At 40.5% G+C, this 57,671-nt stretch carries 56 protein-coding genes and 1 pseudogene (1 of these 57 running past the window's edge); 11 read left to right on the top strand and 46 right to left on the bottom strand.

Features of this window, described 5'->3' with window-relative positions:
* The 4 genes from FZC78_RS24585 to FZC78_RS11460 form a co-directional block, all read right to left on the bottom strand.
* Nucleotides 1-145, bottom strand: partial view of a hypothetical protein gene (locus FZC78_RS24585; RefSeq protein WP_286365493.1) — the 5' portion only. The gene continues 29 nt to the left of window position 1, outside the view; the window shows 145 of its 174 coding nt (coding positions 1-145); the start codon lies at nt 143-145; its stop codon lies off the left edge, out of view.
* A gap of 38 nt (nt 146-183) precedes the next feature.
* Nucleotides 184-867 (bottom strand): hypothetical protein, encoded by a 684-nt coding sequence (locus FZC78_RS11470; protein ID WP_148939841.1) that lies wholly within the window; start codon nt 865-867, stop codon nt 184-186.
* A gap of 166 nt (nt 868-1,033) precedes the next feature.
* Nucleotides 1,034-1,450: a universal stress protein gene (locus FZC78_RS11465; protein ID WP_148939840.1), complete on the bottom strand. Its 417-nt coding sequence runs from the start codon at nt 1,448-1,450 to the stop codon at nt 1,034-1,036.
* A gap of 22 nt (nt 1,451-1,472) precedes the next feature.
* A complete protein-coding gene (locus FZC78_RS11460) occupies nt 1,473-2,879 on the bottom strand; it encodes a SulP family inorganic anion transporter (protein ID WP_148939995.1) in 1,407 nt (468 codons plus the stop codon).
* Between the two features lie 360 nt (nt 2,880-3,239).
* Here FZC78_RS11460 and FZC78_RS11455 point away from each other — a divergent pair, with 360 nt between their 5' ends.
* Entirely contained in the window at nt 3,240-3,422 is a 183-nt protein-coding gene (locus FZC78_RS11455; protein WP_148939839.1) for a helix-turn-helix domain-containing protein, read from the top strand.
* Between the two features lie 424 nt (nt 3,423-3,846).
* Here the strand turns inward: FZC78_RS11455 and FZC78_RS11450 are convergent, their stop codons facing one another.
* The 3 genes from FZC78_RS11450 to FZC78_RS11440 all read right to left on the bottom strand — a co-directional run bounded on the left by FZC78_RS11450 (nt 3,847) and on the right by FZC78_RS11440 (nt 6,508).
* Nucleotides 3,847-4,266, bottom strand: coding sequence for a universal stress protein (locus tag FZC78_RS11450; protein WP_148939838.1), 420 nt, complete (start codon nt 4,264-4,266; stop codon nt 3,847-3,849).
* 12 nt (nt 4,267-4,278) lie between these two features.
* Nucleotides 4,279-5,727, bottom strand: a complete 1,449-nt coding sequence (locus tag FZC78_RS11445) for a SulP family inorganic anion transporter (protein WP_148939837.1) — start codon at nt 5,725-5,727, stop codon at nt 4,279-4,281.
* A gap of 361 nt (nt 5,728-6,088) precedes the next feature.
* Nucleotides 6,089-6,508, bottom strand: a complete 420-nt coding sequence (locus tag FZC78_RS11440) for a DUF2500 domain-containing protein (RefSeq protein WP_148939836.1) — start codon at nt 6,506-6,508, stop codon at nt 6,089-6,091.
* A 306-nt stretch (nt 6,509-6,814) separates the two neighbouring features.
* On the opposite strand from FZC78_RS11440, the gene FZC78_RS11435 reads away from it, so the two are divergent.
* Both FZC78_RS11435 and FZC78_RS11430 read left to right on the top strand, forming a co-directional pair.
* Nucleotides 6,815-7,369, top strand: coding sequence for a CBO0543 family protein (locus FZC78_RS11435; protein WP_148939835.1), 555 nt, complete (start codon nt 6,815-6,817; stop codon nt 7,367-7,369).
* 549 nt (nt 7,370-7,918) lie between these two features.
* Complete coding sequence (locus tag FZC78_RS11430; protein WP_148939834.1) at nt 7,919-8,548, top strand: class I SAM-dependent methyltransferase; 630 nt, start codon at nt 7,919-7,921, stop codon at nt 8,546-8,548.
* Nucleotides 8,549-8,693: 145 nt separating this feature from the next.
* Here FZC78_RS11430 and FZC78_RS11425 read toward each other — a convergent pair whose 3' ends face one another.
* The 4 genes from FZC78_RS11425 to FZC78_RS11410 form a co-directional block, all read right to left on the bottom strand.
* A complete protein-coding gene (locus FZC78_RS11425) occupies nt 8,694-9,164 on the bottom strand; it encodes a small multi-drug export protein (RefSeq protein ID WP_252183596.1) in 471 nt (156 codons plus the stop codon).
* Between the two features lie 84 nt (nt 9,165-9,248).
* The gene (locus tag FZC78_RS11420; RefSeq protein WP_148939832.1) at nt 9,249-9,854 is read right to left on the bottom strand and encodes an ABC-2 transporter permease; all 606 of its coding nucleotides are present in this window, start codon (nt 9,852-9,854) and stop codon (nt 9,249-9,251) included.
* Nucleotides 9,847-10,713: an ABC transporter ATP-binding protein gene (locus FZC78_RS11415; RefSeq protein WP_148939831.1), complete on the bottom strand. Its 867-nt coding sequence runs from the start codon at nt 10,711-10,713 to the stop codon at nt 9,847-9,849. Before FZC78_RS11415 ends, FZC78_RS11420 begins: the two co-directional genes overlap by 8 nt.
* A 4-nt stretch (nt 10,714-10,717) precedes the next feature.
* Nucleotides 10,718-11,089 (bottom strand): GntR family transcriptional regulator, encoded by a 372-nt coding sequence (locus FZC78_RS11410; protein WP_148939830.1) that lies wholly within the window; start codon nt 11,087-11,089, stop codon nt 10,718-10,720.
* A gap of 739 nt (nt 11,090-11,828) precedes the next feature.
* Here FZC78_RS11410 and FZC78_RS11405 point away from each other — a divergent pair.
* Nucleotides 11,829-12,635, top strand: coding sequence for a serine/threonine protein kinase (locus FZC78_RS11405; RefSeq protein WP_148939829.1), 807 nt, complete (start codon nt 11,829-11,831; stop codon nt 12,633-12,635).
* Between the two features lie 440 nt (nt 12,636-13,075).
* On the opposite strand, the gene FZC78_RS11400 is transcribed toward FZC78_RS11405, so the two are convergent.
* The gene (locus tag FZC78_RS11400) at nt 13,076-13,429 is read right to left on the bottom strand and encodes a hypothetical protein (RefSeq protein WP_148939828.1); all 354 of its coding nucleotides are present in this window, start codon (nt 13,427-13,429) and stop codon (nt 13,076-13,078) included.
* 196 nt (nt 13,430-13,625) lie between these two features.
* Between FZC78_RS11400 and FZC78_RS11395 the strand changes: the two genes are divergently transcribed.
* Both FZC78_RS11395 and FZC78_RS11390 read left to right on the top strand, forming a co-directional pair.
* Nucleotides 13,626-13,832, top strand: coding sequence for a hypothetical protein (locus tag FZC78_RS11395; RefSeq protein ID WP_148939827.1), 207 nt, complete (start codon nt 13,626-13,628; stop codon nt 13,830-13,832).
* A gap of 465 nt (nt 13,833-14,297) precedes the next feature.
* Nucleotides 14,298-14,525, top strand: coding sequence for a hypothetical protein (locus FZC78_RS11390; RefSeq protein ID WP_148939826.1), 228 nt, complete (start codon nt 14,298-14,300; stop codon nt 14,523-14,525).
* Nucleotides 14,526-14,658: 133 nt separating this feature from the next.
* On the opposite strand, the gene FZC78_RS11385 is transcribed toward FZC78_RS11390, so the two are convergent.
* From FZC78_RS11385 to FZC78_RS11355, 8 genes and pseudogenes are all read right to left on the bottom strand, one after another.
* Entirely contained in the window at nt 14,659-15,258 is a 600-nt protein-coding gene (locus tag FZC78_RS11385) for a DUF6944 family repetitive protein (RefSeq protein WP_148939825.1), read from the bottom strand.
* A gap of 150 nt (nt 15,259-15,408) precedes the next feature.
* Nucleotides 15,409-15,891, bottom strand: a complete 483-nt coding sequence (locus FZC78_RS24760) for a DMT family transporter (protein WP_353733571.1) — start codon at nt 15,889-15,891, stop codon at nt 15,409-15,411.
* Nucleotides 15,834-16,253, bottom strand: a complete 420-nt coding sequence (locus FZC78_RS24755; protein WP_353733575.1) for a DMT family transporter — start codon at nt 16,251-16,253, stop codon at nt 15,834-15,836. The genes FZC78_RS24760 and FZC78_RS24755 overlap by 58 nt, the downstream gene beginning before the upstream one ends.
* A gap of 305 nt (nt 16,254-16,558) precedes the next feature.
* Entirely contained in the window at nt 16,559-18,172 is a 1,614-nt protein-coding gene (gene aspD / locus FZC78_RS11375; RefSeq protein WP_148939824.1) for an aspartate 4-decarboxylase, read from the bottom strand.
* Nucleotides 18,173-18,577: 405 nt separating this feature from the next.
* Nucleotides 18,578-19,456, bottom strand: a pseudogene (locus FZC78_RS11370) (SDR family oxidoreductase).
* Between the two features lie 604 nt (nt 19,457-20,060).
* Nucleotides 20,061-20,630: a class I SAM-dependent methyltransferase gene (locus FZC78_RS11365; protein WP_148939822.1), complete on the bottom strand. Its 570-nt coding sequence runs from the start codon at nt 20,628-20,630 to the stop codon at nt 20,061-20,063.
* A 15-nt stretch (nt 20,631-20,645) separates the two neighbouring features.
* Nucleotides 20,646-21,569 (bottom strand): NAD(P)/FAD-dependent oxidoreductase, encoded by a 924-nt coding sequence (locus FZC78_RS11360; RefSeq protein ID WP_148939821.1) that lies wholly within the window; start codon nt 21,567-21,569, stop codon nt 20,646-20,648.
* Between the two features lie 25 nt (nt 21,570-21,594).
* Entirely contained in the window at nt 21,595-22,008 is a 414-nt protein-coding gene (locus tag FZC78_RS11355; protein ID WP_148939820.1) for an RrF2 family transcriptional regulator, read from the bottom strand.
* Between the two features lie 402 nt (nt 22,009-22,410).
* Between FZC78_RS11355 and FZC78_RS11350 the strand changes: the two genes are divergently transcribed.
* A complete protein-coding gene (locus tag FZC78_RS11350; protein ID WP_148939819.1) occupies nt 22,411-23,163 on the top strand; it encodes a LysM peptidoglycan-binding domain-containing protein in 753 nt (250 codons plus the stop codon).
* 422 nt (nt 23,164-23,585) lie between these two features.
* Here the strand turns inward: FZC78_RS11350 and FZC78_RS11345 are convergent, their stop codons facing one another.
* Entirely contained in the window at nt 23,586-25,532 is a 1,947-nt protein-coding gene (locus FZC78_RS11345) for an LTA synthase family protein (protein ID WP_148939818.1), read from the bottom strand.
* 124 nt (nt 25,533-25,656) lie between these two features.
* Here FZC78_RS11345 and FZC78_RS11340 point away from each other — a divergent pair, with 124 nt between their 5' ends.
* Nucleotides 25,657-26,220, top strand: coding sequence for a recombinase family protein (locus FZC78_RS11340; protein WP_148939817.1), 564 nt, complete (start codon nt 25,657-25,659; stop codon nt 26,218-26,220).
* Nucleotides 26,221-26,789: 569 nt separating this feature from the next.
* Here the strand turns inward: FZC78_RS11340 and FZC78_RS11330 are convergent.
* The 9 genes from FZC78_RS11330 to FZC78_RS11290 all read right to left on the bottom strand — a co-directional run bounded on the left by FZC78_RS11330 (nt 26,790) and on the right by FZC78_RS11290 (nt 34,909).
* The gene (locus FZC78_RS11330) at nt 26,790-27,335 is read right to left on the bottom strand and encodes a hypothetical protein (RefSeq protein WP_252183595.1); all 546 of its coding nucleotides are present in this window, start codon (nt 27,333-27,335) and stop codon (nt 26,790-26,792) included.
* Between the two features lie 33 nt (nt 27,336-27,368).
* On the bottom strand, nt 27,369-27,755 hold the full coding sequence (locus FZC78_RS11325) for a VOC family protein (RefSeq protein ID WP_148939815.1): 387 nt from the start codon (nt 27,753-27,755) through the stop codon (nt 27,369-27,371).
* Nucleotides 27,756-27,798: 43 nt separating this feature from the next.
* The gene (locus tag FZC78_RS11320) at nt 27,799-28,077 is read right to left on the bottom strand and encodes an ArsR/SmtB family transcription factor (RefSeq protein WP_148939814.1); all 279 of its coding nucleotides are present in this window, start codon (nt 28,075-28,077) and stop codon (nt 27,799-27,801) included.
* Nucleotides 28,078-28,954: 877 nt separating this feature from the next.
* Entirely contained in the window at nt 28,955-29,200 is a 246-nt protein-coding gene (locus tag FZC78_RS11315) for a DUF6944 family repetitive protein (protein ID WP_435874104.1), read from the bottom strand.
* A 211-nt stretch (nt 29,201-29,411) separates the two neighbouring features.
* Nucleotides 29,412-31,076, bottom strand: coding sequence for a glycoside hydrolase family 3 N-terminal domain-containing protein (locus FZC78_RS11310; protein WP_148939812.1), 1,665 nt, complete (start codon nt 31,074-31,076; stop codon nt 29,412-29,414).
* Between the two features lie 36 nt (nt 31,077-31,112).
* Nucleotides 31,113-32,186: a Ger(x)C family spore germination protein gene (locus tag FZC78_RS11305; protein WP_148939811.1), complete on the bottom strand. Its 1,074-nt coding sequence runs from the start codon at nt 32,184-32,186 to the stop codon at nt 31,113-31,115.
* Entirely contained in the window at nt 32,183-33,256 is a 1,074-nt protein-coding gene (locus FZC78_RS11300) for a GerAB/ArcD/ProY family transporter (RefSeq protein WP_252183594.1), read from the bottom strand. Before FZC78_RS11300 ends, FZC78_RS11305 begins: the two co-directional genes overlap by 4 nt.
* Nucleotides 33,249-34,574: a spore germination protein gene (locus FZC78_RS11295; protein ID WP_148939993.1), complete on the bottom strand. Its 1,326-nt coding sequence runs from the start codon at nt 34,572-34,574 to the stop codon at nt 33,249-33,251. Before FZC78_RS11295 ends, FZC78_RS11300 begins: the two co-directional genes overlap by 8 nt.
* Before the next feature lie 149 nt (nt 34,575-34,723).
* Nucleotides 34,724-34,909: an ATP-binding cassette domain-containing protein gene (locus FZC78_RS11290; protein WP_187444909.1), complete on the bottom strand. Its 186-nt coding sequence runs from the start codon at nt 34,907-34,909 to the stop codon at nt 34,724-34,726.
* Between the two features lie 344 nt (nt 34,910-35,253).
* On the opposite strand from FZC78_RS11290, the gene FZC78_RS11285 reads away from it, so the two are divergent.
* The gene (locus FZC78_RS11285; protein WP_148939809.1) at nt 35,254-35,658 is read left to right on the top strand and encodes a LysM peptidoglycan-binding domain-containing protein; all 405 of its coding nucleotides are present in this window, start codon (nt 35,254-35,256) and stop codon (nt 35,656-35,658) included.
* Between the two features lie 357 nt (nt 35,659-36,015).
* Here FZC78_RS11285 and FZC78_RS11280 read toward each other — a convergent pair whose 3' ends face one another.
* Together FZC78_RS11280 and FZC78_RS11275 are read right to left on the bottom strand one after the other, a co-directional pair.
* Nucleotides 36,016-36,723 carry a M48 family metallopeptidase gene (locus tag FZC78_RS11280; protein ID WP_148939808.1) on the bottom strand — a complete coding sequence of 236 codons (708 nt, stop codon included), beginning with the start codon at nt 36,721-36,723 and terminating at the stop codon, nt 36,016-36,018.
* 3 nt (nt 36,724-36,726) lie between these two features.
* Nucleotides 36,727-37,221: a DUF1456 family protein gene (locus tag FZC78_RS11275; protein WP_187444908.1), complete on the bottom strand. Its 495-nt coding sequence runs from the start codon at nt 37,219-37,221 to the stop codon at nt 36,727-36,729.
* A gap of 500 nt (nt 37,222-37,721) precedes the next feature.
* Between FZC78_RS11275 and FZC78_RS11270 the strand changes: the two genes are divergently transcribed.
* Complete coding sequence (locus tag FZC78_RS11270) at nt 37,722-38,843, top strand: hypothetical protein (RefSeq protein WP_148939807.1); 1,122 nt, start codon at nt 37,722-37,724, stop codon at nt 38,841-38,843.
* Nucleotides 38,844-39,049: 206 nt separating this feature from the next.
* On the opposite strand, the gene FZC78_RS11265 is transcribed toward FZC78_RS11270, so the two are convergent.
* The gene (locus tag FZC78_RS11265; protein WP_148939806.1) at nt 39,050-39,595 is read right to left on the bottom strand and encodes a GNAT family N-acetyltransferase; all 546 of its coding nucleotides are present in this window, start codon (nt 39,593-39,595) and stop codon (nt 39,050-39,052) included.
* Nucleotides 39,596-39,769: 174 nt separating this feature from the next.
* On the opposite strand from FZC78_RS11265, the gene FZC78_RS11260 reads away from it, so the two are divergent.
* Entirely contained in the window at nt 39,770-41,551 is a 1,782-nt protein-coding gene (locus FZC78_RS11260; protein WP_252183593.1) for an extracellular catalytic domain type 1 short-chain-length polyhydroxyalkanoate depolymerase, read from the top strand.
* Nucleotides 41,552-41,923: 372 nt separating this feature from the next.
* Here FZC78_RS11260 and FZC78_RS11255 read toward each other — a convergent pair whose 3' ends face one another.
* The 13 genes from FZC78_RS11255 to FZC78_RS11195 form a co-directional block, all read right to left on the bottom strand.
* The gene (locus FZC78_RS11255; RefSeq protein ID WP_215727409.1) at nt 41,924-44,302 is read right to left on the bottom strand and encodes a hypothetical protein; all 2,379 of its coding nucleotides are present in this window, start codon (nt 44,300-44,302) and stop codon (nt 41,924-41,926) included.
* A gap of 570 nt (nt 44,303-44,872) precedes the next feature.
* Nucleotides 44,873-46,042, bottom strand: a complete 1,170-nt coding sequence (trpB, locus tag FZC78_RS11250) for a tryptophan synthase subunit beta (RefSeq protein WP_148939805.1) — start codon at nt 46,040-46,042, stop codon at nt 44,873-44,875.
* Between the two features lie 667 nt (nt 46,043-46,709).
* The gene (locus FZC78_RS11245; protein WP_148939804.1) at nt 46,710-48,005 is read right to left on the bottom strand and encodes a TRAP transporter large permease; all 1,296 of its coding nucleotides are present in this window, start codon (nt 48,003-48,005) and stop codon (nt 46,710-46,712) included.
* Nucleotides 48,002-48,547: a TRAP transporter small permease gene (locus FZC78_RS11240; RefSeq protein ID WP_148939803.1), complete on the bottom strand. Its 546-nt coding sequence runs from the start codon at nt 48,545-48,547 to the stop codon at nt 48,002-48,004. The genes FZC78_RS11245 and FZC78_RS11240 overlap by 4 nt, the downstream gene beginning before the upstream one ends.
* 3 nt (nt 48,548-48,550) lie before the next feature.
* Nucleotides 48,551-49,576, bottom strand: coding sequence for a TRAP transporter substrate-binding protein (locus FZC78_RS11235; RefSeq protein WP_148939802.1), 1,026 nt, complete (start codon nt 49,574-49,576; stop codon nt 48,551-48,553).
* A gap of 334 nt (nt 49,577-49,910) precedes the next feature.
* Entirely contained in the window at nt 49,911-50,006 is a 96-nt protein-coding gene (locus FZC78_RS11230) for a hypothetical protein (RefSeq protein ID WP_435874103.1), read from the bottom strand.
* A 53-nt stretch (nt 50,007-50,059) separates the two neighbouring features.
* Entirely contained in the window at nt 50,060-50,521 is a 462-nt protein-coding gene (locus tag FZC78_RS11225) for a hypothetical protein (protein WP_148939801.1), read from the bottom strand.
* A gap of 4 nt (nt 50,522-50,525) precedes the next feature.
* The gene (locus FZC78_RS11220) at nt 50,526-51,314 is read right to left on the bottom strand and encodes a hypothetical protein (RefSeq protein WP_148939800.1); all 789 of its coding nucleotides are present in this window, start codon (nt 51,312-51,314) and stop codon (nt 50,526-50,528) included.
* Between the two features lie 590 nt (nt 51,315-51,904).
* Nucleotides 51,905-52,222: a hypothetical protein gene (locus tag FZC78_RS11215; RefSeq protein WP_215727408.1), complete on the bottom strand. Its 318-nt coding sequence runs from the start codon at nt 52,220-52,222 to the stop codon at nt 51,905-51,907.
* Between the two features lie 98 nt (nt 52,223-52,320).
* The gene (locus FZC78_RS11210; protein ID WP_148939799.1) at nt 52,321-53,151 is read right to left on the bottom strand and encodes a GNAT family N-acetyltransferase; all 831 of its coding nucleotides are present in this window, start codon (nt 53,149-53,151) and stop codon (nt 52,321-52,323) included.
* Nucleotides 53,152-53,750: 599 nt separating this feature from the next.
* Nucleotides 53,751-56,051 carry an MMPL family transporter gene (locus tag FZC78_RS11205; RefSeq protein WP_148939798.1) on the bottom strand — a complete coding sequence of 767 codons (2,301 nt, stop codon included), beginning with the start codon at nt 56,049-56,051 and terminating at the stop codon, nt 53,751-53,753.
* A gap of 30 nt (nt 56,052-56,081) precedes the next feature.
* Nucleotides 56,082-56,687, bottom strand: coding sequence for a TetR/AcrR family transcriptional regulator (locus FZC78_RS11200; protein WP_148939797.1), 606 nt, complete (start codon nt 56,685-56,687; stop codon nt 56,082-56,084).
* A 519-nt stretch (nt 56,688-57,206) separates the two neighbouring features.
* A partial coding sequence (locus tag FZC78_RS11195) for an IS30 family transposase (protein ID WP_148939796.1) occupies nt 57,207-57,671 on the bottom strand: 465 nt, incomplete at its 5' end.

Genomic DNA, 57,671 nt, shown 5'->3' with positions numbered 1-57,671 from the left:
GCTTGCCGACCAATTGAAATTCCGCAGATTCGTACAATCTGTTTGGTGCCGGGTATTTTTCCGGCATCGCTGTGTAGACAGTCGCTTTGCTGGCTCCCAATTCTTTTGCCTCGTTTAATAGGTGAACTAATAGGGCTTTGCTGATCCCTTTTTTCCTGTATTGGTGAAAACACGATACAGCTTCTATGGTACCAGTTTATTTTTTTCCTCATACCTTCCACTGCAAAGTGCTGCAACTTCATTTTCAGGGTCCAAAACGACTAGATCCAGCTGCGGCCGGTAGGTGGACGTCTCATACATATTCTTAAATATCTCTTCATTGAACTCGATGCCATAACAAAGTTTGTAAGCTTTGAAGACCTGTTGAGCATCCACCAGCTCAGGAACGGATGTAATAGTAAATCCCTGAGGAAATGTGATCTGAAGGGACTTGGAATCAGTAAGATCAAACTCTCTTCTAACCCAGTACTCCTCTGATTTCAGATATCCCTTGTTCAAAAGCACACCTTCAAAATCAACATCATTTTCATAAACTTCCCAACTTCGAAAACTGTCCCCATCAGCATACCGTTCTCCCGCTTCGACCACTTCATGAAAAATATACCTGTATTCAGGCGCCAGGCAAAAAGCATCTTCCTCCAGTAAGCCGACTACACTTTCACCATGAAACCACAACAGTACATTCTTCAGGGATTCATCGATGCTTTTCACCGGTTCAGCCAATCCTCTTGAAAGAGCAGTTTGAAATTCAAACAGCGATAAATTATCATCAAACCTTGTTCCGTATGACTCATAGCTTCCTTCCAAAAAAGTTCTTATTCTTTTGTAGTCATTGATATCTTTGTAGGTTCTAAATATTAAAGACATATATTTTACACTCAACTTTCTTCATAAAAGAGTTTCATATCCCAATTATTTCAAATTATGTAAGAATGAGCAATAGAATAAAAATAAGTAGTCTCAAAATTAATTATAACCTCACTAAAAAACCTGTATCTCAATTTCAAATGAGATACAGGTTTGCAAAATGAAATTATTTTACTATTAATACTGGACATTTTACATGCTTAGCGACTTTATGGCTGACGCTTCCAAGGATCATGGTTTGTAAGTTATTCAAACCACGGCTGCCAATAATGACACAGTCCTGCTGCTGGTCATTGGCAAAATCAATGATCGTAGGACCAGGTTCGCCGTGAGGAAAATGAAGTTCATATTTGACACCTTCGTTTTCCAACATTTCTGTAACCGGCTGAATTTTTTCTTTACGCTTTCTTTCAATCTCAAACTTGCTGGCGTTGTGTAACACGTCGTACTTGGAAGTATCGCCGTCAATGACATATACGACATTGATGCTGCTATTGAATTTCTTGGCAATTTCGATTGCGTGTTCAGCGGACCTGATGGAGTGTTTAGATCCATCGATTGCAAGTAGAATTTTGTTAAACATGTTATTCCTCCGTTTAAAAAGTTTAATGTCCGGATGCTTTTGATAATCCGCCAATTTTTCTTTTCAGTTGTGAGCTTTCATCATTCATGCCGGTATAATGGACACTAATTCCGTTTTGCTCAAACTTCGTCTCAATTTTATCCAGGGCACCGATTGCAGAATCATCCCATAAATGAGCATTGCTTAAATTGATTTCGACTTCTTTAATGTCTTCTCGGAAGTTAAATTTTTTCGGCAGATCACTAACGGATGCAAAGAAAATTTGTCCATGCAAATGATAAACCTTTTTTAATCCATTGCTGCTGAGTTCTTCAGTGATCTTGATCTTTGAAATTTTTGCTGCAAAGAAAATGGCACTTAGAAGAACTCCGGCCAGAACCCCAATAGATAAATCATGTGTTACTACTACAGTAACAACAGTAACAACCATTACAACTGCATCTGTTTTCGGCAGTTTATGAAGACTCGTTAGTGATGACCAGTCGAACGTACCAATGGCAACCATAATCATGACACCCGCTAAAGCGGCCATTGGAATTTGGGCCACAATATCTCCCATAACGATAATTAAGAACATCAAGAAAACACCTGCAACGAGAGATGAAAGCCTGCCTCTGCCGCCCGATTTGACATTAATGACAGACTGGCCAATCATGGCACAGCCGGCCATACCGCCGAAGAATCCAGCGACAACATTCGCATAACCTTGTCCACGGCTTTCTTTGTTCTTGTTGCTTTCCGTATCTGTCATATCATCCACAATGTTAGCAGTTAACAGGGACTCCAACAGGCCAACAATCGCAAGCGCTAGTGAATATGGAAAGATGATCATCAGTGTTTCGAATGTTAAAGGAATCGAAGGAATCAAGAAAATCGGAAGCTGTTGTGTGAGAGTTCCAAGATCCCCTACGGTTCTAATGCCAATATCTCCGAAGATGACAACCGCTGTAATGACGACAATCGCTACTAAGGTGGAAGGAATCGCCTTAGTCACTTTTGGAAGTAAATAAATGATAGCTAGAGTAAGAGCAACCAAGCTGTACATAATCCAGCTTTCACCTTCAAAATGTTGAAACTGAGACGTAAAAATCAAGATGGCCAGCGCATTTACAAAACCAACCATGACCGATCTTGGAACAAACTTCATAACACTGGCAAGTTTAAATACTCCAAAGAAAATCTGGATAATCCCGGTCAGGATTGTGGCTGCCAGTAAGTACTGCAGGCCATGATCAGCGACCAAAGTAATCATCAGCAGCGCCATTGCTCCTGTTGCGGCTGAGATCATTCCCGGCCTTCCTCCTACGAACGCAATAACAACTGATATACAGAAGGATGCATACAGACCAACCATAGGGTCTACCCCTGCAATGATTGAAAATGCAATTGCTTCAGGAATTAACGCTAATGCCACGACGATACCTGCCATTGTATCTCCTTTTATGTTGCCAAACCATTGTTGTTGTATAGTATTCAAGTCAGCACCTCTTTCTATTTTAATAGTAACTTTTGACTCTCACAAAAGTTATTTCCGTTTTCAACAAAACGAATCATAGCACAAAAAAAGCGCTCTTCAAAATCCCATGTAAACGCAATCATCAGGAATTTACTTCTTATTATTCATGTTTTCTTTCAAAATCTATAGTAATCATTAACTTTATAATTGAGTATAACCATTTATAAATGAGTATAAATAAGTCTATTTCAAGCTAAACGGTAGTGGTTTTTCAATAGTATCAGCAGTTGTGTTATGATGGTCTTATGTATTTTTTAATTTGGAGGCGTCCTTATGACAAAAGAAATCATGACAGTATCACAGGTCGCAGAGTATTTACAACTGAGTGAAATGACCACATATAAATTAGTACAAGAAGGAAAAATTCCAGGATTCAAGATTGGAAGGCACTGGCGTGTCAAGAAAGACGACTTGAACGACTTGATTGAGCGGCTTAAGAACGGAGAGAGAATTTAATCAAAAAAAACGAGGCTGTTCCATCATGGAACAGCCTCGTTTGTCAATATGAGTGGAACAGGGGATCACTTTATTGGCTTTAACGATCATGAGCTTCGTTTTTCCTACTGAAATAAAATTGCACTAACATTGTAATCAGTCCCCCAACATTTAGTAAAAACATTGATAAATAATAAACCGAATCGCTTCCATCTATTAAATATGAAGTGTATCTGCCCGCATTAATTAGTAGAATAATAATAACTATTGAAAAAGTAATTCTATTCATTTGTGAAGCTCCTTTATACTGCTAAGTTTACTTATCCTTTTCTCCCATCTTCTTCTATACCAGGTTATACGGCTGCCACTTTAAAAAGTTTCATAAATTCAAGATGCCTTAAAAATTCAAAAGGCTGTTCCGCAGTATGCAGAACAGCCTCTCTTCTTATTTCACAATCAACACCGGACAATTAGCGAGTTTGGCAACTTTATGGCTGACACTTCCCAACATAAATTCCTGCAGGCCGTTCAAACCTCTGCTCCCGATAATTGCAATGTCAATTCCATTTTTATTAATATGATCCACTATCGCGGGTCCAGGTTCTCCGTGCAGAATGGTTAGTGTGTAGGAAACTCCACTTTCTTTCGCAAGCTTCTCTACGCCTCTCATCCGCTCGATTCGAGTATCTCCTATATCACTGGTATTCCAATTTGAAAGAACGTCAGATTTTGCCCGGTCGTGATCCACGACATACACTACTTCAACAGTTGACCCCTCACTGCATTTGGCGATGTGTATGGCGTTCTCAGCAGCACGCTTTGAATGCTCGGAACCATCCGATGCGAGTAAGATTTTTTTATACACACTCATTCCCCCTTAATGTGATCCAAGTTTGTTTGCCAGTTTATTAACTAATTCTGTACTGTCTTCGTTTAATCCTTTAACATGAACAGGAATATTGCTGCTTTCAAATTTATAAACAATTTTGTCGATAGCCGCTACAGCAGAATCATCCCAAATATGGGACCTGCTTAAATCAAGCTCGACACTGTTTACCTTTTCTTCATAATCGAATTTCTTCAGCAGGTCAGTTACAGAGGCGAAGAAGAGTTCTCCATTGATTTTATAGGTTCTCGTCTCTCCTTCCAAAGTGCTATCCACACGAATTTGCGAGATCTTCGAGACAAAGAATACGGCACTCAGTAATATACCGGTGAACACACCTATTGCTAAATTATGCGTTAAAACGACGGTCAGCACAGTGACAATCATCACTGCCGCGTCACTTTTTGGAACGAGGTTCAGCGTTTTGATTGAGTTCCAGTCAAATGTACTGATGGAGACCATGATCATTACTCCTGCCAGCGCGGCCATCGGAATCCTCACGACAATATCTCCGAGGACAACGATGAGAAACATAAGAAATATACCGGCTACCAATGCGGACAGCCGTCCCCTGCCTCCTGATTTTACATTAATGACTGACTGCCCGATCATGGCACACCCTGCCATACCGCCGAAAAATCCGGTAATGATGTTTGCGATTCCCTGTCCCCTGCTCTCGACATTCTTGTCGCTTTCAGTTGCGGTCATATCATCTACAATCGTCGCGGTCAGTAACGATTCAAGCAAGCCGACGACTGCAAGCGCCAATGAATAAGGAAAGATGATGATCAGCGTTTCAAGGGACACCGGGATGTCAGGAAAGAAGAATTCCGGCAATGATTGCGTAATGGTTCCCATATCTCCCACGGTGCGCACCCCTATATTTAGAAAGATGGCCAAAGCTGTAATTACGACTATTGCCACCAAAGTAGAAGGAACAGCTCTGGTTACATAAGGGAAAAGATAAATAATCGCTAATGTCAATCCGACAAGCAGGTAGATGATTAGTTGTTCTCCTTCAAAATGCTGTAACTGAGAGGTGAAAATCAAGATAGCCAGCGCATTGACAAAACCAACCATGACCGAGCGTGGAATAAACTTCATGTATCGAGCTAACTTGAATACCCCAAAGAGAATTTGCAGAACTCCTGTTAAAATTGTGGCAGCCAGTAAATACTGAAGTCCATGTTCTGCAACAAGGTCAATAAATAATAGCGCCATTGCCCCGGTGGCAGCCGAAATCATTCCCGGTCTTCCTCCAACAAAAGCGATGGTAACGGCAATCGTAAAAGAAGCGTACAAACCCACCATGGGATCTACCCCTGCGATGATGGAAAATGCAATCGCTTCGGGAATCAAAGCTAACGCCACGACCAGCCCTGATAAAATATCGCCTTTGACATTGCCGAACCAGGCTTGTTTATATGTACTTTGTTCCATGGTATCTCTCCTTTCACTACTCTTTTTCATAAACTTTGTTGCTTCTTCAAATGAATTAGTAGATTAACCTTGAGACTGTATCGAAATATCTGTTAAGCAAGAAAAAGAACTGTTCAGTGGTGAGACCCCAAAAGCAAGGTGATGGATATCTTCAAACAGCTTTCTCTTTCTATTTCATAACGCCGTCTTCTTAAGATGTCCATCCATCACCAAAAAAACTACAATTCCTGTCATTTCACACTTGAAAACCCTCCTAACAAACAATCCATAATAATAGGCTTACCCTAATAAATGGGTAAGCCTAACCTCTAAAACGGATTTTTTTATTCTCCTATTTCTAAGATAACCATCCAGCTTGACCTCAATCCTGCTCCTTCGTCCCTCTATCCCTCTCAAACCCCAAATAACGAGTGCCTTGAAAGGTAAGCTTCCCAAAGTCCTCCTCGGAAAGAAGGCCGAACTCTTTTCCAGAAACATGGAATTCACTGCGGTCTCCGCTTTCAAACTCAAACGTAACAAAGTATTTTGTATCGGAACTTGAGGAATGGTGATGGTGGATATCATGATCTGAATGGACACTCGACCTTCTGGCAACATGTGTCCGTTTCGATTTAACGAAAGCTTGCACACTCAGTTTAGGTGACTGTTCATTCTTATTCCACTGACTTATCCCTTTAATGCCTGAAAATAGAATACTGCCAATGACAATAATAAAAATAATGCCTATAAAAATAGGGACAACTTGAAACATCAAGTCTCCCCCTGCAAATGGATCTGACATGATCATCCTCCTTTCTATACCTTTTAAGTCTTCTACGAACGAAGGCGTGTTTTAGTTTCAATTTCAAATGAATGATTATTATTAGCGCTGCTTATATATGATTTTCCTTAAAATTATTTACAAATCACTACATCAACAAAAAGCTTATTTTCAAATATGACCTTTAAGGCTTTTAACGTTTTAGCCTTCTTGTTTAGGTCCTTGGAAATAGTCATGCAGAGGCTGGACCACTCTCCCTTTTCTTCAAGGGATAAACCATTGGCCGCCGGGAATATTAACACTATTCCTTATTAAAGGGTGAATAGGATGAATGTGGAACGAGATCATCTATCGAAAGTACGCAAAATAGAAGACCATTTATTTTCACTGGAAGCTGAGGGCTGGTTTCGTTATGAATTCCTTACAGAGAAGTGGTTTATTTTGCTGGCTTTTTTTCTTGTTCCCTGGATAATATGGATTTTCCTCAAGAAAAGGCACTTGCTGACTGAATCTGTTTTATTCGGAGTATTGGTCATGTTCATTACCCTGTTAGTTGATACAGTCGGCCTGCAATTTCAATTTTGGGAGTATCCCATCGAATTTTTACCAGTCATCCCAAGAGGCTTACCGTTTGATGTATGCATGGTCCCGGCACCCTATATGTTGATGTACCAATATTTCCGTACGTGGAATTCGTTCATAAAAGCCCTCTTGGTCATGGCCGCTTGCTTTGCATTTATAGGTGAGCCCTTTTCCATATGGCTGAATCTTGTTCATTATATCAATTGGCACTATTTCTACTCCTTTGTTTATTACATAGTGCTTGGAATCAGTATCCGGTTTCTAATAATCAAAATTAGAAGATACGAATCCTTGAAATAGTCAGATATTTCATCCTGCAATTTTGTTAAGGTACCAACCTCGCAGACGATATGTATAATTTTCCAGCTGAAGGCGACATCAGAAAAGCTTTAAGAATTAAAAGATTTGCCCCAATAAATGAGCTACTAGAGGTCTTATGAAGTTCTTTTTAACTCCTTTTTCATTTTAAAAAATAACAATGTTCTTTAACAGAGCCAACTACAAAAAGCATCTATTTTTAAGCCTTTCAATTCAAATAAGAGAGTTTTTTTCCTCAATTAAACCTATTTGCAAAAAGATTTCCTCTATTAAATATAAACTGCTTTCAAAAAAATTCAGAGAGCTTCTGGTTACTGTTCTTCCCTCATTAAGTAAACAGGCAGAGGAATCTTACGAAGGGTTACACCCGTATATGATGCTCTATATTATTTAAAAGCGTATATCGCAAGTGAAAGATACATTACCCATAAATGAAAGCCCATTTTCAATAGAATTTGAGAAAGACTGAGTTCCATGAGAACATAAAGAAAAACTCCTGAATAAACTATAGCAGGAAAGGAGTTGAAATCTTTGCCTATTATAAAGATTGAAAAAATGCAGGACTTGCAGCCCGAAGTCTTAAAGCATATTAAACAGACAGATAGTGTCATAGACATCGGCTGCGGCATTAAACCTCAGCAAATAATTAAGCCGCAGGTTCATGTGTGCATTGAACCTTACGCTGAATATATTGAACACCTAGAGAAGAACATTCAAAATCGTGATCGAATATATATTCTAATTAATAGTACTTGGGACATCCTAAAATATCTCCCATCCAATTCAGTAGATACAATCATTTTTACAGATGTTATTGAGCATTTAGAGAAAGAGGATGGAAGAAAATTAATTGGGCAGGCAAGAAGAGTCGCGAGAGTTCAGGTCATTCTGTTTACACCGCTCGGGTTTCTTCCGCAAAGCCATCCTGACGGAAAAGATGCTTGGGGATTAGACGGAGGTAAATGGCAGAATCACAAATCCGGCTGGGAACCTGGAGATTTTGACAGCAGCTGGACAATTTTCGTTTGTGAAAAGTTTCATTTTGGAAGACATAACGGAGAGTTATTCGACGAGCCCTACGGTGCTTTCTGGGCGATATTAAACATCGAGCGCAAAGCAAAAAGCAGCCAAGCCTTTACGCTTCTATTGCCAGAGCAGTAAGCCTTATGGAGAAAACAGCCAGCTTAAAGAGCATCTTACAGAGGTACTTTGATAGATAACCACTCCTGGACTTATCCATGGAGTGGTTACTGATATACCCTAATTATTCTTTCTATCACCCTTGTGAAAAGCAAATCATTTCCTATTACTCAAAGAAATTTCGCTCTTCATGTCCTAGTAAATCAATTCCAAAATGAACCAAAATGGCAAACGTCAGACTCCAAAGCACAATACTGCCAACCATCCAATAGGCAGTGTTCTTTTTTGATCCTCCAAAGGTTAAGCACATTATAGCTGTAAGATGACTTCCAACCAACAGAGGACCAATGATGGCCAACCCTGGCAAACCGTATTTTTTCCAGAGCTTCTGGGCGCGCAGCCCTCTTTTGCTTTCTTGTTTTTCTTTTCCTTCCTTCTTCTTCTGTCTCCACTCTTTAATCTTATTAATGAAGACAATCACCAACAGTACTGTTGCTATATTTCCTAAAAGTCCTAAGATGATGACAGGCACTGGCGTTAATCCCGCGATGATCGCTAATGGAATGACACCATATGCCTCAAAAAAAGGTGCTGCCGCTAATAGAAAAACCAGGATGTACCCCCATAAAGTATCCAAATCTCTAATCCCCCAACTGTTTTATATTCATTCTTATTATAATATAAATGGGTTGACACATGGATGGAATATACACGTTACAAATCAAAATGCTTTCCGCTGATAAATAAAGTGGCTGAACCCCCAAGATCCCGCATAAACACTGAACACGACAATAGCAGCTCCTGTATAGACCACAGGTATAGACAAGCCTGCAATAAAGTCGATGAAAGCAGTTGAATTCTGAGTTAAATAGATGACAGCTTTAGGCCCGACACCTGCTAGAGCAAGAAAGGTAATAAGAATCACTGTAAAAATATGCCCTGACTTAAAAATGTAAAATAAAGGGAACGAAAAGGAAGAAAATAATAAGAACAAACTGGTGCTGATCGCAATATCCTTCAATGTAAAGGGTACATCGAATACGACTAATGACAGGCTGGTCACCCCTACTGCAGCGAGCATATGACCAATGGCTCCTAGGTAACGCGAGGCGATAATTTCCGATCGGGTATAAGGCAGGGAATTTAATAAAATGTTGGTCTCTGCTTTTTCATCATAGGCATAGGCATTAAAAGGAATAAAAATACTCGCCACAAGAAAAGTCATGACGGGATGTGAGCCCATCAAAATAAAGAAAAGAATAATTGGGATAAAGAATACGAGCTGCCATTTTTGAAGAATGATATCCCTCCTGATTAAATTAAGCATGCTGCTTCTCTCCTTTCAAGTAGTACATTATATCTTCCACCGAGGCTCTTTCAATGACAACTGAATCTCCAAAAATATTCTTGATGGTATTGAGATCATCTGTCAGTGCTTCAAATCCCGTTGAAGCCCGCTTGATATGAAGAAATGCTTTTTCTGTGTCTCGATCGAGAAGATCCAGACCACCTTTCACAAGGGCATAATTGTCTTCCATCTCGTGAACGGAATGATGAAATACCAATTCTCCATTCCGCATCAAAGCTATGTAATCAGCGATTCGATCCAAGTCGGTTGTAATATGGGTTGAAAAGAATATTGTGCGTCTGCTATCGATCATTAACTCCTGTAAAAGATCGAGCAGCTCGCGATGAAAAATCGGGTCCAATCCGGCTGTTGGCTCATCCATAATGATCAATTCTGCATGATGCGAAAGGGCAATTGCCAATGAAGCCTTCATCTGCATCCCTTTTGAAAAGGTCTTAATCGCTTTATTAAGAGGCAGCTGGAATTGTTCTGTGTACTGGTAAAATAATTCATCGTCCCATCGCTTGTATGCCGGACCTACTATTCTCTTAATATCCTTTAAGTTCAAACCTTCATAAAATACATTGCCGTCATATACAAAACCGATGCGCTCCTTAATTTCCTTTTCATGAGTTTGATAATCCAGACCAAACACTTTTATCTCACCGCTATCCGGCTTTAACAGATTCATGATCATTTTGATCGTGGTTGACTTTCCGGCTCCATTTGCCCCAATGAATCCCGTTACATATCCCTGTTTCACCTGTAGATCCATATTGTTCAAGGAAAACTCTTTGAATTCCTTTGTGACATTTTTAAATTCAACTACATTTTCCATTTCATCACTCCTCATAAAGAATCTTCATTAACTCTTGAAGCTCATCCAGTGACATTCCGATCTCCCTGCTGTTTGTGATGACTGCACTCAGCTGCTCTTCAATGACTTTCTGCTTTTTTTCCCATATCATTTCTAAATTCTGTTCAGCAACAAACGAGCCTTTGCCAACAATGGAATAGATAAAACCTGCTTTCTCCAATTCTTCATAAGCGCGCTTGGTTGTTATCACACTTATTTGCAAGTCCTTTGCAAGCTTGCGCATCGAAGGTATCGCGGCCCCCTCCTGAAGCTCACCTGTTAAAATAGATGATTTGACCTGGTTCGTAATTTGTTCATAAATGGGCTCCTTTGAACTGTTGGATATAATAATTTTCATGCAAAACCCTCTTCTGTCATTTTTTCAAGGTATCTTTGTATTAAGGTAAAAACGTTAAAATTGCCAGCCGAAAGAAAATTGTATATATACTTTACATACATTATATACAAATGTAACACTTAAATACAATACTTTTCGGTATTTAATTGTCTAATTAAATAGAAAACTGCTTGTTTTTTTATCTTTGATTTTCTCAACCCAGTGCAAATTGATGAATTTTTCAACTGTTTTCCATTAAGAACCTGGCCATCATACTACTTGCTTCCTGAGTTCTATGATCCCTTCCACAGTAACTAATCTGCCTTTCTCGCTCATAAATAGTTATTGCTTAATCCGTCCCCAACTGCTAAAGTTAAATTATAATTAAATACTCCAAAGGGGAGTAGCTTTTACAATCAGGTCGTCACTACGGGAGAAATCCTCGGCCTGGTCGGCAGCATTTGTTGTTAGCGAGACCTTTGCCTTGATTGGTAAAGCCCCTTTTTACGCAGACACTTTACCATCTTTCGGCAGAGTGTTTTTTATATTTTTAAAAAAATAGAAACGGGGAATTATCATGTTAAAGAAAATCTTAAAAAGTCTTCTCAGCAGTAAGTCACATCGCAGATACTCCAGCAGCAGCCGCTATTCAAAAAAAAGATATTCCGGCCATCACCCTTCCAAGTATGGTCATTCGCATTATAAGAGAAAACATAAATCAAGCGGCTTCTTCAGATCTTACAGCAGCAGCTGATAACAAATGCTTCACTTTCTTAAAAACTTATGGAACCTCCCTCTAAAAAAAGGAACGACCCTTAATGAAAGATACAGCATTCTATATTTTATTGGGCAAGGAAGCTACGGACAGGTCTATTTGGCTTCTGATAAAAAGAAGGATGAGATCGTCGTGGTTAAGCGGAACAGAAAGCGAAAAGGAAAGAATTGCGAAGGAATGCTTATTGAAGAGGCTGAAACCCTTTCCAAGCTGGATCACCCCTCCATACCCAAAAAGATCGATCTCTTCCAAGAAAGGAAAAATGTGTACCTTGTGATGGAGCATATCCACGGGGCGAATTTTGAAGACCTCATTTTGAATGAAGGCCGCATTTATTCTGAAAGAGAGAGCTTGTCCATTCTCCTGGAGGTTACTTCAATTGTTCAAAACCTGCATGAGCGTCAGTGCATCCATCGTGATCTGCGCCTGCCCAATATTATTCAAAACGAAAAGGGCATTCATGTTATCGACTTTGGCCTTGCTGTATTTGACGAAAATTCTCATACTCAGTCTTTACAAAATAAAACTTCTGAAAAAGACCTTTTTCGTGAAAACTCATATAAAAGTGATTATTATGCATTAGGACACTTTCTTCTCTTTTTGCTCTATTCCAACTTTCAACCAGTTTCCAAGCAAGAACGGACCTGGGAAGAAGAACTAAACATATCCGAGGATACCAAAAAGGTAGTCAGAAAAATGCTGCGAATAGAAGAGGCATATGATCATATCAATGACATCTCTGTTGATGTTGCAGCTATTATTGAAAAGCTTCAACTTAAAAAACAAGCATGAGGAATCTATCCTTACGCTTGTTTTTTTATTACCGGTTCTGCTTATATACTTCCGGTGATGGTGAAGGAACTGATGAAGGTAATCCGGCATCTGAAGAAGACAACGAAGGAATGTTGAACGAGGACCCAGAAGAGAGCGATAGTGGCACTTGGCACTGACACCAGACCTAGATGAAGAAGAAGATTCTGAAGAAGAGTAATAAATGCTTTAAATTTCAAAGATGACTTCCCCAATTAATAGATCTTTAATAACCTCCAGAATTCCTGGAGGTTACTTTCATTAAGTATGAATTATTGCTTCCCTTCCAACCACCTCTTATAGATCTCCATATGGCAGGACGTATAATAAGTTGTTCGGTTCCGAACTTCTTGCTTTCACAGAAGAAGCACCGATAACAGCATGCCCCTTTAAAGGATGGTGATTATGATATCCACCCATCATCAACTCTGATGATAAAGCGAATTGATAATGGAAAGAATGCTATATACCCTTCCTGAAAAAAGAAACAAATCATCATAATTGTGCTCGATGAATTCCTCTATAATAATTATCTTTTCATGTACTTTTTCGATGTTCACCAGAGTTTGTTTTTCTTCGTCCTCATACTTTGTTAGCCGGATCAGCTCATCGGTTAAAACCTGAAGCCTGAATTCCTCCACCAGCAGGTTCAGCCGATATAAAATATCCTGATTCAAAACGATGAATGAATGTTGCCGGTATGTTCGATTCACTAAATCTAAAAAACCTTGTAAGTTCAATGCCAGCAGCTTTGCAGAAGACATATTGAAATTCACAGCATCCCCACCTCTTATATCCCTTTTTAATATATATAGAAAGGTACAGGAACAATCATTCCAAGTACAAACTGCGAAAATGGATAGAAATCACTTTACCCCAGTAAAGCCCTATAAGGAACTATCCCTTTGCAAAAAAAAAGAGCCCATCAGAAGATAAAAATGGTAAAATATAGTGAAAGGGGTGTTTTTTTCAATGAAACAGTTTTCGCTTTTTCTCGTGCCTGGCAAAGAGAAGAGTCCTAATGTAACAGTATGGGTGAAGAAAATTAAGGATGGCTATATCGCTGAATATAAAGAGGTAATGGTCCAGGGTAAAAATCCATTCGAAGCTGCGGAAGTGTGTTATGAATTATTGTACGAGGATTACCTTGAAAGAAAAAAGAAACGCGGCAGGCAATAGTAGTCATATTTCTCCATGATTAAGGGTCTTTTGCACCAGTACTTAGCTCAATACCCGAATATCGGCCCTTAATAGATTATAGAATTCATTATATCAAACCTGAAGCGATGAAACTTCTGATCAATGTAAGATGGTAAAACGAGTTGCTTTCAGAAATCCCTGGATACTAATTTTTTCAGTTTTCAAAGGGAGAGCAGCTCCTATCTGCCTAACTAAAAGGTCTCTGATGTAAGACAAAATCACTAAAATTTTTACCTTAAACAACCACAAATTCAACAAAATAAGACTACCGTTCCTCTTAGACCACTGTGCTATAATACATTAAAAGGAGGGGTTAAAACTGGAAGAAGTGTTATATCAAATATTGCTGGAATTAAGACAAGGTCAAAAATTGGCAGTTGAAATGAATGGAAGTCTTGAGAAAGTTGAAGGTTCTGTCGGAAACTTGGAGAGTTCTTTTAAAATATGAAAGGTACTGTTAATGGTTTAAAGGATTCTGTCAGAAGCTTAGAAGGCTCTGTTGATAAAGTACAAGAAACAGTAGATAGGATTGAAGCATCCCAAACTCAGGATGTAGTTGCTTTGTTAAAGACTTCTCGTAAATACACTGAGTCCGAATTTGATTACCTTAATAGCAGACTTACACACATGGATAATCACATCTTTAAGTTAGAAAAGCGTGTAGAAAATTAAAGAGGTCTCTTCGAATAAGAGCAGTTCCCTTTAAATAAGGCAATTCTTAGACTACATTCTAACGCCCCATAAATAACGCCTAAATATGCAATAACACTATATTGAAAGTTTTCATTTCCTTTTGAAAGAAAGCTTACTCTTCTGATTCCAATTTCTCCGTCAATCCGATTGCAGCAACCGTCACTCCAGCTGTTTGAATATAATTTCCTATTGCTTTAATTCTTTCCCCCAATTTCATTTGACCCTTAACAATGTACAAAGCCCCTATTGCTTCAATGAGAAGTCCGAATGACTGGATGAGATTCCCTGAAACCAAAGTCTTTAAGAAAGGGCTTTCTTCTGATGAACGTAATCCAACTGTTTCACTTAGGGCTCCTAGAAATTGAACAGAGTCTCCTAAGACGTCAAGCTTGAAGCCGCTCTCTTCCTCTTCGTCTAGAATAAGAAGGGCTGCAGCAACATTGGTAACGTTTCCTGCTGCCTGAAGCCAGGCACCGAAGATAGTAAGATTCATACGTTTTTCAACAGCAGCCTTTTCTCTCCCTATAGCTTGAAGTGAGTTTCCCGCAGCTTCAATGCCATTTCCAATAGCCACGAGCTTTAAGCCTTTTTCCACCGAAGATTCTTCTGAAGTGCTGGCTAAAATCGTCCCGCCGACAGAAACTATAGCCGCTCCAGCTGCCTGAATCCAGCCCCCTGCTGTTTCAAGCAATGTACTGTAAAAATCATCCACATTTCTCACCCTCTTCATTCCGGTTTTCTTTATATCATTGTATGAATACAATGATATGATGTGGTCCCATTCGCCTAGAGGATGAGTAGAATGAATTATTAAACTGGTTTTTTAACTGCCTTCTATCCGGTATAATACCAGACTGCAAACTTACCCAGACTGCTTTACACTAAGTAAAGTGATGGTAGTAAGAATGATCGCCATTCCAAGGTATTGAATCAGGTTCAAGTGGTCACCCAGAATCAAGAGACCAAATAATGAAGCTGTGACCGGTTCGATCATTGCCACCATTGAAGCTGTTGTCGGAGCAGTCTTTTGAATGCCAAGGACATAAAATATAAAGGAGATTCCCACACCGAGAATTCCTAACAGCAGAAACCAGCTTATGTCAGCTGAAGTCAATACACTAGCTGCTTCCCCTTTGTTCGATAATAGAAAAAGAATGATACAAAATGAAAAAAAGGCAATGGTTAATGTGGTTTGCAGCTTTCCAATCGAAGAAGCGTTTTTGAATCCAAATATAAACAGTACATAAGAAAGGCCGGCAGCCAGACCAGCTGCTATCCCTAGAAAACTTATTGAAATGGTTTCGAGATTGTACGCGCCTGTAAGGAGGATGATTCCTGCAAGCACCCCTGCAATGGATCCCCTTTTAAACCAAGTCGAACGCTCTTTTCCCAGCGCGGGAACGAGAGCAAAAGGACGAAGACAGGAGCCGTGTACATTAAAGTAGAAGCAATAGGAATGCTGGCAGCCTGAATGCTCAAGAAATAAAAAGTGAAATTTCCGGCGACGCCTGCCCCTGCCAAGATTGACCATAAATAAAAACGCCTATTGGAAAACCAATTCTGTTTAACTTGAAACAGAAACCATATGAAAAAACATAGGAATCCAACAGCTCCCCGGTATAGCGAGATCACAATTGGATCCCACCCTTTCCCCATTAAAATACCGGCAATTCCGCCGCTAATGCCCCAGCATACAGCGGCTAACATCATTAACCCTACACCTCCGTATTTCATCGTCTTCCTCCTGTATTAAAAGGCTTTCACCTGTATTTACATAACAAGGAATAACATGCTTACAATATTAGCAAGAATTGAACCATGCTCCTTGAAAAAGGTATTACGGTAATTCCCTTGATTACACACCTAAAACCTGGTCAGTTCAAATAAACAGGAAAAGAGCAGATGAAAAATTTCCTCTGCCGTTTCACTGTTATTTTTCAAAAATTATTTGCATCCCATGAGCTTCAAGGTATTTTTAAAAATGGTTTGTTTACATAATAATATTATGGTGATTAAACTTGTTCTTTCCACTCAACCAAATAATCATCCAGAACCATCTTTAACTCCCGTCCAATTTCAGAGTATGCCTCATCCTCCAAATTGGCAAGAGATACACGAATCGACCATTCGGGAGCCATGAAACCTTCTCCGCTCATTAAGACGATGGAAGACTTTTCAGCCAGGCGGTACAAGATATCCACCGGCTTATAATTCGTTTTCAGGTAATCCAGGAACCCTTCTTCATAATGAAGTTTGCACCAGATTTCCAAATCAATCTCTGTATAGTAGTCAGCGTCGTTCGGCAAATGCTTCTTTGGCAGCTCCAAGCCCTCGTATAATAACACCATTCTTCTCTTCAATATGTCATTCGTTTTTTGCTTATACTTATTCTTCTTATCAAGCATGGCGAATATTGAAAAGATTGCCATCTGGATCTGCTGGGGTGTTGATAAGCCAGCCGTATGGTTCAGCGCAACGTCCCTGCTGTCGGCTACCATTCGGTCAATGAATTTCAATTCATCCGGATTCTGTGTAAGCGACGCATACCTTTTATTTAAAACCGTTCTCTCTACTTCCGGCAGCTCCCGGATCAACTGGTCAAACACACTGTTTTCGTTGATTGCGATGGTCCCCAGCCGCCAGCCTGTCACACCAAAATATTTTGAAAAAGAATACACCCCAATCGTATTATAAGGCAAATCAACCATCAGAGACCGGAAGCCTTCAACAAATGTACCGTACACATCATCCGAGATAATCATGAGGTTCGGATTATCATTTTTTACGATGTCTATGATCTTCTCAATGGATTCTTTTTTTAAGGCGACAGATGGCGGATTGCTTGGATTTACAAGAAAAAGTGCCTTGATATCCTTATCCTTTAACTTGTCCAGCTCTTCTGCAGGGTATTGCCAAGTATGATGGCCTTCTTCATCAATTTCAGCCGCCCGGATATTGACGAGATGATAATCATTGTTGGGCAGTTCCGGTATTTCTATGTATGGAGGGAAAATAGGAACCATCAGGGCGATTTTTGATCCGTGGGGCAGAAGATGATTTTTGTAAAGTGTCTCAAAGATATAACACATCGCGGCCGTTGCCCCTTCAACAGCAAAAATATCAAATGTGCCGCAAGTCGTATCGCTGCCGCACATCTCTTTGGATAAAAAATCATGAACAACTTTTTCCGTCCTGACAAGCATACGGTCAGGATTAGGATAGTTATCGCCGATGATTCCATCTACCAATTCATAGAGCCAGGCATCCTTTTCAAACTGTTTTGTGTGGATCCCATAATCCACAATTTCCTTCAACAAAGAAATCCCGGGTGCTGTCCTATGTTCCTCAACATACTGATAGAATCGGTCGGCCATCCCCGCATGATTTGGCATCCCGGCGAGATCCCCTTCATTCCAGACCCTTCTCGATTCCGTAACTGCAAATTGTCCGAGAGCGAAAAATGCTTCCCTTGGTGAAGCGGCAATCCAATTGGGATTCCCCCGGCCTGCATCAAGCATGGACCTCGTCATTCTCTTTTTTCCTGTTGCCAGATCTATAAGTTTGTCTTTCAACTCAAACGGACTGATTTTCTCCAGCTTCCGACTTTCCTGTTTTGGATCATCCATAGTAATCTCCTCCTAAAAGAACTGCAGTACTTCTAGGAAAAGTATGCCGCAATAGGACTTGGAATATTATTGTAGTTTTGGATTTCTTTTTATAATCGACAATTATTAAAAATCGAGCCTTATTTTAATGAGTCAATCGAGCGGCCGGTAACCTTATCTCAATAAACGTAAGACGTTTTTTTAGAGCTTCCGACTCAAGTGTTGGTTTATAACAATCCCACGTCAGGAAATTTTGGAAGAAGCGCTATGTTGGGTTGAGCAGCCCAGAATTTAAATTTAAAATAAAGGGAGTTTTAACCGTTAAATGCAATAATTGAACTGAAATCTCCTTATAACTGAAATAATAGGAAGAGCTGGAAAGCCATTTCTGCTTATCCAGCTCTTTCTTTACTGCCAGGCTTTTTTTTAAGAGGACATAAAGCCTCCGCCGTTTACATGGATGAACTGGCCCGTCATATAGGCAGATCCTTCGGAAGCAAGGAGGATATAAGGTTCTACGAGATCCGCAGGCTGTCCGGGACGACCAAGAGGTGTGGAAACCCCGATGGATTCCTGCATGTCTTCTGGCATCGTCGCTGGTATCAGCGGAGTCCAGATCGGTCCAGGTGCTACACCGTTAACTCTGATTGCTTTTGGAGCCAGTTCCTGCGCAATGGAACGAGTAAACGATACTATCGCACCTTTTGTAGACGTGTAGTCAATTAGGGCCTTGTTTCCAACATAAGCGTTGATGGATGACGTGTATATCAGGCTGTCACCACCAGATAAATGGGGAATGGCTGCTTTTGTAAAATGGACCATTGAGAAAAAGTTAACATCAAATGTGTGTTTTAATTGCTCAGCGCTGATATCGAGTACACTTTCTTTAACTTCCTGGCGCGCGGCGTTATTAACAAGGATGTTCAGCTTCCCATGCTGCTCCACGACGTCTTCAACAACCTTAAAGCAAAATGCTTCATCTGCTGCATCACCAGAATGAAGCGTGCATTTGACCCCTTCCTCCTCGATGCGCTTCTTTGTATCCTCAGCATCTTTATGTTCATTAAGGTAGGCGATGGCTATATCTGCTCCTTCTTTTGCATAGCCAATCGCAACTGCTTTTCCAATCCCGCTGTCTCCTCCTGTAATTAAGGCCACTTTGCCTTTCAGCTTGCCTGAACCGACATGACTTTCTAATTCATAGACAGGAACCGGGTTCATTTTCCTCTCTACTCACGGCTGCTCGGCTTGTGTTTGAGGAGTAACTCCGTCAGATAATACTTTCTGTTTGTCTAATTTACTCAATCAAGACGCCTCCTTTTATTATAGTACTATACTTTTAATTCCTTCTCTGTTGATAGGTTAAACCTCTTTTTAAATATGGCTTAGACGCCGCCATTTGTTCTGAGAGTTCTTCTGGAAGGAAATAGAGAAAATTCCACCTATTCACTTGAAATTCTGCTTCTCCTATCTCAGCTAGGGATCATTTTCATGTCCACCATTTGTCTATAAATAAAAACCACCAATGTGAACCGGTGGTTTTCTCTGCGAAGGGAAGCCTTTCTTACCGGACTCGAACTATAAGGCCAGCCGAATGATTTTCTAAGCATTTTATTTCTATCGTTAGCTTTTAGAAAAATGGGCAGATCAATCTTAAGTTTTTGTCCTCTGAAATATGAATTTCAAACGAAAAAAATCAGGTTAGTTATCCATTGTTTACCTGCCAGTCCTTTTACAATAGTTTCGCTTATTTATCACTAAGCCGGCCTCACTATAACCAGTATTTCGTTTCTTGCTTCTGCTTGCGTCCGAGCTCCGGCAATCTAGTCTGTTAAAGATCTATAATGAAAAAAGCTAATACATACATTATAGATATTTAATATCTATAATTAAGCAAAAGAATAAGTAGTTAATCAGTCTTCTTTGCAATGAGCATATATAGAGATTCCGCTGGAAAAACTTTTTCTGAAATTTGGAATCCTGCTTCTTTCAATTCCACTTCCATTCTTTCTAAGTTAATTCTCGGTACTTTCTCTGAACTTACTTTTGGCTCAAGTTCCAAGCAGATCAGATAGCCTTCTTTCTTTAGTAAAGTATACATTTGCTGCATGAGAGGTGCCAGCGGCTGAATTTCATGCAGGACCAGCGAAGCGATGATGACATCAACAGAACCTTCACCCAAAGGAAGTGCCTCGATACTTCCTTGAACAGCAATGATATTCTCCTGGTTTTCCTCTCTTGATTTCTTCTTTATTATCTCCAGCATGGATGGGTCAATGTCTAGTGCGTAGACGTCACCCTTGATCCTTTTAGCCGCAGGAATGGAAAAATAACCAGTGCCTGCACCAAAGTCCAAAATATTGTCCTTTTCTTTTATTGGAATCATGTTCAGCAGTTGTTCCGGAGAGAATTCTTTTCTTCGTTTGGGACTTTCCAAGTATGATATTTTCCTCTTGTACCTTCCGTGATGGTGATGCATAAAAATTCTCCTTTTCTATAAAGCTGTTTTTTCTTCCTGATTGAATTTTTCTTCTATTAGTTCTGCGTTTACAGCTATAGCTGCCATACTCCCTTCTCCTGCTGCAATAATCAATTGAGAGGGCCCGGCTATTTTTGTATCACCGCAAGCAAACACCCCTTTTGCACTTGTACGATTCCAACTGTCTGTTTCAATTCCTTTCAGCTCGTTTAATGTATATCCCAAGGAAGATTCAAAAGAAGCAGCCGGTTTCCAATCTGCAGCTATAAACCCTCCTTGGCGGAGAATCTCTGAATCATCTTCTAACTGGATTCTTTCGAGTATTCCTTCCTTGCCAATCAGAGCAGTGATTTTCTTGTCATTAAAACCGATACCTTTACTAATGAGCAATTCTTTTTCGTCTGCCGAAAGACCTTTCCTTCCATTCGTGAAAATAATTAAATCGTTCGTCCAGTTGGAAACCACTTTCGCCATATGAAAAGCCTTTTGTCCCTCTGCAATGACAGCAAGCGGGCGGTCTCTCAATTCCCACCCATCACAGAAAGGACAGCTGAACAAGCTCTTTCCATAGAATTCCTTCACCTTTGCGATGTCTGGAAGCGTCTCCTTAAAGCCGGTTGCAAGAATGATCTTTTTCGCATGGTACACTTCACCGGCTTCCGTCTTAACCTGAAATAAGTCATTATCTTTGTTAATGAGCTCCACGCGCTGTTTCAGAATCCTTACGTCCGGGTACTGTCTTAATTCTTCCTGCGCTATCCTTTTCAATTCCTGCGGGTTAATACCATCTCGCGTGATAAAACCGTGCGAGTGGGAAGTCACCGCATTCCTCGGTTTGTTGTCATCGAACAGGATGGTTTTTCGCCTTGATCTTCCAAGAACGAGCGCAGCGTTAAGTCCAGCCGGACCACCGCCAATTACAGCACAATCAATGATCATATTGAACACTCCTTTACAAATTTTCTTAGCTTTTTTCTTTCTTCTGTTTGAGTTCTGCCTCTTTCGCGATATCAATTAACAGCTTTGATTTCAGTTCAGCTTTCATGTTTTCCTCTGACTGCCTCATGACATTTTCAATTAAACAATCTTCATGATGAATGGAGCATTCAAAGAAACTGGTATCACCTTCAATCGCATTAATTACATCCAAAAAGGAGATCTCCTGTTTTTTTCTCGAGATTTTATACCCTCCCTTTGCGCCGGGTGTGGACTCAATCAACCCAGCTTTCGTAAGTTTAGTTAATATTTTTGAAAGGTACGTAGGGGAAAGATGCTGCATTTCAGCTAATTCCTGAACCCCCATAGAGCTTCTGCCAGACTCCAGCATTAAATGGACCATAGTATGCAGAGCATAGTTTGTGGCATTCGAATACCTCATACAATTACCTCCTCGGTTTTAAAAAAAGGCTGTTTTCCTCATAGATTGTTGCTTTCGGATATCCCCAAATACTAAGGTTTTCCTCCCTAACTAGAGGATGCAGCTCCTTTCTTTCTTACCATTATTTTCGTTGATTTAAGGTGACATCTGCTCATTTAATGTTAAATAGCGACAAAGTTTACGAAAAGAACCTAAAAAGATATTAAGGACTCTTAATGTCTTTAATAAAAATAACAATAGCACCCTCCCTTAAGTATGTCAACTTGCAGATTAAGGATATCCCTTAACACTTCACCCTCTGTAAAAAATTGGTTTCACTTATAAGGACTAGTAACCTCAATGTTTGATGAAACATATTTAGGATAAAAAACTAATAGACACCTAATAAAAGGAGGAGTTCAGATGAAGAACACTAAGAAACTATCAACTATAGCTCTTGCCGCAGGTTTTATGTTAGGCGCAGCTGGAACAGCCAGTGCGGATGAAATTGTGGTAAAAGAAGGAGATACCATTTGGGGGATCGCCCACGATTATGGGGTCGATGTCACTGACCTAATAGAAGCAAACGCTGATTTCGATCCATTAGCGTTACCTATAGGAGAAGTGATTGGAGTCGATACAAGGGAAGAAGTTCACTTAGTTGGAGATGGAGACACGTTAGAAACCATAGCAGCAGATAACGATACTACAGTAGATGAACTGATCACCCTCAATCCTGGCATCGATCCCTATCTTCTATTACCAGGTGATGGAATCGTAATTGGAAGTGGTGACGATGAAGTCGTGATTGCATTGGAAGAGGAAAGCCAAGAAGCAGAACAACAAGAGAATACTAATGAAGCATCCGATGATGATAGTAATGTAACGCAAAATGCAGATGCTAATGAAGAAAATGAAGATAATAATGAGGAAAGTAATGAAGATAGTAGTACAGTAACTAACAATGAAGAAAACACCGACGAGCAAGCAGGCAATAACACCGAAGATGCTACTGTAAATGATAATAATGAGCAAGAAAACAATGAAGATAATAATACAGAAGAGAACATTGATGAAGAATCGAAAAATGAGGAAAGCAATTCATCTCAAACACAAGTTGATGAAGAAGAAAGAGAAAAAGATGATGAAATGATGAATGACTATCAAGGTAAGTAAGATTCATTCACTATATTTATTATAGTTAGTGATAAAATAATATAATTAGCCTCTCACTTACAATAACTAAACAATGAATGAACAGCAGCGGATTTCGCTGCTGTTTTTTCATTGCACAGCTGGGCGAAAGGACATTTCTACTTCGATCATATACTAGATACTGTTTATGACAACTCTTCTAACTTGGAGTTCATTTGGGAAACAAGATCCTTATATAATTAAAGCTTTTTCATTTCCTCATTCGTAATGAGCATATCGTATTCTTTAGTCTCCCATTTAAAATACAGCGGAAGGTCACTCCATAGCTCATCCAGATGGAGAAACGTGAGTGTCACCTGTACACCCTTTTCCCAAAAAAAGCTGACTCTCTCATTAAGAAAGGAGTCAGCAAATAATTGTTCTGAGATGATGTGGAAGATTCATTACTGTAATTCAGCATCATAGTCATATTGGGTACGATCTACTTCTTTAAAGCCTTCTGGTGTGTAGAACCGTAATAAATCGCCATTAACCACTCTATCTGAGAGGCTTAACTTTTGTTCCGCTATCTTTTGCATTTCTTCAGCTTTTTCTCTTTCGTCACTTGGCAGCAATTCGCCTGTAGAAGTATCATAGAATTTCCCTTCAGCTGATGAGATATCCTTATTTACGAAATCTCCATTTCTGAATGGGATAATATCATCATGTTCTTCTGAAAAGATATCTGTTCCAAAGTGCAAATACTCATCAGACTCGATTCCAAGCAAATGAAGGAGAGTTGGAAGCAGATCAATTTGTCCCGCAAATTCATGATTCACTTCTCCTTCCATGCCAGGGACCCTGATGAATAACGGCGTCCGCTGCAGTCCGGCACTTTCAAATGGGGTAACTTCTTTGCCGATAACTTTCTGCATTGCAGAATTGTGATTTTTGGATATTCCGTAGTGGTCTCCATACATAACGATAATGGATTCCTCGTATAAACCAGACTCCTTCAGGTAATTGAAGAATTGCTCCAGGGCTTCATCGGCATATCTGGCTGTCTGGAAATAATTATCTACCGTTTTATCACCAGTTGTATGTTTACCGATGGTAGCTTCTTCCTGATCCATCGTAAACGGGAAATGATGGGTAACGGTAATGAAGTTCGCGTAGAACGGTTCAGGAAGTGATTCCAAAAAAGGAATCGACTGCTGGAAGAAAGGCTTATCCATCAAGCCGTAATCAGCTAGATCCTCCTGTTTAATATCAAAGTATTGATCGTCATAAAAATGATCATATCCAAAAGATTTATAAACCTCATCCCTATTCCAGAAGCTCCCGGTATTACCATGGAAAACTGCAGAGGTGTAGTCTTGCTGCTGTTTTAAAATAGCAGGAGCTGAATGATAGGTATTCAACCCTTTTGTTGTAAAAGCTGAACCTTGTGGCAGACCATATAAAGAGTTGGCTACCATATACTCTGCATCAGCCGTTTTCCCTTGAGCCGTCTGATGAAAGAAATTATCAAAGTAGAACGTGCTTTCTTCATCGGTCAAAGAATTCAAGAACGGTGTCACTTCTTCGCCATGAAGTTCATAGTCAATGAGGAAATTTTGAATAGATTCCATGTGAACATAGATTACATTCATCCCTTCCCCTTTTCTAAAATAGTCAGGGTTTGGATCCGCATGGTTCGATTTCGTATAGTTCTCTATCTCTGTCGCGTCATCACTGCTGGCCAAAGCCCGCTGCGCACTCGCTTTTGTGCTTTGATAAGCATCATAAATCGTATAATTATAGACTCCCAGATACTTAACAATGTAGTTCCGGTCAAAGCCTCTCTTTAATAATTGGGGACGGTCTATTTCCGATATTGCGAGATTGACCCCTGATATCATTAAAGCGATCACCAACACCCTTTTAACCCTCTTTGATGTCACTGTGTTGATTTCTGGTCTATTAAATTTCAATACAAGGTAACCTAGAAGAAAAACAACATCCGCAAAAAACAACAGGTCGACAGGCTGCAGGAGAGTCCCTGCACTGCTGCTGACATTCGCAAAGTTCTGGGTCTGCATTAAAGTTGGAATTGTAATAAAATCATTAAAAAATCGATAGTACATGGCATTTGCAAATAACAGAATGGACATTATAAAATAAATCACCATGAGAATGATTAATTTCTTTCTGCCTTTAAAAAGCAAAGCCACACCTAGAAACAACAACGAAGAACCTAATGGATTCACAAAAAGCAATATGTGCTGGATTAGATTTTCAATTCCTAAATTAAATTGAGTTAATTGAACGACATACGTTTTCAACCAAAGTAATACAACTGCCATCACGAAGAAGAAAGTGAATTCGTTTGCAAAATTAGTTGTATTCTTTTTATTTATTAGGGTTTTCATAATTCCACTCCCTTTTCCATAAATACAACTTGTGAACGTTTTACAAAATCTTAACATATTCTGTCCCAAAAAGGAACCATAATGGTATTATACAAATATGTAAATCACTGAAGGAGTGTTCATTATGCTAATTGGGTATTCAAGACCTTCCAACATAGATCCAAACTGCGAACAGCAAAATGCGCTTCTATATAAAATGGATTGCGGCAAAATTATCGAGGAATCTCACTCTTCTTCAAAAAATAGACATGCTCTCGAACAATTGCTGAATGACCTGAAACCAGAAGACAAGCTCGCGGTTGCAAAGCTTTCTAGTTTAGCAGACTCCCTTCCCCATCTCCTTGAACTACTTACTACCATTGAGGAAAAAGGCGCTTTTTTTCTATCAATTGAAGAGGAAATCGAGACGGAGATAGATAACCATTCTTCTTTCAGGAACCATTTAAGACACATTTTAAAATTCGAACGTGACACCATCAGTTCCAAAACCAGAGAAGGACTAAAAGAAGCAAAACTAAGAGGGATCTCAGCCGGCAGGCCAAAAATCCCTGATGAAAACATAAAATTGGCATTAACCATGTATCAGTCCAAAGAGTACTCTTTGTCTGAAATAAAAACCAAGACAGGAATAAGCAAGTCTACTCTATACCGTTATCTTGGAAATCAAAAAATTAATTCTTTGGAATAACGGAATTAGAGAATGTGGGACGGAGGGATCTCGTATACCTGCGCGGGAGTGGCCTCCTGGAGTAGAATTAAGAGTGTCTAGTTCCAGCGCCCAGCCCCTCGGGGTCAAATAACTCCAAGAGAATAAAAGGATAGAGCACCTTTTTTTCTCTTGTGAACATTTGCCTGTCGGGGCTGACCAAGGGGCGTCCACTTTAACAAATAGAGGGAGAAATTCCCCTTATTTAAAAAAATACACTAAAAATAACTAAAATAGCGGGAGAATTTCCCCTTATTTGAGTCAAAACACTAAAATAAGGGTGCTTTTCTTGATATAAGGGCAAAAATCCCCCTTATTCATCACCTATTTGAGTCCAAAGCTGCAATTAACGGGAAATTCTCCCCTTATTTTTCACCATACATTACTCAATTAAGGACCTGACTCCTATTTTTCATTTTTCACAGATGTTTGTTACTCAATAATGCTGCATCACATCATCTCCTAGAAGGTTTGAAGCTTACGATGGATGACCTCCGCCAACAGGTTCCCCCAGTGCCAGTTCCGCAGCACAGTCCTTTCCCTTCAATAAACTACTTCCATATAGCGGTATACTTCTTTTTATACTTCGGGCCTTCAACTGTTTCAATCAAATCTAAAGCCGTTTGCTTAATGGTTTCGTCATGGTAATGGTTATATAAATTTCTCATATTTTGGAGAATGTCATTTCGGATTAAAGTATAATTTTTTTCATCTATTCCATTTTTAAAACGATCTGTCATAGCTTCCATGACCATTTCTTTTTGCGGCTGCCCTGCGATTCCGACCTTCCAGATTGATTGGAGACTGTGCCGGGCAGTTACAAACTTTTCATCTTTGGTTACCTGCCACAATTTAGAAAAGTCTTTCATTATCCTCATCTCTGGATCGCTTTTAGCAAGATTCGCTAAATATTGGGCGGCGCGGGAACGCTGGTGGTTGTCTTTGTGAGTTAAGTCCTCTAACAGTTGATCCCAAACCTCATACGCCCAATCAACTTTTTGGTCCGTAATATTCAAAATGGTGTGAAAAGCTTCATAACGCTCCTCTTTATCACCAGACTTTGATTTTTCGAATTCTAGTGCAATTTGACTATCCACTATTTCAACTCCCATCTATCTAATCTAGTTTAATTACTGCTGCATGATCTGAATCAGATTTCCACAAGTATCGTCGAAAACAGCTATTGTGATTCCGCCCATTTCTGTTGGAGACATTGTAAACTGCACACCCTTCTCCAATAGACATTTATACTCTTGTCCAATATCCCCAACGCCAAACATTGTTACAGGAATCCCATCACTGAATAACTTTTTCTGGTAGTCTTTAGCTGCTGGATGCTCATTAGGTTCCAGTAATAGCTCGGTTCCGTTTTCTTGACCTTGTGAAACAACAGTGATCCATCGATGTTCTCCAGTTGGCACATCATGCTTTTTAACAAATCCCAGTGTTTCCGTATAAAATTTTAATGCCTTCTCCTGGTTTTCTACAAAAATACTCGTGACAATTATATTTAACATCAAAAGTCCTCCTTAATTAGTTCAATTCAGTATATCCTTACTTTTAATCTATCCACCCTTCAAGCAAGTTTCTCAGCGGTTCACTGTTAAAATTAAGTACTCTGTACTTCCCTTTTCGTTTTGACGTTACAAGCCCCGCAGCTTCCAATGCTGAAAGATGCTTGGCTATCGCTTGTCTTGAAATGGCAAGATTGTGCTTCATAATGAGCCGTGTCGTAAGCTCATATAAAGTGAGTTCATTTCGCTCCGACAACTCATCCAATATAATCCTCCGTGTCGAGTCACTAAGTGCTTTGAATATAGCGTCTTTATCCCATCTCATAAACCGATTATATGCAACTTTAAGGTTGCATGTCAACCATGTGCAACTAAATGGTTGCGTATTATCGTAAAAAGATGAAGGCACCAGGTATTGTGCCATCTTCCTAAATCACATTATTTTACTTAATAGAAAAGTCTAAATCGGAATGCTCAGCATACTCTATTCGAGAATCACACGTTGATTCAGCGGTGATCTCCTCCTAGTTAGGCAGATGGCATTTTAAACAATCAAAACCACCAGTTTAAACTGGTGGTTTGCTCTGCGGCTGGAAGCCTTCCTTACCAGCCTTGGCCTCAAAGGCCCAATGGATTATTTTCTCTGGCTATTTATTCCGGCTGAAAAACGTTGAGAAATAAGCGGAGAAATTCCGCTTATATACCCTAAATCACATTTAATTCTTAAGCTTAACCGGAAAAACTCCGCTTATTTTAGGCTTTATTAATGCCAATCAGCAAGGATACCTCCCCTCCTGCTGCAATGGCAAGTAGTGATAAGGAACCGGCTTTTTCTATAGAAAGAGGTGTTCTATACCACGCTATTAGCTCTCTGGAACCTCTGCATAGCCAGAGGTTTTCAAGACCATCAAATAAGAGACTACTGAACTGTCCCTTTGACCATTTCCCTCCCATTAACTTCAGCATCAAATTACACAATCAAACCAATTGCAGCAATGATTACTCCAGCTGTTTGAATATAATTTCCTATTGCTTTAATTCTTACCCCCAACCTGATTTGGTCATTAATAAGGTATAACCCCCTATTGCTTCAACCAAGAGTCCAACAGGCTGCTGCTATCAGGGGCAGGGAAAAAGAGTCTTATTCATAGAGCTCAAGCCAATCGTCTCACTTAGAGCCCCCAGAAATTGCACGGTGTCTCCTAGGAGGTCCAGATCAAACTTTTTTTCTCTTCTTCACTCAGAAGAAGCAGGACAGCTGCTAAGTTGGTGCTATTCCCAACAGACTGGAGCCACGCACCGATAATGGGAAGTTTTGATTCTTTCATAGTAAACAATGCTTCTCTGCCAATTGCTTGCAGTGAATTCCCTGCTACTTCAATTCCATTTCCTAGTGCCACTAGTTTAGCTCTTTTCGTTTGAATGTTTTCGTTAACCCCTGCCATAATTGTTCCTCCTGCAGAAATAATTGATGCCCCCGCAGCTTGAATCCATCCTCCAGCTGTTTCAAGTCATCCACCTTTGAGATCCTCCACACCCATCCCCCTTCATTTTTTCATTCTTTTTACTATTGTATGAGCAACATTTAAAAAAGATGGGGCACTTTTAAGAATTAATTGGTTTTAATTATATTGGCTTTGAGTAGTAAAAATGGACTTATCAATTTAGGTATTTCTTTTTCAGATTAATGATTCTTATGACACTTTCATTAATTCGTTCTTCTGAAATGACCCCATTTTCAACTGCTTTTAGTACAGAATTGTAAACTGTTGATACATTTCCATTATTATGTGCTATAAGAAGTATATCGCTGCCTGCAACCAATGATTGAACTGAAGCCTCCCCTATTCCATAGTTGTTCACAATGGCACCCATTGTCATATCATCAGTCATGACTATCCCTTTGAACTTCAATTGATTTCTAAGAAGATCTCCTACTACGGCAGCTGACATTGAAGCTGGGTAATCGCTCCCAAGGTTTGGCAGCAGGATGTGAGCCACCATTACGACCTGTGCCCCATTTTGAATAGCTTTTTTGAACGGAATCAACTCAAGGTCTTGCAGCTGTTGTAAATCCTTATTTACAACTGGCAGCTGGACATGGGAATCAACGGATGTGTCACCGTGTCCAGGAAAGTGTTTGATGACCGGTACAATCCTTTTCGATTGAATCCCTTTCATTGTCTCTATTCCCATATTGCTTACAACCGTCTCATTGCTTCCATAGGATCTATCTCCTATAACAGGGTTATTTGGATTACTATTAATATCCAGAACAGGCGCATAATCCATATTGAATCCGAAAGTTTTCAGATGTTCTGCAAGTTCTTCACCAATACTATAGGCATATTCCTTATCATTGACCCTGCCGATTTCCTCATTAGCAGGAGTTGAATTTACCTCAGGCAACCGGGAAACCCTTCCACCTTCTTCATCTACAGAAATAAATAGAGGGAGTTTATTAATAGCATTCGTTTCGTTTAACTTCTGTACGAACTGCTTCGTCTGATCTATGGTTTCTAAGTTATCAGAGTAGAAAATAAACCCGCCAACATGAAAATCGGAAATCAACTTTTCTTCACTTGTATTAAAAGTAGTTCCATCCACTCCAGAGATTATCAATTGGCCAATTTTTTCTTCCAATGTCATTTTGGATAAAATCTGTTTTGCAGACTGCTCATTAGGTTCTTCTTCTGCGATACCTAATAGTGAAATATGGTGCACAGAAGGATTTTCATTCCCCTTCTTTGGTTTCTCGAGTACCCACCTCAATCGATATTCTGGAGAGACATCGTAGGCAAGAATAACTTGATGATGGCTCGAATCTTCATAATTTGTCACAGTATCTGCTTCTCCAAGAACTCCTAATATATCACTATAATGTATTTCTTGAATCTCTTTTTGTTCTGATCTCAGGTCAGCAACCACATTCTTTTTAAATCCTATTGAATTCGGATAGTCATTGTAGTTTTCATAAGTAATAGTATTGACCACTGACTGTGCAGTTGCTGATCCTAATCTCTTATGTACCACGCTTTGATTTGTTCTTCCAACAACAAAAGGAAGATTTAAGACCTTTCCTTCTGAAGCCAAGTCTGTTATCTCTTCAACCTTCTTTTCAATATTAACCTGTTCCGTGTCATTTTTGGAGGGAGAGTGTGTTTCTGGTATAGAGTTATCTACTGTCTGCTCGCTCCTTTTGTCTTCTTTCATTAAATTGCTTACTGCCAAAAGACTTATAAAGAGCAAGGCACTTGATAGTACTACTCCAATGATAATCGTTTTTCTTTTTTTTCTGTTTGATCTACTTTTGATTCTAGACATTTTATCACCTATTTTCGAATTTTATTGGTAATGCTTTCAGTTTGAAGGTGCTTTTAAGTTCCCAGTGTTTTCTATGACAACCTCAATTTGAAAGTCTGCTTTCATTCTTGGGAAATACTCTGAGCGCCACTTTTCTAAATCCATTCTTGGTATTTCTACTCTAAACAACTGACCTATGCCAAGTATGTCAGCTTCTGTCTCTTGTAATTTCTCAAAAAGTTCTTGGTATCGAATGGTAAGGATTTCTTCTAACTCGGTTTTTATTTCTTTAGTAGTCGGGTTTCCCCTGGTTTCTAATAACATGACATCAAACTTGATTGTCGTTTCAAGAAATGGAGTGTCACCTTCCAGCCAGTTTATATGAGATAACGAATTATCCGCAATCAACACACTGCCTGCTTTAAAGACTTCTATTTTACCTTGAGCACTTTCCCCGTTAAAGGCATTGTAAAGTAGTGTTTCATCTGAAGTGATTTCATTAACCATCTTTCCATTTTTAATAACTGCTGATCCGACATGTTTAATCAAAGTGGTATCTCCAAGATCCAGTATCGGAATAGCTACATCTCTTGTATAGGAATGAATACTTCTATAAATCTGCCACACCCTTGTCAGAGCAACCTGGGGGCTCCATCCTGCGTCCTTCTCAAAAAACTCTAAAAGAGAAGTGCCTGAAGGAGAAGTCTTGCTATTCATTGCAGCAAATAATTGATTCATATCCTCCTCGCAAATAGCGACTAAGGATTTTGCAGAAATATCCCTTGACCTCAATATGCCAGCTATTAGGTCCTTCATTCCTTCCTCTGCAAGATTTTTATCAATTAAGACCACCTTAACATGAAGCAAATCTACACTGCTTTCCATATCAGCACTGATTTTATCGACAACTTGATTAATCGTTTCCCCTTCCCCGATGACTATCTTTGTAGTTAACGTTTCCTCTTGAGGTTCAGGAATTTGAAAATATACTTTATATCCTTCTTCATGCTTAGAAATTCCAAGCACGACTGGCATTTCACGATGATTTATATCCCTATTGTCCCAGCAGCCGCAGAGGAACATCAGAGCAATAGCCACCACCAAAACTTTAAGAATCCATCTGTTGCTCATGCACCTTGCCCCCTTTCTTCAATTAAACCAAGGAGAAAAATTGAAAAGGGAATTCCTAAAATTACATAAAATCTTATATATGTATTCCACTGAAACAGCATCTCAATTCCTTTCCAATCGGAGATCAGCAATGAAATAGTAAAGATAATAACTGAAATAACCATAATCAAGTAAACAGGTTTTATAGAAGGAACAATAGTCTTAGTCAATGTTGTAGTTAGCATCCATAACACTAATGACAGAAAGAGTAATATAAAAATCACGACACTTAGTAAGAAAAACATTGTAAACCGGTCAAACATAAACCAAATAAGATTAACGGCATCAACTACCATAACAAAAGGAAACAAAAAATGCGGAGCAGTCGCTTGGCCGAATGTAAGAATGGGAATATATACAGATAAAAAAAAGATGGGAGCTATCAGTAGAGCTGCAAAAAGAATACTTTTCTTTTTAACCGGGATGGTTGAAGGAAGGTATCCAAGAAATAAGAAAACTCCGCCAATAGCAAAGTAACTTCTATAGTAGGAAGATTTTTTCAAAAATGAAAAATCCTTTAACATCAGTGGATGGACATATCGCCAATCAACATTTTGAAACGAAGTGAGCATGATAAAAAACAACAAAGGAAATAAAAGGAGAAATAGGAAGACGCCTGTTCTTATAATTCCATCTATTCCTTGCGCAGCCGTATAACTGGCTAAAATAAGAAAAAGAGACATAATTGCCCAAAGGGGGGTCTTGGAAAGGAATACAATTGTCACGATTTCCGAATACGATCGGACTGTAATAATTCCAGCCATCAACAAGTATAGAAACAAAGGAAACAGAAAGATAGAGGCAATAAATTTTCCCTTTTTCAAATAAATGGAGATGATATCTTTATCAGGAAATGAGTTAAGCCCTCTAAGAAATAAAGATAAAATAATGAAATGAACGATTACCCCTATCATTATCGGAATCCAGTGTCCCTGGTTTGTACTTTCAATGATATCTGCTGGATACATAAAAAGGATAAGTCCCGTATGGCTCAGAATATACATAATAGAAACGCTGTAACTTCTATCCACTCTTATGCACCCCTCTTAAAGCAAAGTAAGGAAACCCTATAACTTTAAAACTTGACATATAGGCCGATATTAGAAATAATCCTGCAAATAAACCAACCACACCAAAAATGGCTGAAAACAGCAATATGATGTATTTAAAAATTCTTATCATAAGAGAATTTTGAAACCCTATAATTGTAGAACTAGCAATAGTTGTTGCCGCAAGAATTATAATAAGCAGATTGCTTACTAAACGTGCTTCTACTGCTGCTTGTCCTAGAATTATACCTCCTACCATTGTGATAGTTGGGCCGATGCTCTTTGGCAGTCTTATACTTGCCTCAAGGATTAATTCAAGGACCAATAACATCAACAGTGCCTCTACAAAAGCGGGATATGGGACCCCTTCCCGTGTTTCTGCAACAGTTAATGCTAATTCTATTCTTAACATCTCAGGGTTAACAGCCACTAGAGCTACATACAGTCCAGGTAAAATGAGAGCAATTAATGCCCCAGCAATCCTCAGTAGCCTCATAGCAATCATTAAAGGAAAGGTGAAGTTTCTATCGTTCTCAAGAAAAAACATATCAGAAATTTCATTTGGCAATACCAAAGCAAAGGGAAATCTATCAAGAAACACAACGACCTTTCCTTTAGCTAAACTCTTCTGAACTTCTTGGGGAAGTTCGGTTTTATAAAAATATGAAATCAAACTCTTATTTGGAATCCCCAGCATTTTTGTTATATCCTGAAGATTTGACAAATCCATCATCCGATTAGATTCCATTTGATGTGTTACTTTACTAAGCAGCCCATTATCAACCTTATCCGTCCTATAAAGCAGCGACACCTTTTTCCTCTGAACAGTCCCAAAGATAAAGGAGTTCGAGCGTAAGGCACTTGATTGAATTTCCTTGCGTATCATTCCTATGTTCATAGAGATATCTTCAGAGAATGAATTCAGCGGCCCCTGAAGGATATTATCATTTGTTGGAGCCTCAATTGAACGGCTTAAGCCTGTTTCGATTGTATCAAAGAATATAAAAGGCTCTCTTTCTCCTCTTATCCATACAATCATTTTACCTTCCAACAGGGATTGAATTAAATCCTTTGATACCTTCCCTTTTTTACATGGGTGAATTACCATCTGTCTCTTGAAGTCAGTATTAGACTCCGCTTTTATGTAATGGTTCTCCAGGGCTTGTATACTCTTAGGAAAATCAATGAGACTATTTAGCCCTACTAGTACAACTTTTACATCACCAATCATTTGTTCCAGAACCATATAGTCTTCGTTGCCCTCAAATACTTTGTCCAAATCATTTAGGAATGTTTCCATCAAAGTTGGCCCCTTTTCTCACGATCAATATGTATAATTTAACCAAAGTTAAATAAATTACTCACATACTAATCCACCCTTGCATAAAACATCCAGACAGGAGAGTTCAATAGAGGAACATAAGACCGAGCCAGGCAGCCGCTCAAAAGTCAAAACCAGTACACCTGTCTCAGCGGGCAACAAAACACCAGTTTTTCTTGAAGATGTTTGATTTGGCCTCCGTCTGGCTGGATTTCATCGTTCAGCGGATGCAGCAAGGTTGATTTCCCAGTGCCATTTTTACCAATGACTCCGATAATATCCTTTTGTTGTACATTTGTATGAACCTGTTCCAATAGTATATGATGCTGAATTTCGACTCGGATATCTTGTAATTGCAGCAGCTGTAATAGAAAGCTTCATCCCTTCTTTACAAGGGAGAACAAAAAATCCTACCAATAATACTTGAAGGATTAGTCTCTTAGCATTGTAACCGTACATAAATAAAGCTATTTGACCTTTTGTTCTTTAGCTTTTGTGACTGATGAAAGATGGACAGACTAATCCTAAGTTTTTATTTTAGTTATCCATCGTCCACCCATCAATCCTTTCAAGCCATAGCTCTTGCCACAGGTTTTTTGGTAGGTGCAACTGGAACAGCCAGTGCGGATGAAATTGTTATTTCAGAAGGCGACGCCATTTGGGGATAGCCCACGATTATGGTGTCGAAGTTTCTGACCTCATCGATGAAAAGGATGTTTTCGATCCTACAGCGCTCCCTATCGGAGAAGTAATTGGAGTGGATACCAATGAGGACGTTCACATAGTTGGAGATGGAGATACATTAGAAACCATTGCAGCAGATACCGAAAGAACTGTTGATGAACTGAACACCCTGAATCCCGGCACAGATTTCTATCTTCTTTTACCAGATGACGGAATCATAATTGGATGCGGTGACGATGAGTTGGTGATTGCACTTGAAGATGAAGGACAAGGAACAGAACAAGAGCAAGATACTAATAATGCAGCAAATGATGATACTAATGTAAATGAAAACACTGATTCAGTTAATGAAAGCAATGAAGAAAATAGCACAGACTGAAGTTGATGAAGAAGATATAGAAAATGATGATGAATTGATGGATGACTATCAAAGGCAAGTAAAAAGGTTCTCCTTTTACTCTGAAGAAAAGTAAAAGGCTAACAAGTAGCCAAACAGCTGACAAAGAAATCTGTTGAGAGAAAATCATTAAACAAATATAAAAGGCCCCCACGAACAAAACGGTTCATGGGGGCCTTTTCATAGGGTTTAGGGATTGGTACACCGCCAGCAAACTTATAGTCAATGAAAGGATTATAGTATGATTGGTGCTTAACCCCTTCCTTGCTTAAGAGTTAACTAATACTTTGTCTGCCCCGCGTTAGGGCATAATCTGGTGACCCTTCTGTTCCCTTTTTCCTACACCGTCATCTTCCAGTTCGATGCGGCCAGCCAATTTTCTTTCTCTTTATAGTCAGGTACAATTTTTCCGACCAGACGCCAGAAAGACCGGTCATGATTTAGATGGATCATGTGGCACATTTCATGGACGACTACATAATCAATCACTTCCCGGGGAGCCATGGCAAGCTTCCAATTAAAGGTCAGCTGCCTTTTTCCATCGCAGGTTCCCCATGTTGTTTTGCTGTCCGTAATACGGATGGAATGGGGCTTTGTTTTAAAGTGATGTTGATGTTCGGAGATACTCTTCTCTACTAACGCTTTGCACTGTCTATAATAAAAACGTTTTAAAGCCTGTTTAATCCGCTCACCTTCAAGCTGTTTGACGTAGATATGCAAAGTGTTTTCATCAAACTTTATATGATCTTGCGAGGTGCTCCAATCCTCATGGACTTCTATGGGATAGACCTTTCCTAAATACAAAAATTGTTCACCGTGCACATAGTCCTTTTCCTGCGGCCCATTCAGTCTGTCTTTTCTTTCCTTGGAATTCTGCAGAATTACTTCCCATCTATCTTCAATTAATCGAAGTATAGCTTCGTCTGGTGTGCCTTTAGGTGCATGCACCTCTATATTTCCATAACTGTCAAGGTAAATACCAATGGATTTGCGGTTTTTATATTTAATATTAAAATGAATCGTCTGACCTGAAAAAGTATGGTTCATGATTTATCCTCTGTATCTGATGGTTAATCCTTTTAAGAAATTCCTGGCATACCGGTCACCGCAGATCTGGTAATTCTTGTGGCCTTCTCTCCGCAGTATGGCGCCGATTTCCCCTTTGGTAACCGTCACTCCAGCATCATCCAATATCTCGATCAAATCTTCACTTGTGAGAGAGAGCGCAATTTTCACTTTTTTGAGCAGCAGGTTATTCACGTGCTCATGGGTTAAAGCCGGTCGTTCAGGCTGCCCCGGTTTTGGCTCCTGCTTTCCTCTTTTATATGTAATAAAACCGTTTAAGAAGGACTCGAACATTTCATCATCACACGCTATATGGGTTTCTGTTACAGCGAGATCGTCCTCTGATTTTGTCAGTACCTTCAGCACTTCTTCTTTAGACAAATCCACCCCGCCAAGCTTGAAGATCTCCACCATCTCTGTATTTTTGATATCCAGCGCATAGCGTAAGCGGATTAATATATCATTATTATCTATATTCATTGGTAAACCTCCTGTTAGTTGCACGTGTCCTGATTTTAGCATATTTGTGACACTGAATTACTAGCTTACCACTTTATCGACTTTTTTACATTGTAAGAATTGGATGTGAAACTATTTTATGCTGAAGTGTAAAGTTTCTTGTTTCGATAAGCAAATTCATGTTCTTTTTGGTGGAGCCATCTATATAGGACAGCTGGACCTCGTCTTGCTCATCCTTCCCACAGAATTGTCACATTTAATATAGCTAAAAAAACGTCTGCAGGTAAATGAATGAATTACTCGATTGTTTTTAGGATTCATGTTTCATGGTAAGCGCACCAGCCATGCTATTCCCGGTAAAGGTTTATGCACACGAGTGTCCGGGTAGTGTAATGAGAGCTTTGATGTTTAATAGAAAAGAATTTCAATATATGAGATTTATATATTGAAATTCATCAGTCGGTGAGAGAGCCGCCATCAACACAGAAGTATTTTCATATTTTAAAAACAGGTGGGATAACATGAAAAAGATATTGAGAACGGGAGCTTGCTTTGCAGCCATTCCTGCATTATTGTTAACAGGTTGTTCACAGTCAGTAACTTCATCAAACCAGGAATCCATGATGCATCAAAAGACAGAACTTTCCTTTAAAGAGCAGCATTATGCGATTGCGGACGCAGCGAGTTCTCCAAGATTCGCAAACCAAGCATCCTATCAGGCAATCGAGCCCAGTCAAAGTGCTCAGCCGCTGGAAAGCAACTATACGGAAGAGCAAATGGCGGAAATGCCGAGAACGCAGGCGCATGGAGGCGACACGGAAAGAAGTGTTCCGTTGGGGCAGACCTTGACCAAAGGCGCAGAAGATACAACCGATGGACCGCTTAAGGATCATAGAATTGTCTCCTATTATGGGCACCCCAATTCAGTGAACATGGGGATTTTAGGAGAACACAGCCCTGAAGTTTTCATGGATAAATTATTGGAGCAAACCAAGGCCTATTCTGAACTGGACCCTGAAAGACCGGCTATCCCTGCGATCGAACTGATCTCAACCGTAGCTCAGCGGAGTCCCGGAGAAGATGGTGACTATATCGTTCCAACACCGGACGAAGCTATTGAAGAATATGCCCAATTGGCAGAAGAACACAATGCCTTGCTTATTCTCGATGTACAGCTGGCCGGTGATACCGTCATGAATCAAGTCAAATCGCTGGAAAAATACTTAAAAATGCCTCACGTCCATTTAGCCATTGACACGGAATTTCAAGTCAAAGAGGGACAAGTTCCCGGAGTAGACTTAGGTACGGTCGATGGTGAAAAGATTCAAGAAGCGATAAAATATGTATCCGATTTGACGGAGGAAAATGGGCTTCCGGATAAGTTTGTCATTGTCCATCAATTTGCAGAGAAAGTTCTGACCAACAAGGACGCCATCCAGCCTACGGACAACGTGGAAGTTGTCTTGAATTTTGACGGCCATGGAATCGCTGGAATCAAAAGAGCAGGATACAATGAACACGTCCAGAAGCAGCCAATTCAATACGGAGGCTTCAAGGTGTTCTACAAAAAAGATGAACCACTAATGACGCCTAAAGATGTCTTGGAATTAGACCCTGCCCCTGCTTTTGTTAATTACCAGTAAAATAGTAAAGAAGGCAGGATCTCTTGTTTACAAAATGAGGTCCTGCCTTCTCTTTTTGAAAGGGACAGAGGGACAGGTTGGTTCCTCGCCCCACCAAATATTTTCAACTACTCTTGATTCTTTGTAATAATATGAATAGTTGAATAAGTCGAAGTTTCTAACTTGAAGAGAATGAAATAGTATTGGAAAGAGCTTTTATAAGAAGCCTATCTCACTAATTCCTCTACCTTGAGCCGCCAAATCATATGGTGGTTTCCTTCTCCCCAATAATTCTTTAAGAAGTAATCCGGAGTACCGTATTTCTGTTGCCAGATTTTTTGAGAGCGACCATACCCACTATCTAAGCAGCATTCTTTAATTCCTTTATTTTTCAACCTAGTGTAAATACTATGCAATAGTAAGTTGGCTATCCCATTCCTTTGGTATTCAGGATCCACGAAAACAGTCCCTACCTCATATACATCCTTTAAAGCATTATTTGTACAAGGATTAATCAGCTCGCTTGCTGCTCCGTATTCAATCGTACCAACAATCCTTTCCTCCTTTACAGCAATCAGAAAGTACCGTGTTTCACCGCTGCTCTGCAAGTCATCTATTAAATAGTTTATCTTACATTCAATTTCGTCCTCTAGATCTTCAACCATATTCCCAATTCCTTCTTTATAAAAAGTATCTGTCACTACAGATCTGAAAAACTGTTTTAATTGTTCTATATCGTCATTAGTCGGCCTTCTAATTTCTATGTTAAGCAATTTAATTCCCCCCTTTTGTACTAGTACTTCTCTGAATTTTAAAGAAATCCTCGCAGGAAATATTATTTCAGCCAGCCTTGTAGGACCAATTGATGAGTTTCTTCATTTGTAACTCTTTTGTAACTCCTTCTCTGTAAAGTTTAAGCTATCAAAGCAAAGGGGTTGGTTCCTTTTATGACGGGTAGACGTTTATGGCTGATGACGGTTGCTTTTTTCATGTTCATTGCTTGTTTAGGGTTTCCGGGTTCGTCTTCTGCTGCTGGACAGTTTATTAATGGTACTTATGGAGGTAAACCGTATAAGCTTTATGTTCCAAACGGCTACGATTCTAATGATACTTACCCTTTATATGTCATGCTCCATGGATGTACTCAGGATGCCAGTCAGTTTGCAGCTGGAACAAAAATGAATACTCTGGCTGATGAGAAAAAATTCCTGGTTTTATACCCGGAACAAACAAGCAGCGCTAACTCAAATAAGTGCTGGAACTGGTTTGAGTCAGCACACCAGTCAAGGGGAAGCGGAGAGCCTTCTATTATTGCAGGCATGGTGACTTCGGTAAAAAATAGCTACTCGATACAAGGTGATAAGGTTTATGCAGCTGGACTTTCAGCAGGTGCCGCTATGAGTGTCATCATGGGAGCAACTTATCCAGATCTCTTTTCAGGAATTGGAGTTGGTGCAGGTCTAGAATATAAAGCTGCAAACAGTGTAATCAGTGCCTTCACGGCAATGTCAAGCGGAGGGCCTAACCCAGAGCAGCAAGGGGCTGCCGCCTATCAGGCAATGGGAAGCCGGGCAAAAGTGCTGCCCGTCATTGTCTTTCATGGCACCTCGGACTATACAGTCGCTCCTGTTAATGGTAATCAGGTCATAACTCAATGGTCCGTCACAAATGACCTTGCCCAGAATGGAACCAATGATAACTGGATCGATGACCAGCCTGAGCGAACAAACAACTTCACTGTGTCAGGCGGCCGAAATTATAGTGTTAGTGATTATGAGGACGGAGACGGAAATGTCTTGATGAAAAAAGTGACCGTCCAAAATATGGGGCATGCCTGGTCCGGCGGCAGCTCGCAAGGAAGTTATACCGACCCGCAAGGACCTGATGCCAGCCGGCTGATGTGGGAGTTTTTTGACTCTTTTACCAATGAGAGTGGCGGAGATGAGGACACTGCAGCTCCGATTACCACCGCAAATCCCTCAGGAGGAACCTACAACACTTCTGTACAGGTAGTTTTGCAGGCAAATGAAGAAGCCTCTACTTACTACACAACCGATGGTTCAGTTCCGACTGTTCAATCACCCTTGTATACAGGGCCAATCCTTATTACGGACGATACGACACTTAAATTCTTCAGCATAGATTCCTCTGGAAACAAAGAAACGACTAAGCAGGAAATCTATGTTATCGATGAAGCTGCACCTCCACTTGAAGGTTTAACCATCCCTTCCCTTTCAGCAGAAGATGGTTTTGTTGGAAAATTCACAGCTGATGGAAAAGGAACCGGTGACGTCAAGGTTGGCGATAAAGGAATGTTCAACACAGATACTTATAGAGGGATCCTTTCTTTTGATACCAGTTCACTGGGGCAAACTACGATAGAATCAGCCGTTATCCGCCTTTACACAAAGTCTCTGACAGGCACGGTTCCATCTATTCAGGCAGATATAAAAAAAGGAACCTTTGGTACCGGTGCAATCGAACAAGGTGATTTTTCTGCACTTGCCAGCCTGAACAATGTCGGCAGCGTCCAATCACCTTCTGCCACTGGGTACACTGATTTGGTGCTATCAGCCAGCGCCTTATCACAAATCAATACAGCCGGCAAAACCCAATTTAGACTGAAAGCCGCCACCGCTGCAGGATTCAATAAGAACCAAATAGAGTTTTACGGGGGTGAGGATATTTCTCTCTCACCAGTACTAATCATTAATGGTGCTGCTGAATGAATGATTGACTGATCAGGAAAACGACTAGTGGATAATCACACTGGTCGTTTTTTTTTATTGTTTTTTTGGTAAATTTATTCCCCTAATCGTAAAAGAAGGAACAAAGTGACAGTTTCGTGACCCGAAAGAAATCAAATGAACCAAAATCCAGGACAGTAAACCTGTTCTTCTGTCACAAAATTGAAGGATAGAATAAATTCGAAAGTTTGTTATGATTGTGCTACTTTGAGATAAATCAAGGAATCAATTAGACAGTACATTATTGGTTAAAAAAAGACCACTTCTTAAATAAAGTGATCAAACAGTAAATAAATGTTTTGCTGTGTTTTTATGAAGGCGATCTCTAACATGACCTGGTATTTGGAGCATCTTTTAAAATTTAATGAGATTCACGAAATTATTAATTGCATTTGCTGAAGTGATATTAGTTGCTGATGTTACTAGAGCTCTTAGTGTATATGTTACAGTCCCAGCAGCTGGAGCTGTTTCTACAAAAGTGTTTGATACAACAAACCTTTGGGTTCCCGAAGCTTGAAGGGATCGGTTTAGAGTTCTTGTTGAAATAGGTGTACCATTCCTATATAAGATGATGTTAATAGTAATCGCATTGTTTGCATTTGCGTTAGTCTGAATTGACGTTGTATAGTCAATCTTAATATTCTGACCAGCAGTAACAGTCGTGCTAGGCACGGTTGCTATAATGGTTTCGGTAAATGGAGCAGTTACGTCTAAAGGGACAGTTGCAGTATTATTAACAAAGGCCAGCACACTTGGAGACAGTCCCCCTGCTGGTCCAGTGGCTCCCTGAGGACCCGTTACACCTTGTGAGCCGGTTGGACCTTGAGGACCTGTTACACCTTGAGGACCTGTTGCTCCTTGAGGGCCGGTTGCTCCCTGAGGACCCGTTGCTCCTTGAGGGCCGGTTACACCTTGAGGACCGGTTACACCTTGTGAGCCGGTTGGACCTTGAGGACCTGTTACACCTTGAGGACCTGTAACACCTTGTGGACCTGTTGCTCCTTGAGGACCCGTTGCACCTTGTAGACCAGTTGATCCTGTCGGACCGGTCATACCTTGAGGGCCGGTTACACCTTGTGGACCGGTTGGACCTTGTGTACCAGTTACACCTTGTGAGCCGGTTGGACCTTGAGGACCTGTTGCTCCTTGTAGACCAGTTGCTCCTGTTGGACCGGTCACTCCTTGAGGGCCGGTTGGACCTTGAGGACCTGTTGCTCCTTGTGGGCCGGTTGCTCCTTGTGAACCGGTTGCTCCCTGAGGACCGGTTACACCTTGTGAGCCGGTTGGACCTTGAGGACCTGTTGCTCCTTGTGGGCCAGTTGCTCCTTGAGGGCCGRTTGCTCCTTGAGGACCCGTTGCTCCTTGTAGACCAGTTGCTCCTGTTGGACCGGTCACACCTTGAGGGCCGGTTGGACCTTGAGGACCTGTTACACCTTGTGAACCTGTTGCTCCTTGAGGGCCTGTTGCTCCTTGGGGGCCGGTTACTCCTTGAGGACCGGTTACACCTTGTGAGCCGGTTGGACCTTGAGGACCTGTTACACCTTGGGGACCGGTTGCTCCTTGAGGACCCGTCGCTCCCTGAGGACCCGTTACACCTTGTGAGCCGGTTGCTCCTTGAGGACCTGTTGCTCCTTGAGGGCCGGTTGCTCCTTGAGGGCCGGTTGCTCCTTGAGGACCGGTTGGACCTTGTGTACCAGTTACACCTTGTGAGCCGGTTGCTCCTTGAGGACCTGTTGCTCCTTGAGGGCCGGTTGCTCCTTGAGGGCCGGTTGCTCCTTGAGGACCCGTTGCTCCTTGTAGACCAGTTGCTCCTGTGGGACCGGTCACACCTTGAGGGCCGGTTACACCTTGTGGACCGGTTGGACCTTGTGTACCAGTTACACCTTGTGAGCCGGTTGGACCTTGAGGACCTGTTGCTCCTTGAGGGCCTGTTGCTCCTTGAGGGCCCGTTACACCCTGAGGACCGGTTACACCTTGTGGGCCGGTTGCTCCTTGAGGACCTGTTGCACCTTGAGGACCTGTTACACCCTGAGGACCTGTTACACCTTGAGGGCCGGTTGCTCCTTGGGGGCCGGTTACACCTTGAGGACCTGTTGCTCCTTGAGGGCCGGTTGCTCCTTGGGGGCCGGTTACTCCTTGTGGCCCAGTTGCTCCTTGAGGACCGGTTATACCTTGAGGACCTGTTGCTCCTTGAGGGCCGGTTGCTCCCTGAGGACCCGTTGCTCCTTGAGGGCCCGTTACACCTTGAGGACCTGTTACTCCTTGGGGGCCCGTCACTCCTTGAGGGCCCGCTACACCTTGAGGACCTGTTGCTCCTTGAGGACCCGTTGCTCCCTGAGGACCTGTTGCTCCTTGAGGACCCGTCGCTCCTTGAGGGCCAGTGGCTCCTTGAGGACCCGTCGCTCCTTGGGGCCCTATTGCTCCTACATCGGACCCTAGTAATTCATCTGATACTAAGCGATGCGCTGCACTTATTTGAGCAGCAGAATTCTTTCCCCAAACCGATATTTGTATGTCATCAGCAGCCGTTCCGCTTGTTGTAAATACATATTCAAAACCTTCAAAATTAGCATAGTAGTTTCTAGTGATAACTTGATTTGCCGCAACCACAATTTGCTGTAATATATATAAAGTACGTGTTCCATCAAGGTAATACCCTTGAACTAGAACTGTGGCAGAATTGCTGGAACTGCGATTGTCGATTTTCACTGTTACTGTTTGTGATTGCCTCACACCATTTACTGAAACTGTTTACTATAGGTCCAGTCGATAATATCGCCAAAAGCATTTCCTCCTTTCTAATTTTTGTCCCTATTTGGTTTCTTTGATATATCCCCCCTTGAACCTTGCAAGAGATATCTCTAACCTTATTACGACGGATAGTTAGCTATTTGTGTAAGAGAATAATGATCAAATGGCAAGCTACGCTATGTTTCTATTTAAAAATTATTGTATAAATAGCTGTACCTATCGACTATTTGAAGACATCATAAAAATTGATAAAGGTTAGTAAGTACACCAAGTATTAAAACCTATGACTTTATTGATCAATTTTTATATTTTCATTTTATGCTTGTCTCAAAAGAATTGATTGGGTATGAACCCAAGATATACGAATGCCAAATTCAATTACATGAGTTTAATACATGCTGCAAACATATATTTTTAAAAACATGGTCGAACTTAAGACGGAGGGATTTACTGCCCTATTTTTAAACATACAGGACAGTAAATCCCTCCCTTTCTCCGCATCAAAACAAAAAAACTGGCTACCCTTTCAGGGTAACCAGTTTTCCTACTAATCTACTTCTTATTCAGCATCCCAAATACCTGCTCTACATCCTTATCCCCTCTCCCAGAAAGGTTGACAATGATGATATCTTCTTGAGATAGTGTTTTAGCGATCTTTACAGCATGCGCGACTGCATGGGAGCTTTCCAATGCAGGGATGATCCCTTCAATTTTGGATAACTCCTGGAAGGATTCTAATGCTTCCTGTCCTGTGACAGTCACATACTCTGCTCTGCCAATCGTTTTCAAATGGCTGTGTTCCGGGCCGACACCTGGATAATCGAGTCCTGCTGCAATGGAATAGGTCGGCTGCGGATTTCCTTCTTCATCCAACAGGGTTAAACACTTAAATCCATGCAAAACCGCAGGAACACCTTTTGTCAGTGTAGGAGCTTCAGCCGGCTCAACTCCAATCAAACGAACATCTTCCTCATCAATGTAGTGAGCAAAAGCTCCGATCGCATTGCTTCCGCCGCCTGCACAAGCGACGACTGCTGTTGGCAGCTTTCCTTCTTTCTCAAGAATCTGCCTCTTGGACTCTTCACTAATAACAGATTGAAAATGCTTGACCATCGTCGGAAATGGATGAGGCCCTACTGCAGAACCCAACAGATAAAAGGTATTCTCATAATTTTCAACAAGGTCATTCAAGGCTTCGTCTACCGCATCCTTCAACCTGCCCTGCCCTTTATCAACCGGAATGACCTTGGCACCCAAAAGCTCCATCCGGAATACATTCAGAGATTGACGGACAGTATCCAGTTTTCCCATGTAGATAATGCATTCCATTCCAAACATCGCACACGCAGTAGCTGTTGCCACGCCGTGCTGGCCGGCACCTGTTTCAGCAATGATTCTTGTGGCACCCATTCGTTTGGCTAATAATATTTGACCGATCACATTATTGATTTTATGAGCACCTGTATGATTGAGGTCCTCTCGTTTCAAGTAAATCTTTGCTCCACCTGTTTTTTCAGTAAGGTTTTTTGCAAAGGTTAATGGGTTTTCCCGGCCTACAAACTCTTTTAGATAGAATTTGAACTCTTCATTGAATTCATCATCATTCTTATACTTATAAAACTGTTCTGCAAGGTTTGATAATACCTCTTGTAAGTCTGGAGGAAGATAGCTGCCTCCAAACTCTCCAAATAACCCATTCTCAACTACACTGTTTTTACTCATCTCTAAACTCAGCTCCTCTAAATAACTTGAATATTCACTCTTGAATATTCATAATCTATTTTTTCATCATTTTCATAGGAAATCAATGATTTTGTCCATTTTAATAAATTTAATTAAACAGCGTTGGACTAATAAGCTGCCCACACGTCACAGGAAGATACATGTCATACATTTCTTTCACAAAATTCCTCCCTCCCGACCGATATGCACCAAACTTCATACACATCTCTCACAAATCCCCTCGCTCCCGACCGATATGCCGCCAGCTTCATACACATCTATCACCAATTCCCTCGCTCCCGACCGATATGCGATCAGCTTCATACACATCTCTCACCATTTCCCTTGCTCCCAGCCGACATGCGGCCAGCTTCATACACACCTCTACTAATCTTAAGGGGGGCTAGCCCTAAGAATCACAAAATGACGTCACATTAAGCAGCATATTATTAAGAAGAGATGGGTAGCTGTTGTTATCTTTGTAAATAGGATATTTATGGAGTCATAAATACTTTTTGTAAAAGACAGCGACAAGGCAGCTGTCCATCTGCTCTTCAACTATAAAAAAAGGATAATGAGAGTGTCTCCCATTATCCTTAAATAACTTTTCCAGCAAATAATGATACATGTACTTCCCTGCTATTATCTGCGCTTCACATCATATCTCCTACAGCCCAAGCAGCCCTGGAAGCAGGAGACTGATTTGCGGAATATAGGTCACGGCCAGCAATACGACAAAGATGGCTGCGTAAAATGGCAGTAATGGCTTTGTCACCTGTTCGATTTTCACTCCTCCTACACTTGCTCCGACAAACAGCGCGCTCCCAACTGGAGGGGTAATGCTTCCAATACATAAGTTGAGGCACATCATGATACCAAAATGGACCGGATCCATCCCAAACTCAGCTGTGATCGGCAGGAAGATCGGAGTGAAAATAAGAACCGCCGGAGTTATATCCATGAAAGTTCCGATAATCAATAGAATGATATTCATCAATAATAGAATAACGATCGGATTATCTGACAGCGAGAGCATCCCACTACTAATCGCATCCGGAATTCCCGTGAAAGACATCACCAGAGACAGAATCGAAGACGTCGCAATCAGAAGCATGATGATGGCAGTCATCTCGACCGTTTCGAGGAGCATTTTCGGTAAGTCTTTTAGTTTAAAACTTCGGTAAAAAATCGAAAGTATCACAGAATAAGCAACGGCAATGGCTGCCCCCTCAGTTGCAGTAAAAATTCCAGCCACGATTCCCCCGATTACAATAACAATTAACATCAAACTAGGCAGGCTTTCTAGAAAAACTCTAAACCGCTGCTTCCACGTTATCTTTGGTGATACTGGATAATTTTTTTTCTTGGCAATAATGTAAGCAACCACAATTGCAGCAAGCCCCCAAAGGATTCCCGGTATGTATCCGGCGATAAACAGAGCTGCAACTGAAGTCCCACCGCTGACCAAGGAATAAATGATCAGCAGTCCGCTTGGCGGAATGAGCAAACCGGCAGGAGCGGATGCAATATTAACGGCAGTTGAATAGGTCCTTTCATATCCTTCTTTTTCCTGCAGTGGCGACATGACTCCGCCGATTGCTGCAGCGGCTGCAACAGACGAACCGGAGATGGAGCCGAATAACATATTCCCGACCACATTGGTATGAGCCAGTGATCCCGGCATCCTGCCTGCCAGCACCTTTGCCAGGTTGATCAAGCGGATGGCAATCCCCCCGCGATTCATAATGACTCCTGACAGTATAAAAAACGGAATGGCGAGAAGAGAAAAACTGTCCAAGCCTGTTACCAGTTTTTGCGCTGAAGTAAAGACGGCGATATCAAATGGAAACAATATAAGCATAGTGGTGATCGATGCCCCTGCGATACTGACCGCTATCGGTACTCCAAGAAACAAGAGAATGAAAAAGGCAAAAAACAATATCAATCCCGCAGTGATCGTCATTTCATGCTCCTCCCTTCTGCGTCTAAAGGAGTGGCCGGCCACTCTGTTTCCATATCTTCTGAATAGAATTCCGCTTTCCGTTTGACAGCAGATTCATAAATAGAAAACAATGAATAACAGATGATCAGGATTCCTGAAACAGGCAGAGATAAGTAGATGGATGCCATAGGAATGCCCAATGCCGGCGAAGACTGCCCCATCGAAATGCCGATCGTTTGCACACCCCCAACGATCATAACAAGACTGGCAAATAACAAAACGATTACTTCTATTAAAATACTAACCTTCAACGCGTTTTTCTTTGACACTTTATGAATGAAAAGTTCAATAGCCAGGTGTTTCTTATTTCCAAATGCGTAAGCAGCTCCCAGCATTGAAACCCAAATGAGTGCAAAACGGAGAAATTCCTCCGAAATGGTACTCGGTGCGTTTAGTACATATCTTGAAAAAACCTGCCAGACAGCCATCAGAACCATAACGGCAAGCACCGTGCAGGTTACAAAGGCAATTCCCTGATCCATCCATTTTTTTGCTTTCTCCATCCTTTACTCCCCCTTAGTCCCTTCCGTTGACATTCCACGGATTTCTTTGTAATAGTCTGCAGTAGATTCTTTAGCGGCAAACTCCTCATGAAGAGGCTGTACGGCCTCGGCAAACGGTTCCTTATCCACTTCATGGAAGGTGACTCCATTTTCCTTGCTTTTGACAATGGCTGATTCAACCGCTTTTCTCCACACTTCTTTATGAAAAACAGTCGATTCATCTGCTGCTTCTTGAATGGATGCTCTCTGATCATCTGTCAGCTGGTTCCACTTCTTTTCATTGATGACCAGGATATCTGGGACAATGGCATGCCCGCTGAAGCTGTATTCCTTCGCAACCTCTCCATGATTGGCATCCGTTAACGCCGTTTCATTATTTTCAGTCCCATCGATGACTCCCTGCTGCAGCGAGGTGTAAACCTCCCCGAAAGGCATGGGAGTGGGAGCACCGCCCATTAACTCAATCATCTCAATTGTAGTTGGAGTGGGCTGAACTCTTATTTTCAATCCCTGCAAGTCATCTGGATGCAGGATAGGAGTATCTTTTGTATAGAAATTTCGGGTCCCTGAATCGTAAAACGTCAGTCCCCTGAAACCGATATCTCTTGTTTCATCATAAAATCCTTCCGCAATACTGCTGTTCATCACCTTATAAAAATGGTCTTCATCATCAAACAGATAAGGCAGACTTAATATGGAGTATTCATCTGAAAAATTTTCCACCGTACTCGCACTTACCTTTGCAAAATCAATCGCACCCGTTTGTGTTAACTCTATAGCTTCACGCTCTGATCCCAGTTGTCCGCCCGGATACAACTTCATATCAATCCTTCCCTCTGACTTTTCTTCTACTAATCTCGCAAACTCAGATAGTGACGTATGTATTGGATGATTCTCACCTTGATTATGAGCAAGCCGCATAATAAGTGGACTCTCCTCTTCTCCCCCGTCTAAAGCCTTTGCAGAGCATCCCCACAGTGAACTAACCACCAAAAGAAGCACTATTCCTATTCCATAATAATTTCTCATCGCTTTCTTCCCCCCTGCATGTGATCTTCTTTAGACGAAAAGGCCTATAACTATTAAACTTGAACCCTTATATCTAAAAGAAATCATTTGAAGTTTTTGGAATATAGTTCCCTTTATTAATCATTTTGAAACTATTCTTGTATAAAAAAATTTTAAGGAGGGGGCTTTTATCCCTATAAAGTAGTTACAATTCGTGAAAATTTTTTGCACAAAAAAATGACGTGGGTGAGCATCCACGCCATTTTCTATGTATTATTCTCTTCAGAAACTGCCTGCTTTGATGAAAACTCTCGTACCTTTATGAACCACTTTTTATCCCTCAGAAAGCAGTTCCCTACTTTCCCGGCTTTTTAAAATACCCTTGAGCTTCCCTTGCCTGTTTCAATGGGAATGTTCGATCGATCACTGGCTTGATTTCACCCTCAGAAATCAGGGCAATGAATTACCATAATTTGGAACACTTAACCTGCCCAGACTTTATAATTACTCCTTCACCTTAGCCACTCCCAGTGCATAGTGATTCCATAAAATATTTTCAACTAACTCTGCCTGCGATTCTTCACAATCAATTATTAATACAACCTCGGACTGTTTTCCTTTTAAAAGCCGCCTTTTCTTTTTGATCACTAATTCTGTAACGAGGCGAATGGCAAAGCCTAACATGAAACCGATGAAGGCTCCAATCAGCCCCCAATAAATAGGACCCCATGCCAATTTAAAGCCAATGCTGGCTCCAATAACAGAAAAGGCTGTGCTGAGAACCATCCCTATATCGATCAGCGATGTCCCATCAGAACGATGAATCGTATCAAACACCATCCGCTCTTCCATTCGATTATCTAATGGGACAGCAAAGATGTTTTCTTTTTTTAGACCCTTTTTCTCCAGCATAGATATCGCTATTTCTAAGAATGCATTATTTTCAAACGTTGAAATCAACTGCATATCATCACTTCACTTTTCGTCCTTTTAATATGGTGAAATTAGCTGCCTGATAGTGTTCTTTAAGATACTTTCTCTGATCTTTTTCATAAAGCTTATTATTCTCTATCGTGTTGATATATGAATCAAAAATGGAAAATCCATAAATGGAAGGAAAAAAGAGAAGCCATTCAGGCTTTAATACAGATGTAGCCTCTTGGACCTTTCCTAGAAACAGAAGCGATAAAGCTTCAAGACCATGAGAAAAATAGGAGAATGTGACGACCCAGATAATTACAAAAAATGCTGTTAGGATTCTATGTATATAAAGCTGACCAAGACCCGGTACAAATAAGGACCAAATGACAGCAATTATGGGATTTCTTTTATCTAAATAATTTATTTCCAAAGCGCCTATACTAAATGAATTAAAATGGTGCTCTTCTCGTTCTGCTAACACATATACCTTATTCAAATCAACGGTTGTTCGATAACTATCCCATATTCCAAATATGTAAACAGGAATATAAATGAGAAGCCACCTTGTATCTAACACATCTTTAGCCATTTGAATCTCACCTTGAAATGAATAAACCATCGCTAGGTTGACGTTTGCATTAACATTTACGATTACTTCCCAAATAAAAAGGACAAATCCTCGCAAATACTTAGAAAGAAGCAAGTGCCCGAATCCCGGAAAAGCTGCACTCCACCATGCAATGATATAGGGATTTCGCAAATGAATCTGCGTCGTCCCCCAAATGCTGACATGAGCTTTATAGCGTCGTGCCGTGTTGTCATTCGTATAATTGTTCATAACCCCACCCTATGAAATTCAATATTGACCTTTAACTATTATCATTCCTTAAAGCTTATATTTCATTCTCTTATCCATTTTTTCGTGCTTCGTATTATTAGGTCAGCCATTCATGGTACTTTATCTGAATGATCACTTTTATTGTGCGGTAAGAATCCACTGCGTAATACAATGGTCCCTATAAGTAGCGGTAAAACGCTTTGTGAGTAGGTGGTATGAGGTAATACCTTTGCTAGAATGTATTCAGAGTAATTTCCATTAGCCAACAGGTATATAAAATGTCCATATCATTATTGGCTGAACAATTTTTTATTACAACGGACAGTGTCTAAACAAAAACCCAGAAACGCTGGTTTCCGGGATGTAATCATTCTATTACTATTTTATTAAGGCTCTCTTAGTAAACTTTTTGGCTATTGGATACTAATTCCGAAGAAATATCAAAATTAAGAAGTAAAAATACGGTAATGGGAAACAAAAGAGCTACTCTTACCCGATAAGAGATAAAACTCTTAGTATCCGGGAAAAATCCGGCTCCTGGAATTTTTCCGGAAGACACAATCTATGCGAAAACAGCTTTAATAAAAATGTTATCTCTCCTCATGTTTTTTCCATTTATAGTAATTATAGAAGAATTGAATAATAGTCAATACAACGATCACAGAAGTAAACACTAGAGTTTCAACTCCATCCAGGTCTGTCAGATAGGAAGTTGCGATGATTATGATAATAAGTAAGGGAATCGTCGTTAAGGTCCGAATCATCTTTCTTCTATAACTAAGCTTATAATAGACAAGCCCCGGGCCTTTATCCACCTTTTCTTTATTTCTAAAAAGTATTGGTAAAAGAACCCCAGCAAACAGGGTTACGATTAATACAGGCAGTATAAATTCAAGAGAATTGATCATTCTTCATTAAACTCCTTTCTAACGAAATAATCAGGTCTATCCCCATGCTCCTTAGATACACCCAGCTTGCAAGGTAAAATGTTCTCCCTAAAACCTCTTCAATCAAAAGAGGTACTATACCACTTATAATTAAATGTGTTGGTAAAGCCAAGATTTTCTGCAACTGAAACAGAAGGACTATTGATCTCCATGCAATCCCAATACGGAGTAATCGAATTCTCCAAACATTCTCTTACATAAAAATGGGCCGCTTTTTGGGCAAGTTTTTTTCCTTGATGAGCCTTCAAGGTCTCAATGTCTATGCCGTGTACACTTCCCGCTGCAACGCCTGAAAAACAAACACTTACGATTTCATTGCCATGAACAACAGAGTAGCCAACACCATCATCCAGAAACTTCTCAGGTGAAATCCAGAAATCCAGAATCTTACCTTGCAGAAAGTCAATGTTTTTATAAGAGGAAGTATCTTCGCTTACCAGGATCTCTTTCGTTATTTTCATCACTTTGTACTCTGGTTCGATCCCGGGTTCCGCTTCTTTTTTATACTGATCTCTATGTAATTCATAAACCCTTTGCTTGTAACTGGTCAAATTACGTCCAAAAACTTCTTCGAACGTTTGGTCCCAACCGGGATGATTGCCGATCGCTTCAAAACAGGTAAAATCCTGTTTCAGGTACTCTGGTTTGACGACTTCAGAAAAAAGATCGTTCAAGCCTTGATTAAATTCCTGATTCTTTTCATCGCCAAAAAAAATAAAACCATTATTACTTCCAAGCCAAATCACTCCTGATGAAGGAGCATGTAGATCGTCCACAAATACACGACCGGGATTTCCTCCATTAATGACAGACATAACTTCCAAGTGTCCTTCTGCGTTCATTAAGTTCTTGCATCTATAAAACTCGGACTCTTTCATTTCTAGTATCATGTGTTCAGAACCTCTCTTTAAAATAATCATTGGCATGACTGTACCTAGCCCTGAAACTCCAAATACTCTCCTAACAATTTAAGTACATTTACATACTTGAAAGGTAAATAGCTGTTGGTTTAAAAAACACCTTCTTCACTATTGTTTCATGTATTCATATATAGAACAAGCCATCATATTGGCTTGCTTCGCTCCAGTGCCCTATAGGCAAGTTCAGCAACACGGGTTCCTTATGTCATTCTTCAGGACACTAACCTTCATTGAATTCAATCGAAATGCGACAAAATAGGTTGGGGGAACATCCCTTTCACAGAAAAGGAAGATATCTGAGTAATTCATCTTTCCTTTTTCCTCATAAGAATTATATATTGAAACCCTGCACCCATGATTCTCTAATCACATCTTTATTCATTTAGAAACCCTGATCCTATCAAAAGGACATTGGTAAATAGCAGCAAATTTTTTCGGAAAGGGCATTACAGAAAAAAAAAGGAGTACAAAACGCTGCACGTTTGTACTCCTCTCCAGGGGGTGTTATTTATTGTTTTCTCTCCAAGAACTGAAACCGTTAAGGCAATCTGTTTTCTTCTGTTCTTGATTTATCTTTTTGCTTTTTCCTTCTTGGCGTCTTTCGAAAGTTCTTCTATTAATTTTTCTCCTTCAATATCCAAGTTAGGCAATAACTTATCTAACCATTTTGGCAGCCACCAAACCTTGTCACCAAACATGGACATGACCGCAGGTACAAAAATCATTCGAATCAAGAAGGCATCAATCAGGATACCAAAAGCAAGGGCGAAACCGATTTGTTTAATCATGATATCTTCAGTGAAAATGAATCCTGAGAATACTGAGACCATGATCAAGGCTGCTGCTACGACCACTTTACTTGCAATGGTATAACCGCTGATGACGGCTTTGTCACCTTTTTGACCATGAATATACGATTCACGCATAGAGGATACAAGGAAAACCTGATAATCCATAGCCAATCCGTACAAAATACCTGTCACCATGATCGGAATGAAACTCAGCAGCGGACCTCCAGTGTCGATTCCGAATAATGAACCGAACCATCCCCATTGGAACACGGCTGTCGTTACACCAAATGTCGCCATGATGCTTAGTAAGAATCCAAGTGTTGCTTTGATCGGTACAATGACCGATCTGAAAACAACCAGCAGGATCACTAGGGATAAAACAACGATGATCCCGATGTAATACGGGAATACTTCCGCCAGTTTCTCGGAAATATCAATGTTGATTGCCGTTAATCCGGTTACTCCGATCTCCAGGTTGGTATTTTCCAGGATAGAATCATCTGTTCTTAAATAATGAACCAAGTCATTGGTTTCCTCATCAGTGGGACCTTCCGCCGGAGTGATGCTCATGATCCCGATGGTTCCCTCACCATTGAATCCACCTGGGGAAACTTCTACAGTACTGTCGAGTTGACTGATATTGGATAGTACCTGAATGTATTCCTGAGGATTTATCGGATTGCCGTCCTTGTCTTCAGCGACAAGCAGCAACGTTCCATTATAGCCCTCTCCAAAGTTTTCTGAAATGAGGTCATAACTCTGTCTTACTGCAGTATCTTTGTTCGCACTTGCACCAGAAGGCATGCCTAAGTTCATCTCGCCGACTGGAATAGCCATCGTTCCTAGAATCACGACAACCAAAAGTGCCACCAGCCATTTGAATTTGATGATTCCATTGATCCAATGGCTGGCAAATGACGGTTTTGCTTTTTCTTTATTACTCGCTTTCTTTCTTGATTTCGCTGATACAATTTTTTCACCTATCAATCCTAAAAGGGAAGGCAATAGAGTAAGTGCTACGAGTACATCAATAAACACTGTCATCGAAGCGACAAGCGCCATGCTGCTTAAGAAGGAAATCCCAATTACCAGCATTCCGCATAATGCAATGATGACTGTCAGTCCTGCGAAGAATACGGCACTTCCCGCTGTACCCAATGCGCGTGACGCAGCTTCTTTTGCTGAAAGACCTTCTTCGATGATCAGTTTTCTCTGCCTGTTCACAATGAATAAGGCATAATCAATTCCAACTGCAAGCCCTATCATTAACGCAAGGGTAGGAGTCAAACTGTTGATCTCGAAAACGCTTGATAAAGCAAATGTTCCGCCAACACCTACTCCGACACCAATCAGGGCAACAATCAACGGAAGTCCTGCTGCTACCAGTGATCCTAATGTAACGATCAGGATAATGCCAGCAATGACAAGCCCTATGATTTCATGTGTTCCGCCGATAGGAATATCCGTTCCTTGAAGTGTACCAGTCGGAATGACCGTAATCGAGGTATCTTCTTCTGCCTCAATGGCTAAGTCGTTCAACTGCTGGATTTCATCTTCAGTTAAACTCTCCACTTGCTCTGTTAATTGAAATTGAAGCAGAGCGATATTTCCTTCTTCTGAAATCTTTACTCCTGGTATAGGCATCTCATTCAAAACGAAAGGTCTATATGAAACATCAGATTCCTGTACCTGTGCTAATTGACTCTGCATCTCCTGTAACTGAGCCATGCCACCGCTTTCCTCTATCAAATCAAGCGGATTGACAACATAATTCAACTCATAAATCTTGTTGATGGCGCTGGCAAGTGAGGCTGCATTTTCCGGCCCATCCACTTGTTCTCCATCAGGCACCTCAAAGATATAACTGCCTTGTCCCCCAGAAACGACTGGAAACTCTTCCGCCAGCTTGTCCAAAACATCCTGTGCTTCTGTCCCTTCAATCCTGGTTTCACTGCTCATGTGAACACCGTTGGTTGCAATGACGGTTATGATGACTCCCAGAATCAACAGCCAGCTGACAATAAATGCCCATGGCTTGCTGTATGCTGTTTTCCCTATTTTATAAAATAATTTAGACATACTCTTTCTCCTGCTCCTCTATGTTTGTATTTAATTAAATCCTTCTCTCAGCTTCGAAAATACTGTTTTCATATACTCACTAAATTCTCTGTTATGCTCGCTTTCACTTTCACCTGCAGGCAGAGGAACATTGATGCTGCCATCAAGAATCGGCATGATGGCTCCGAATACAGCCCCAATGAGCAAGTGATAATACGCATCAGGATATTCACTGCCATAATCTTCACTGGTTTGTTTTCGCGCTTCATCCTGAATTTCTTTTATTACTCCCGTCACATACAGCTTTAGTGGCGGATGACTGCGTGATAAAGAAAATAATTGATGAAGCCGATTAAGTTTATCAATAGTGAAACTGCGCTCAATGAGCAGCTCGATGGTACTCAATGGCGATAGACCTTCTAATTCACGATCTTCATCTCTGCGCTGATAATCTTCTATCGTTAAAGAACTGGCAATTGCCTGTTCTTTACAGGAAAAGTAATTAGCAAATGTTCTTCTTGAATAACCTGCTTTATTCACGATATCTTCAACCACGAAATTGTCGATTCCGCGCTCGACCGCCAACTGGAAAGCTGCTTCAGAAAGTTCACGCCTAGTCGCTTTTTTCTTTTTCAGCCTCAGATTTTCTTCCACCATCGTTTTCTCCCTTCATTTTACTGCGATAGATCTATTTATATCACAAAATTGCACAATGGGCAAATTTTCGCTTTGTGCAATTTTAGACAGAGGGACAGGTTCCTTGTTCAGGGAAAAATAATTCATAACTGTTCAGTCCACTTGGTGAATACAGCCAAAGATTTTACCACCCTTGCCATCTTTTTTACCACTTTACGCCAAGGAATTTACCGGGCAACACAACCGTATTTACCAAAAGAAGTATTTCAACGATTATGAAGAAAAAAAGCCTAACCCTCCTTATCTTTACCGAGGAATTAGGCATACGTTTTCCAAAATCGTGCTAAATATGGAACATTATTTTCAATTGAATAGTTTGGTTGTACTATGCAGCAAATGAATTTGTTAGTTGTACTTCTTGAGTATAAGTACAATAATTAGCATTTTTTATTTAAGTTTAATTATTTTCCATTTTAATTAAACTTAAATAGCCCTTTTTGGTACCAGAATACAAATTTTTTTATTATGTAAATTGTCAACTCAAGTCGAACACGGCAAGAAATTCATGAATACCTCAAATGGCGTATTATAATTGAGCACTTTCCGGGGGACCTGGTTGAACGTCAAGAGAAAATCCATGATGTCCTTCTGGGTCATTCGGTTGAAATCGGTTCCTTTTGGATACGTGCGCCTAATGCGGCCGTTACTATTTTCGTTGGTGCCACGCTGACCTGGTTTGCCGGGATCCGAGAAGTAAAAGGGAACCTCCAGCCCTTTTTCGACTTCTTCCCAAAGATGAAATTCCTTGCCGCGGTCTGCGGTGATGGACTTTACCACTTTTTTTGGCAAGTTCTTCAACACATGGATGATGGACTGTGCAGTTTCACTCGCCGTTTTCGCCGCCAGCTTATAGATAATCTCAAACCGGCTGGTACGCTCGGTCAACGTGAGAATCTGACTTTTGTGTGACTTGCCGATGACTGTATCGACTTCCCAATGCCCGAC

It is taken from the genome of Rossellomorea vietnamensis, from assembly GCF_008180415.1.
In the GTDB taxonomy this organism is placed as follows: domain Bacteria; phylum Bacillota; class Bacilli; order Bacillales; family Bacillaceae_B; genus Rossellomorea; species Rossellomorea vietnamensis_C.
This window is presented reverse-complemented; position numbering and strand designations above follow the sequence as displayed.

What these genes read in the sequence shown, in the direction of transcription:
- FZC78_RS11470 (WP_148939841.1), bottom strand. Translation starts at nt 867, where the DNA reads ATGTCTTTAATATTTAGAACCTACAAAGATATCAATGACTACAAAAGA.
- FZC78_RS11465 (WP_148939840.1), bottom strand. Translation starts at nt 1,450, where the DNA reads ATGTTTAACAAAATTCTACTTGCAATCGATGGATCTAAACACTCCATC.
- FZC78_RS11460 (WP_148939995.1), bottom strand. Translation starts at nt 2,879, where the DNA reads ATGGCAGGTATCGTCGTGGCATTAGCGTTAATTCCTGAAGCAATTGCA.
- FZC78_RS11455 (WP_148939839.1), top strand. Translation starts at nt 3,240, where the DNA reads ATGACAAAAGAAATCATGACAGTATCACAGGTCGCAGAGTATTTACAA.
- FZC78_RS11445 (WP_148939837.1), bottom strand. Translation starts at nt 5,727, where the DNA reads ATGGAACAAAGTACATATAAACAAGCCTGGTTCGGCAATGTCAAAGGC.
- FZC78_RS11440 (WP_148939836.1), bottom strand. Translation starts at nt 6,508, where the DNA reads ATGTCAGATCCATTTGCAGGGGGAGACTTGATGTTTCAAGTTGTCCCT.
- FZC78_RS11435 (WP_148939835.1), top strand. Translation starts at nt 6,815, where the DNA reads ATGAATGTGGAACGAGATCATCTATCGAAAGTACGCAAAATAGAAGAC.
- FZC78_RS11420 (WP_148939832.1), bottom strand. Translation starts at nt 9,854, where the DNA reads ATGCTTAATTTAATCAGGAGGGATATCATTCTTCAAAAATGGCAGCTC.
- FZC78_RS11415 (WP_148939831.1), bottom strand. Translation starts at nt 10,713, where the DNA reads ATGGAAAATGTAGTTGAATTTAAAAATGTCACAAAGGAATTCAAAGAG.
- FZC78_RS11410 (WP_148939830.1), bottom strand. Translation starts at nt 11,089, where the DNA reads ATGAAAATTATTATATCCAACAGTTCAAAGGAGCCCATTTATGAACAA.
- FZC78_RS11405 (WP_148939829.1), top strand. Translation starts at nt 11,829, where the DNA reads ATGCTTCACTTTCTTAAAAACTTATGGAACCTCCCTCTAAAAAAAGGA.
- FZC78_RS11395 (WP_148939827.1), top strand. Translation starts at nt 13,626, where the DNA reads ATGAAACAGTTTTCGCTTTTTCTCGTGCCTGGCAAAGAGAAGAGTCCT.
- FZC78_RS11390 (WP_148939826.1), top strand. Translation starts at nt 14,298, where the DNA reads ATGAAAGGTACTGTTAATGGTTTAAAGGATTCTGTCAGAAGCTTAGAA.
- FZC78_RS24755 (WP_353733575.1), bottom strand. Translation starts at nt 16,253, where the DNA reads ATGTTAGCCGCTGTATGCTGGGGCATTAGCGGCGGAATTGCCGGTATT.
- aspD (WP_148939824.1), bottom strand. Translation starts at nt 18,172, where the DNA reads ATGGATGATCCAAAACAGGAAAGTCGGAAGCTGGAGAAAATCAGTCCG.
- FZC78_RS11365 (WP_148939822.1), bottom strand. Translation starts at nt 20,630, where the DNA reads ATGCATCACCATCACGGAAGGTACAAGAGGAAAATATCATACTTGGAA.
- FZC78_RS11360 (WP_148939821.1), bottom strand. Translation starts at nt 21,569, where the DNA reads ATGATCATTGATTGTGCTGTAATTGGCGGTGGTCCGGCTGGACTTAAC.
- FZC78_RS11355 (WP_148939820.1), bottom strand. Translation starts at nt 22,008, where the DNA reads ATGAGGTATTCGAATGCCACAAACTATGCTCTGCATACTATGGTCCAT.
- FZC78_RS11350 (WP_148939819.1), top strand. Translation starts at nt 22,411, where the DNA reads ATGAAGAACACTAAGAAACTATCAACTATAGCTCTTGCCGCAGGTTTT.
- FZC78_RS11345 (WP_148939818.1), bottom strand. Translation starts at nt 25,532, where the DNA reads ATGAAAACCCTAATAAATAAAAAGAATACAACTAATTTTGCAAACGAA.
- FZC78_RS11340 (WP_148939817.1), top strand. Translation starts at nt 25,657, where the DNA reads ATGCTAATTGGGTATTCAAGACCTTCCAACATAGATCCAAACTGCGAA.
- FZC78_RS11325 (WP_148939815.1), bottom strand. Translation starts at nt 27,755, where the DNA reads ATGTTAAATATAATTGTCACGAGTATTTTTGTAGAAAACCAGGAGAAG.
- FZC78_RS11320 (WP_148939814.1), bottom strand. Translation starts at nt 28,077, where the DNA reads ATGAGATGGGATAAAGACGCTATATTCAAAGCACTTAGTGACTCGACA.
- FZC78_RS11310 (WP_148939812.1), bottom strand. Translation starts at nt 31,076, where the DNA reads ATGTCTAGAATCAAAAGTAGATCAAACAGAAAAAAAAGAAAAACGATT.
- FZC78_RS11305 (WP_148939811.1), bottom strand. Translation starts at nt 32,186, where the DNA reads ATGAGCAACAGATGGATTCTTAAAGTTTTGGTGGTGGCTATTGCTCTG.
- FZC78_RS11295 (WP_148939993.1), bottom strand. Translation starts at nt 34,574, where the DNA reads ATGGAAACATTCCTAAATGATTTGGACAAAGTATTTGAGGGCAACGAA.
- FZC78_RS11280 (WP_148939808.1), bottom strand. Translation starts at nt 36,723, where the DNA reads ATGAACCATACTTTTTCAGGTCAGACGATTCATTTTAATATTAAATAT.
- FZC78_RS11275 (WP_187444908.1), bottom strand. Translation starts at nt 37,221, where the DNA reads ATGAATATAGATAATAATGATATATTAATCCGCTTACGCTATGCGCTG.
- FZC78_RS11270 (WP_148939807.1), top strand. Translation starts at nt 37,722, where the DNA reads ATGAAAAAGATATTGAGAACGGGAGCTTGCTTTGCAGCCATTCCTGCA.
- FZC78_RS11260 (WP_252183593.1), top strand. Translation starts at nt 39,770, where the DNA reads ATGACGGGTAGACGTTTATGGCTGATGACGGTTGCTTTTTTCATGTTC.
- trpB (WP_148939805.1), bottom strand. Translation starts at nt 46,042, where the DNA reads ATGAGTAAAAACAGTGTAGTTGAGAATGGGTTATTTGGAGAGTTTGGA.
- FZC78_RS11245 (WP_148939804.1), bottom strand. Translation starts at nt 48,005, where the DNA reads ATGACGATCACTGCGGGATTGATATTGTTTTTTGCCTTTTTCATTCTC.
- FZC78_RS11240 (WP_148939803.1), bottom strand. Translation starts at nt 48,547, where the DNA reads ATGGAGAAAGCAAAAAAATGGATGGATCAGGGAATTGCCTTTGTAACC.
- FZC78_RS11235 (WP_148939802.1), bottom strand. Translation starts at nt 49,576, where the DNA reads ATGAGAAATTATTATGGAATAGGAATAGTGCTTCTTTTGGTGGTTAGT.
- FZC78_RS11225 (WP_148939801.1), bottom strand. Translation starts at nt 50,521, where the DNA reads ATGCAGTTGATTTCAACGTTTGAAAATAATGCATTCTTAGAAATAGCG.
- FZC78_RS11220 (WP_148939800.1), bottom strand. Translation starts at nt 51,314, where the DNA reads ATGAACAATTATACGAATGACAACACGGCACGACGCTATAAAGCTCAT.
- FZC78_RS11215 (WP_215727408.1), bottom strand. Translation starts at nt 52,222, where the DNA reads ATGATCAATTCTCTTGAATTTATACTGCCTGTATTAATCGTAACCCTG.
- FZC78_RS11210 (WP_148939799.1), bottom strand. Translation starts at nt 53,151, where the DNA reads ATGATACTAGAAATGAAAGAGTCCGAGTTTTATAGATGCAAGAACTTA.
- FZC78_RS11205 (WP_148939798.1), bottom strand. Translation starts at nt 56,051, where the DNA reads ATGTCTAAATTATTTTATAAAATAGGGAAAACAGCATACAGCAAGCCA.
- FZC78_RS11200 (WP_148939797.1), bottom strand. Translation starts at nt 56,687, where the DNA reads ATGGTGGAAGAAAATCTGAGGCTGAAAAAGAAAAAAGCGACTAGGCGT.